The following is a 57671-nucleotide window of genomic DNA, read 5'->3' as shown; positions in this document are numbered from 1 at the left end:
GAACCTTATGGAGAGACGGCTCCCTGATTCGGACTCTGCAAGAAACTATGATATATTGGAATAAACATCCTCTTGCCTTGCGTATCAAGAGGAACGCACACCTGTTTCACTAAAATAACTTATGAGGTGAACCGATTATGGAACCTGCATTGCAAGCTTATTTGGCTGAGCATCGCGACCGTCATTTGGAGGAGATAAAGGAATTCGTCCGCATTCCGAGCATCAGCGCCAGCACGGAGCATAAGCCGGACATGATCCGGGCCGCCGAATGGCTGGCGGAAGCGCTGCGTAAAGCCGGACTCGAACATGTAGAGGTGCTGTCTACTGCCGGCCACCCTGTCGTTTACGGGGATTGGCTTCACGCTCCGGGGCAGCCGACCGCCCTTGTTTACGGACATTACGATGTGCAGCCGGCCGATCCGCTGGACCAGTGGAATACGCCTCCTTTTGAGCCTGTCATTCGTGACGGCAAGCTGTACGGACGGGGAGCTACGGATGATAAGGCGCAGCTCTACACCCATGTCAAAACCGTAGAGGCTTATTTACAAACGATCGGTAAGCTTCCGGTCAATGTGAAATTTTGCATCGAAGGGGAAGAAGAGATTGCAAGCCCCAGTCTCCCCGCCTTTCTGGAGCAGCAGGCAGAACGGCTGCAAGCCGATGCCATCGTCATCTCCGACGGACCGATGCACGATGTAGGCATCCCTTCAATCTGCTACGGTCTTCGCGGCTTGTGCGGCTTCCAGATCGACATCCAGGGGCCGAAGAACGATCTTCATTCCGGCTTGTACGGCGGAGGTGTCGCCAATCCCGCAACCGCTCTCGTTCAGCTGCTTTCCTCCATGCGGTCGGAGAATGGCCATATCGCCATTGAAGGCTTTTACGACGGAGTCAATGAGTTGTCCGATACGGAACGCGCCGCATTCCGGGAGCTTCATTTTGACGATGCCAAGCAGGCAAACGACCTTGCCGTACCCGAGCTGACGGGGGAGGAAGGCTTCTCTTTCCTTGAGCGGACAACCGCCAGGCCGACGCTTGAAATTAACGGCATCTACGGCGGGTACCAAGGAGAAGGGCTCAAGCCTATCGTCCCTTCGACCGCCAGTGCCAAGATCTCCTGCAGGCTTGTCGACAACCAGGAGCCCGATCAGGTGATGAAGCTGATTGAAGCACATATCGAGAAGCATAAGCCTGCCGGAGTCACGGTGAAGGTGCAGCAGACCCATCGCGGAAAGCCGTTTTACATCTCACCGGAGCACCCGTATATCCAAGCGGCCGCCCGGGCATATGAGGACGGCTTCGGCAAGACGCCGGTCTATATACGCAGCGGCGGCTCCATCCCGATCGTCGAAGTCTTCTCCAAGGTGCTGGGAGCCCCCGTCGTTATGATGGATTTTGGCCTTCCGGGCGAAAATATGCACGGGCCTAACGAGCATTTTCATCTGGAAAACTTCGACAAGGGCATCGCCACCTTGTGCCGTTATTGGCAGGAGCTGCATGGCATTCAGGACAAGTAGCGCAAAAAGAAGCCGTCTTTGCTTAATCCGCAAGGACGGCTTTGTTGTGGGCAGGAGATTCTGCTATTAAGGTAGTGCTGCCCCGGCTCTAGTGAATTTCTATCGACTTCACGACCCGGTTTTCCTGGATAAAGGTCAAAAAATCCTCCACTCCATAGCCGCCCGGAAGCCGAACCAGCATGACCAGGTGAATCGTATCGTCCGAAAGCTCCTCCACCTGCAGGCTCAGCACCGCGATCTGTTTTTGCTTCAGCATTTGCTGAATGCCTTCCATGCAGCCCGGCAAATTCGAAATTTGCATGGTCACCTGCTCCATCTTGGGCGAGGCCAGCCAAGGAAACCGCCGGTGCAAAATAATTTGCGCCAATATAATAATGACCGTCGTGCCTATTCCCATCAGAAACATGCCGGAGCCGATGGCCATCCCGATCCCGGCTGTAGCCCAAATTCCCGCAGCCGTCGTTAATCCCTTGACCGTATGCTTATGCATGAAGATCATCCCGGCGCCAAGAAATCCTACGCCACTGACGATTTGTGCGGCAATACGTGAAGGGTCCAGCCCAAGATTGGGCCACCCTATCTGATCCTGAAAGCCATACTTCGAGATGCACATCATGAGAGAGGACCCGATGGCCACAACGAAGTGAGTTCGAATTCCCGCCTCCTTCATCCGATTCATACGTTCATAGCCTATAAATGCCCCGCAAATGCCGGCGACAATGACACGCACCAAATACTCGTATTCCATCGGCTCACCTTCCTCTTCTTTTCATCTCTTAAGAATTACCCATATCTCGTCCCAATAATCTTACCGGAACGGCACCAGTGCCTTATAAGCTCCCCTTTGTCCCTTGGGCTTGCTTCGATACATCCTTAGGAGATCGTCTCCGGATAAAGCAGCTTGACTCGCGCTTTTCCAGGATGCCTGCAGCCTTGTTATTATTGCGGGTAGCCAGCTCTTCTTCCGCTGGAAAGAAGGCCGTCTTTCTCATGTTGGTCAAATTCCCTGAAGTATAATACATCCCAGCCGTTTTGCCGCTTAAAAAAACGGCCGGGGCTCTGTCCCTGCGATTCCGAATTAACGTCCCTATCGAGCCGGTTTGAATGACGTTGGCCCGTCCTTTATAATGAAAGCAGCAAACCAAATGCTAAAGGAAGAGGTGTCATTTATGTTAAAGGTGGAATATCACGGCCATTCCTGCGTTCAATTGTCTGACGGCGAGCATTCACTGATTATCGATCCGTTCCTTACGGACAATCCGTCGGCTATCGTCAAGCCCGAATCGATACGTGTCCAGCACGTCCTGCTGACCCATGCTCACGCGGACCATATTCAAAACGCTGTTGAAATCGCGAAAGCCAACGACGCTACGCTGATCGCTATCCATGAGCTGGCTACCTATATGAGCTGGCAGGGTGTGAAGACCCGGGATATGAATATCGGGGGCCGGCTCTCGCTTGGCTTCGCAGAGCTGCAAATGGTTCAAGCCTTCCACAGCTCAGGCATTATCGACCATAACGCCAAGCAAATTATATATGCCGGTATGCCAGCCGGCTTCATTATTCGCTGGAACGGCCACACCATTCTGCATGCGGGAGATACAAATCTGTTCCTGGATATGAAGCTGATCGGAGAGCGCAACGACATTGATCTGGCATTCCTGCCTATCGGAGACCTGTTTACGATGGGACCGGAGGACGCCGCCGTCGCAGCCGAATGGCTGCAGGCCAAGCAGGTCGTTCCCGTGCACTTCAATACGTTCGAGCTCATCCGCCAGGACGGCGCTGCATTCCTGGAGCTGCTCCAAAGCCGCGGCATTCAAGGAACCCTCATGCACCCCGGCGAGCATATTACTTTATAATTCCGGATGATCCGGCTCATGCCCAAAAGCCTGCTAATCGCATTCCTCCGAATGCGTCAGCAGGCTTTTTCCTATGCAGCCGATCCTCATTCTAACTACAGCTGACGGTTAGATCCGGTTCTCCTTTAACCAGCCGATCATTTTGCCGCACCACTCCGCGTAGCTGCGCTCGAAGCCTATTCCCATTTCGATAACCGCGACTGTTGAGAACAACGGATGGCCGCTAGACAGCACACCTTCCCCTTCCCGGAATGAAGCGGCTCTCTTGGATAGCTCCTCCTGACGCTTTTCATGCTCTTGCCTTTTGGCTTCGAGCTGCGGAATGAGATGCTCTGACGGCACCAGCCAGGAGTTGTACTGCTTCAGCAAAAATTCATCCCAATCTCCAAGCTCGCTCGGTTCCATAACCCACGCCTTCAGACGTTCCAGGCCCGCCTCCGTAATCTTATACACCTTCCGAGCCGGCCGATAGGATTCCTTCTCATGGGCTTGCAGCTGCACGGCCCCTTCCGCTTCCAGCTTGGCTAACGTCGGGTACAGCTGATTGTTGTTCATTTTGTAAAAGTTATTAATTCTGCTGTGCATTTGCTGCTTCATATCATACCCGCTTAACGGCTCACGCGCCAATAAGCTTAAGAGTACATATTGAATGGTGCTCATTAAAATGACCTCCTCAAAAATTAAGTTATTTTTAACATAGGTTATCATTGACATATTAAAACATATGTTATAAGTTAATATTAACCTATTACGCGGTTGCGAACAACCGCCATCTCTAAGGAGCGATGTGGATATGAAGCTTATTTTTAATGACCAGACCTTTTCATTTGAACTGTTGAGAACCCTGAGCTACGCCCCCTATGGAGGAGCCGATATCGGCGAATGCCTGCTCACTGCCTACCGCATTCAAGAAGGAGATTTTGAGAGTTGGTACAAGGAGTGGAACGCCACCGCAGAACGAATTCATGCTTTGGCAGATGCCGCTCTCGCAGACGGACAGCGGGTAAGCGCCCGTGAGGCTTATCTCCGTGCTTCCAACTATTATCGTACCGCCGAATTCTTCTTGCATGGTGACCGTCAGGATCCCCGTATTTTGGCAGCATGGGGGAACAGCAGGGACACATTCCGGCAGGCCGCTCGTCTTATGGATGCTCCGGTGGAGGAAGTGCTCATTCCCTATGAAGGAACCCACCTGACCGGTTACTTCTATAAGGTAGATGGGTCCGATACGCCCCGTCCGACTCTCTTGATTCATGGCGGGTACGATTCTACCGGAGAGGAGTTGTATCTTGGAGGGGCGGCAGCGGCCATCCAGCGCGGTTATAACTGCCTTACGTTCGAAGGTCCCGGTCAAGGCTCGGCCATCCGGCTTCAGCAGCTCCCGTTTCGTCACGATTGGGAGAAAGTCGTTACGCCGGTTGTCGATTACCTGATTACCCGGCCTGATGTGGACCCGCATCAGCTTGCTCTGATGGGTATCAGCTTCGGAGGCTACCTTGCCCCGCGCGCTGCGGCGTATGAACATCGGCTTGCCGCATGCATCGCCAACGACGGCCTCTATACCTTCCGGTTCAGCGAGATGGCACGGCCATTTATGAAAGGCAGGGACGATGCATCCCCGGCCCATTACGAGGAGGTCATTACCGAAGTGATGAAGCGGCATACCGGAGTAAGATGGGCGGTGGACAACGGCATGTTTACATTTCAGGCGGATTCCTTGCTGGAGCTGGTTGAAAAAACGGAGCCTTGCTCGCTGGAGGGCGTTGCAGAGCAGATTGTTTGTCCTACGCTGGTATGTGAAGCGGAGGCCGATCATTTCTTTGCCGGGCAGCCCGAGAGGCTCTATCATGCGCTGACCTGCCCGAAAACGTATATGAAATTTACGGCGGAGGAAGGCGCTGAAGAGCATTGCCATTTCGGGGCACTGCAGCTGTTCAACCATCGGATATTCCAATGGCTGGATGAAGTGCTTCATATCCGTTAATCCGCTCCGAACGTCGGGCTTGCCCCGGCCATGCCCGGATGTACTCCGGTGATGATATATGCCAAAGAGCTCCTGCCTTCACGCAGGAGCTCTTCCTATTCCTTCGTCCGATCCTCATACAGATGCGGCCGCTATTTATTTTATGGCTGTTGATTGCCCCATTTCATTACCCACTTGTCCATTTCCTTCAGTGCCGTCTGGAAATCAATTCCCTTCTCCGTCAAAGAATACTCCACCGTGACCGGTACTGTCGGAAACACTTCACGGCGCACCACTCCGGTCTGCTCCAAATGTCGCAGTGTATCCGTCAAGGATTGGGTTTTCACTATGGCGATATCCCTTTGCAGCTGCTTAAACCGCCTTGGCCCTTTATACAGCTCGGCAATAACGAGAAAGGCCCACTTGGCGCCGAGAATCCGAAGCACCTCGCAAATGTTGGAGCCTGCCGGTTCGTTGTCATGTGCACTTTCCATCCTTGCACCCCTCTTACTTTAAGTTAGTTGATCTAGATAACAGGACAATATCCAATTATTTTGCCTTCTTTCATTATTATATTGCTCTCCTTATAATGTCAATCAAGGAATCGTCATGAAATTCCGAAACACCAAGCAGACATGTGCTAGCCATGCCGCTTATGCTGCCACAGCATCCCATATATAAGTACCGAAAGGATGGACAATATGAATCGCTTATCCCTATATCTTCTTTCCATAGGCGCCTTCGTGACAGGGACCTCCGAGTTGATCGTCGCAGGCATTTTACCGGCCATAGCCGATGACCTCGGCGTTTCCGTTGCCTTGGCCGGACAGCTTATTACGGTGTTCTCCCTTTCCTTTGCCATAGGAACACCCGTTATCGTTGCATTGACCAACCGCATCCAGCGCAAAACAGCCCTGTTAGTTTCCCTGGCCTTATTCTCTATTGGCTGCCTATGCTCCTTTATGAGTCCCGGATACGGCTTTTTGCTTGGTTCGCGGATTGTTATTGGACTTAGTGCAGGAGTTTACACTGTCATTGCTTTCGGCTCCGTCGCCAAGCTGGTTCCCCCGGAAAAGACGGGCAGCGCTATCGGCATGATCGCCCTCGGAATCAGCAGCGCGATGGTCCTGGGAGTCCCGTTAGGAGTCGCCATTGCCAAATGGTGGAGCTGGCAGGCCATCTTCGCCTGGCTCGCCGGAGTTAGCCTGCTGGTCATGCTCGGCATGCTTTGGCTTCTTCCCCGCATCGAGGGGGACGCCCCGGCATCATTCGGGCAGCAATTCCGAGTGCTTAGAAACCCCGTTATTGCGAGCGGATTATTCCTGTCCCTGTTCATGACAACGAGCTGTTCGCTTATGAATACTTATTTAACGCCATTTCTACTCGATATTCTCCACCTGCCATCTGCTTCTCTGGGGCTCATGTTATTCGCTTTGGGAGTATCCGGTGTTATTGGCTCCCGGGTCGGGGGAAGCAGCGTCGATCGGTGGGGCACCAAACGGATAATATCCATCTGCCTGTCGGCAATCATTGTGTCACTCGCGCTGCTTCAGGCGCTCCATTCTTCATGGTTGTCGGGAATCAGCCTCATCCTGATTTGGATGTTTGCATTATCCATGCTTGTACCGGCGATTCAAACGTACTTTATTCAACAAGCTCCACTATCGTCCAATCTGGTCCTTGGCTTCAATACCTCGATCCTTCACCTAGGCGTAGCGGTCGGTGCAGGTGTCGGCGGATTGGTAGTCCATACCGTCTCCACCGTGTTGTATCATCCTTGGCTTGCAAGCTGTATTGCAATCGTCGCTTTAGCTATAGCCGCCCTCTCCTTTGCCTTGAGCAAAAAAAATAATCCGGCAATTCACGAATCCGTGCTGCCTCATACAATAGAAAGGGGATGAAGCCGCCGACATCATATTGTCGGTTGGAGGGCGGGGACACCTACCCTCCCCCACTCAACATATTTCGACATTCAAGTCTGCATCATGTCGTTTACATACGACGTTGTTCGCCCTTTTTCGACTGGCTGCACTGTTACTGGCATAGCTTGCGAAAAGCGGTGGGTGTCAGCCCCTCGCTCCTCTTGAATATTTTAATAAAATAGCTGGGATGGTCGAACCCGACCATTTCCGCTATGCTCTTAACCTCCAGATTCTCTGCCTGTGACAGCAACTCCTTGGCCTTCTGAATGCGAATTCGGTTAAGATACTCAATCGGCCTTGTCCCCAACGTCTGCTGAAACAATACGCAGGTATAAGGCATCGAAACCCCCAGCTGATCCGCCAGATCCTGCAACGTGATAGTTCTGTTATAATGCTGTTCAATGTAGCTCAATGCCGGCTGGATCATTTCATAATATTCATCTGACGATTCATGGCACTCAAATTGGGATGAATAACGGTGCAAATCGAGCAGCAGACCATATACCGCCTGGGAGCAGTCGTGGCTGGGAGGCATCCTCTTGGCGCTGAAAAGGGCATAGATCTCCTGAATCCGGCCTAATAGTTGATCCGGTTGTTTGATATCCAGCACGGTAGATTCATGAAAATGAAGCGTTCTCAAAATATCCTTGGTCAATCGGCCTTGGAATTCAACCCATTGAACCGACCATGGGGACTCTACAGGATAATAATGATGCGGCACCGATGGAAACAGCAGCATCCCCTGCCCCTTGGATACGGTTATTTCCTTGTCTGCGAGCTTAAGCACCCCTTTGCCGTCCACGCATTGAACCCACTGAAATGTTGGAAGGCCATTTTTCCTCAATACCTCCGGCTGGTTCTTCCATCCCCCGATAGACGCTATATAGAGAGGCAAATGCACGTCTACTTCCGTCGGCGTATTCCATATTTTCCGGCTCAGACTCATGTTCACTTCTCCCTATAACAGTTTAATATTGTTATATTATCACAAAATAGTCTGATTGATTCCATAAAATACTAGATGTTATTATGATACATGTCAAAAGGATAATCAATTTAAATATTTAAACACCAAGCGAAATAAAATGAAAGTAGACCTACAGTAATGGGATAATATGTAAATTTTAAATCGCATCATTGCTCTGAATTTCCTGCTTAGATTATAGGTTTACAAGCATGATATTTTTGCAAGCGCTTTACTTTTTTCGACTTAGTTCTACTTTCGCATATTCAAAAACTAATACTAAACTACCCTGATCCTTCTATCGAAGGACCTACTGGATACCCCACACTACATGATCTCTTGCCCTATGTGAATCCAAATACCTAAGGAGCGAGAGCCTGCGAGCTCATCATTGCCATCCGACATAACGGAACCAGAGCCATTTATTCCAGCAGCCATGAGATGACTCCCATTTAGCTTTTTTTCATTGTAAGCGCTAACACTATGGATGATCAAGGAAATATATGTATTTGTTCAAAAAAAAAATAAGATGCATGTGACATTTCTAATGCACCGCATGCACTTTATTATAAATAGCTTCAAATGTAAAAAAACAAATAAAGAGAGAACATTTTTGTGGTACGAGTGGGTTCAATACAACAAAAACATGTTATGGAGGGGCAGCAATGAAACGTATTATTTCAACCGTCATCTCATTATCCATGGTTTTCGCGATGGTACCCGGTATCGCAGGAGCAGCAGACGCTCCCAAGGATTCTTCTTCGTTCAGCGATTTGAAAGACCTCGATGCCGCTTCGAAGGCCAAATTCGATGAGATGCTGAAAGCAGGCATATTTGATGGAGTGCAGGATGGCTTGTTCGGTCTGAAGGACAAAATGACACGCGCCCAATTTGCCAAGGTCGCTGCACAGATCTTTCAGTTAAAAACGGACATGACGTTAAAAACCTCAAGCTTTACCGATGTGTTATCAGATGATCCGTCAAACGGATATGCATTGCCCTACATAGAGGCTATTTCCAAAGCCGGTATTACCGACGGAGTCGGAGACGGGCTGTTTAACCCCGGCGGACAAGTTACCAAGGAGCAGCTGGCGGCTTTTCTGATCAAGGGCTTGAAGCTCGACGCCAAACTAAAAGAGACCAAAGGCGTTCAGGACGATACCGTATCGGATTGGGCCAAAAGCTATGTAGCTCTGGCTCTGGAGAACAAGCTGATGTCTAACGGACCCAGCGGAAAATTCGAAGGCAGCTCTCCTGCTACCCGTGATTTGCTGGTCCTCTCAGCCTATGAGGCCCGCAAGCTGAGTGCGGCCTCCAAGATTGAAACAGTGACGAAGGTTTCAATAGAGAAAGCGGAGGTTACCGGCGCCAAGACGATTACGGTTACGCTGAACGGTGCAATCGCCGATACGGCCAAGCTGAATGCGACGGTAAGCCGTGGTTCGACAGCCGTTCCCGCTGCTGTAAAATGGAGCGATACCAAACACCAATTCGCTATTGTAACGGAAAGCACCATGAATGAAGGCACCTACACCGTGAAGCTGGAAGCGGTAAAAGACGGAGGGTTAACCGTAGACAAGGGTAAGGCCGATGTAACCGTTCAGAAGGAAACCATCACCAAGATTGATTTCATCTCGGCGTCCGATACGATCGCCCAAGGGAACAAAATCACCGTTTCCTTCAAGGCAGTCAACCAGTACAACGAGCAGTCCAGTCAGCCTGCTTCGCGCTTCGATATTCGAACCAGCCCGGATTTGACCGTTCAATCTTCACCCAAAGATCAAACGTTCAGCATTAAAATCGACGATTCCTTCGACCGTAACGATAATATAGTCTTTACGATTTCGGATCCGGACAAAGCAGTGCATGCCACTAAAAACTACCGGGTCGGAGATAGACAATCCGTCGCCAAAATCGAATTAGGTAAGCTCATACTGAATGGAACCAAGAAAAAGCTGGAGGCCGGTGACTCCGCAACTCTCGAATACAAAGCGTATGATCAATACGGCTTTCTGGTAACGGATCTTCCAACTTTACGCAAGGAAACCATCACCTATGTTACAGGAGCTGATGCACTTGAGTCCGGTACGATTTCGGAAGACAGTGTTCGGGTGGATAAAGGCTTCGGCTTTTTCGAGGATGAAGACAATGACGATAGACCGGATTTGAAAATTAACACGGCTCATATCGACTCCAGGTCAAAATCAGCAGACCAAGAAATGACCCTGGCTGTAACAGCGAATGCATCAGGCCAGACAGCGACGACAAAAATTGTCGTAACCCCATTAAATGTTCCTTATGACATCAGCTTCGGCAAGCTTAGCGCTACTACGCTCGCATGGGGCGACGACGATGCCTACCTGCCTATTGAAGTTAAAGATAAATCAGGGAATGTGCTCAGCACGGATGATGTCCTTCAGTTTGTTAACGATATCCGCATTTACAGCACTGGTACGGCGAGAGTCGATGTAGATTCCAGAATCGCTACTGAAGGCGTATTCAAAGGCAAAATCCGTATCGGCTTGAAAGTGGCCGATGAGGAATCGCGCAAAGCCGGTTCACTGAAGATTGAAGCCGTTGTCGGAAATTCGGATAAAAAGGCAAGCTTCAGCACGACAGTATCGGAAAAAAGACATCCTGATCAAGTCTATGTTTCATCCGAACCAAAACCAAAGATGCTTCCTTCGATGACTGCCTTTGGCGTTTCCACAAACAATATGCTTGTGGAGAACAAAATGAAGCTTAAGTTCAAAGACCAATACGGGGAAGATTTCGATAAAGACTATTCCGGTTATGAGGTGGATTTGAGCTTGAACCGGACGGACGGTACCGTCACCAATGCCGTCTACTTCTCCAAGGGCTCCTTCACAGGTACACCTACCTGGGTATTATCCGGGGACGAAGGTACATCTAAATATCCGAGCAAGCTGACGTTTAAGGGCGATGATACGCGTGCTGAGGGCTACAGCGCTCCAAGCACATCTATCAAATCGATCAGGGATACGGATCTTACTTTTACCCCTATTCCGGGTGACAATAACGAAGCAACGTATCAAATGACAGCAAGACTGTATAAAGTAGATAAAGATGGGAAAAGCCGATCGGAAGTTTCCAGCGCTACCCGCATCGTAGATCTCCTTCAAGCCAAGGAGGCTGAGAAACTGAAGTATTCGTTGAAAACGTTCGCCAACGGGCTTGCTGCTACCGATGAGCTTACCTTCGACACCTTTGCCAGCAATCCGTCAGCTAATTTGGCTCCGTTTACTACACCAATCGTAAAAGCGCCGACAACGGATATCGACGTATTGAAAGGCTATTTTGCCGGCAAAATTGAATTGTCTGCCACCAATAATTCCAACGAAAATGTGGCGCTGCCCAATAACTTGATACAGCAAATAAGCGTAACCGGCGGAGCGGCCGTCCCTATTGCTAAGATCAAAGTGGACTCTTTTAACTTCGACGCTTATGGGATCCTCGGTGTTTATGAAGGCAATGTCGACGTGGCCGTCTCCTTCCTGCCGTCCAACGTCTCGGGTGCTCGGGTTGCTACCATAACCAAAATTCCTGTCAAAAAGGAATATCCGGCGACAGCCTCTCTAACAGCTGGGGAAAACGGCAAGGCCAAAGAAGTCTGGCTATCCTTGCTAAACAATCTATCTCTCCACTCTGGGGATTCTGCAGTGAATGGTCAAACTCAACGCAAAAAGACATTCGGCGATTTGAAGCTTAAGGACCAATACGGCTACACCGAGTACAAAAACTACGGCGTCTACCGTTCCGCCGACTTCTATGGCACAAAATTTGCAATCAGCAACGCCAAATGGTCCAATCCTGCCAACCCAGGCGTGCTCCGCATCGATGTAGACACCAAAGCAGGTACAGGAGTTTATGTCTACGAGCCGGGTCCAGGCGGAAGCCGAATCATCTCCTTCACGGCCACTGTGTTTAGCGGAAACAAATCGCAATCGGTGGATGTGTATCCGGATCCGGAGCATTAATACCGAGAATGATTTTACAATTGTAAAATGATTCAAAACACCTCGCTACTCAAACAAGGTTGATTGTATCGCCAAATAGCACATCAAAAAAGCGTCCTGTTCTTTATGACAGGACGCTTCTCATTAAATTTTACGCTGATTCCGCCGTTTTGTGCGATTCTGTAATCCGCTTGGTTTGAAGGACCAGCATGATAAAGTGCAGGAAAAAGACTCCCGAGATAATATAAAATACGACCGGTATCCCCATGTTGCTGGCGACGACGCCTCCGAACAGAGAACCCAGGACGTTGCCTAACGAATTGGCGCTTGCATTATAGGAAAAGACGCTTCCCTGAATCGTAGACGGAGTCAGGCTCCGCAGCAGCGAGCTGATCGAAGGAATCAAGCCGCCTACGCATAGCCCGGATAAAAACCGCGCTCCCATTAAAATCCACGGATTGGATATTTGCGCCTGTGGAATATACAACACCGAAATCATGAGCAGCGAGCATAGCAATACAATAAAGTGCCCGTGCCGATCCCCGAGCCTTCCCAGAATAGGAGCGGCAATCATCGTCCCCAAAGCGCTCGAGGCAAAAATAAGCCCCGCCATGATTTCAACATGGTTCTCGATATGCATGCTCTTCACATAGAGCGTGATAATAGGACTGATACTTTGAAAGCTTGCAGCGATAAGAAAGGTCGAAATGAATAACGTTAATATCGCCGGCTTGTGCTTCATGACCTCTTTCAAGCTCGTTCTCTCTGGCTTCTTCTCCCCCGATGACTTCCATTTCAAATCGCGAAAATGGAATTTGGCATACTTTCGCGTCTCCTTGACACCGAACAAAACGAATACGGCTGCAATAAAAATGAAAAAGCCTGTGAAAAAGAACGAATTCCTCATTCCCAGCCATTCGGCCATCACACCGCCAAGCAGAGGGCCCAGCAGCTGCCCGGAAACCTGCCCGGTCTGAAGCGTGCCTAATGCTTTGCCTACTTGCTCCTTCGGCGTCTCAATAGCCATCAGAGCGACCGCACACGTCGAGAACCCTCCCATAGTGCCAAAAAGTGCTCTAAGCAGCAGCAATTGCATCGGGGTATGAACCAGCCCCATCGCTGCGATAATGATTGCGAGCCCGAAGCCCGATCGGATCATGGTTACTCTCTGGCCGTACTTATCCGAGAATTTTCCCCAAAAGGGAGATACGATGGCGATCATCAAATGATTGACCCCAAAAATCATGGCGGCCCATAGAGCGGCCTGCTTCACATCGTGAATGCCGAGCTCCTGAACATACAGCGGCAAAAATGGAATAATCATTCCGATCCCGACGGAGCTGAAAAAAGTACCGAACCATAAAATGAACAAATTGCGCTTCCATGCTTCCATCCCGGATAGACCTTCTTTACTAGTAAATTGTGCAACAACCCTCTGGAATGCACTAGCCATAAGGACTATTGTTAGATTACTCCCAAAGAACGAAAGAAACCATGGATTTCCATGCTGTGAAACATGTACTATCTTGCTTTTTCTCAGGTCACAGAAAATAGCCGGAAGCCTAATGCTTCCGATTAGATATTTCTGAAATCCACCCTTGACGAACATCCAATACAGTGGTACCATCCTAAATATAATTATTCATATGTATTTAGTTGGTTTTAAATTGGTCTACCGGTCAACTGGAGACTCCTTCCCCTATCCATGGGGCAGGAGTCTTTTTTATTCCCTAACTGAAGGAGTGTTATTCCATGGCAAAAATAGCTGTTATCTCTGGAAGCCCGTCTGCCAGCTCCCGGCTGAACGGTGTACTTCGCAGCATTGAATCGTCTCTGCTTGCGGAAGGACTGGAGCTGGATTGGATTGAGGTTCGAAGTCTTCCGCCGGAGGATCTGATATTTACGAATTTCCAAAGCCCTGCTATTGTCAAGGCCAATGAAATTATAGCCAACGCAGCTGCCGTCATTGTCGCAACCCCCATCTACAAGGCGTCCTACACAGGTGTAACGAAGACCTTCCTGGACTTAATTCCGCAGAAGGGACTGGAGGGGAAAATCATTCTTCCCGTTGCCATAGGCGGTACGATCGCCCATCTGCTTGCGCTGGATTATGCCCTCAAGCCGGTTCTTGCCGCATTGGGTGCAAAGCTTCAATTGTCTGGCGTGTATGCGCTCGATACCCAGGTAGAGCGCCGTGAAGACGGTACCTTTGGACTGGCCGATGAGCTGGAGCAGCGTCTGACAGCTTCGATTGGCGAATTCGTTCAGGAGATACGACATCGTCTATCGTTCAGTCCCATCGCTTGATGCTTAAAACACTGGTAAATATCAATATCATCCATACCGTCCATAAGCCGATTGGATAACCAAAGGCTTCCAGCTGTCGCCCTATCGAGGTTCGACAGGTCCGGAAGTCTTTTATTATTTCATCAGACGAGGGGGAACTAATTATGACGACAACCCAAAGAGAAATGCATCTTAATTTATTCCTTGTCCCCGCCGGGCACCATGAGGGTGCATGGAGACATCCGGATACGAACGCGAAGCAGCTGATGCAATTCGAGCATTATCAACGGCTGGCTCAAAAAGCGGAGCAGGCGAAACTCGATTCGCTCTTTATGGCGGATCGTTATTCCGTCTCCAAGAAAGGCGTTGCCTATGGAGCGTTGACGGGACTTGAGCCGCTTACGCTGCTCACAGCCCTCTCCGTAGTTACCAAACGGATAGGCCTCATCGCCACCGTATCCACCAGCTTCAACGAGCCCTTCAATGTCGCCCGCCGCTTTGCTACGATCGACCATTTAAGCTCGGGGCGTGCCGGATGGAATATCATCACCTCCGGAACCGACGAGGAAGCGAGAAACTTCAGCTTCGACCGAATTCCCGGCCATGCGGAGCGATACGAACGGGCGGCAGAATTCGTCGAGGTAGCTACCCGCCTATGGGATAGCTGGGAAGACGATGCGCTCGTGCTCGACCAAGCGTCCGGTACTTATGCAGACAGCAGCAAGGTGCATGAGCTCCACCACAAAGGGCGGCACTTTTCCGTTCAAGGCCCGCTCAATGTGCCTCACTCGCCGCAAGGACGGCCCGTCCTTGTTCAGGCAGGCTCCTCGGAGGACGGACGCCATTTTGCCTCGGCCGTCGCCGACGCCATTTTCACCGCTCAGCAGACACTCACTGATGCTCAAGCCTTTTATTCGGATGTGAAAGCCCGCGTCCGTCAACAAGGCCGCAATCCCGAGCACGTGATCATTTTACCTGGGATCTGCCCTATTATCGGAGAAACCGAGTCGGAGGCCAAGGAAAAAGAAGCGATGCTCCATGAGCTGACCAATCCGAAATACAGTCTGCTCCAGCTGTCCAACCGGGTAGGCTTCGATTTGACAGCCTATCCTCTGGACGAACCGTTGCCTGAAATTCCCGAAACCGTACTGGCACGAGGGCACCAAAGCCGGGCGCAGCTCATTATCGAGCTTGCGCGCACCGAGAATCTGACCCTGCGCCAGCTGCTCCTGAGGCTTGCCGGAGGACGCGGTCATCGCACCATTGCCGGTACGGCCAAGCAAATTGCCGATGAGCTGGAGGTCTGGTTTACAGAAGGGGCTGCCGACGGCTTTAACATCATGCCCCAAGTTATGAAGGGCGGCCTGGACGATTTCATCGACCTGGTCGTTCCGGAGCTCCAACGTCGCGGATTGTTCCGTACCGAGTACAAGGGGCGTACGCTTCGCGAGCATTACGGCTTGCCTCATCCGCATCCTTCATTCACTGCTCAGCCACAATTTCAATAATCACCGATCCGGGTCTTAAGGAAGGGAGATACTTATGAGTGTAAAAGCTAGACAAATGCATTTAGGCGCCTTTTTGTTCGGTGTCGGGCACCATGTCGCCGCCTGGCGTTATCCGGATACGGAAGCACACGGTATCATGGACCCGGCATTTTATGAGCGCTTTGCTCAGACAGCAGAACGCGGTAAGTTCGATATGCTTTTCCTGGCGGATTCATTGGCATTGCTCGGCAGCTCCCCCTCCCATACCGCTTCGGTTCGCCCGGAGCCCATTACCCTTCTCTCTTATCTTGCCGGGGTCACCGAACGAATCGGGTTGGCGGCTACCGTATCGACGACCTACCATGAGCCTTATAACCTGGCCCGTGAATTCGCTACCCTCGATCATTTGAGCGGAGGACGGGCAGCCTGGAATGTCGTTACGTCCAGCCGCAACGAAGAGGCCGCCAATTTCAGCAAGGAGAAGCATCCGGACCATGCTGTCCGCTATGAACGGGCCAGAGAATTTATCCAGGTTGCCACCTCCCTGTGGGATAGCTGGGAGGATGATGCTATCCTGTTTGACCGGCAGAACGGACAATTCGCCAACCCCGACAAAGTTCACCGGATCGACCATCTGGGAGAGCATTTCAGAGTCAGAGGTCCGCTGAATGCCCCTAGACCGCCTCAAGGGCGGCCCGTGATTATCCAGGCCGGCTCCTCCGAGACGGGCCAGCAGCTCGCAGCCGAAACCGCTGAGGTGATTTTTACTGCATGGCAAACATTAGAGGAGGCGCAGCTCTTTTATCGCAATGTCAAATCTCTTCTTGCTAAGCATGGACGCACGGCGGATGAGCTCAAGATCATGCCCGGCATCTTCCCTGTTATCGGAGCAACGGAAGCGGAAGCCCGGGAGAAGGAACAGCTGCTGCAGCGGCTGGTGCTGCCGTCCGTCGGCTTATCGATGCTCTCCGGGTCCCTGAATGTCGATCTGCGGGATTACCCGCTGGACGGCCCGCTTCCGGAACTGCCAGAGCTCGAAGCCATCAACGGCGGCAAAAGCCGATTCAAGCTCGTGTCCGATATGGCCAAACGGGACGGCCTTACCATCCGCCAGCTGATCTATCGTGTCACCGGAGCGCGCGGGCACCGGACGATCTATGGCACCCCCGTTCAAATTGCCGATCAATTGGAGCTATGGTTCAACGAGCGCGCCTCCGACGGCTTCAATATTATGCCGCCTTATTTGCCTGGAGGCTTGGAGGAATTTGTTGAGCTGGTCATCCCCGAGCTGCAAAACCGCGGATTGTTTCGCACGGAATATACCGGAACCACGCTTCGCGATCACCTCGGCCTGAAGCGTCCCGCAAGCAAATTCAGCCGGCCTTCGGCATCCTCATCTATTTGAGCTTCTAGTACAACATTTTGGTACCTGCATGTAACGTATTTTGACCGAGGAGTGATCGACTATGGGAGAAACAAAACGCCAGCTCCACCTGGGAGCCTTCCTTTACGGTGTAGGGCATCATATTGCTGCCTGGAGATATCCGCTGACAGATTCGCTGGGACTGTTTACCTTTGAATTTTATAAACGATTTGCGCAAACGGCAGAACGGGGCAAGTTCGATATGATTTTTATCGAGGACATCCCCGCGCTGCCTGAGCAGCACGAAACCTCCGTTCAGCATACCGTCCCCGTCCGGGCCGAGCCCCTCACGCTGCTATCCACGCTTGCTTCCGTCACTTCCCATATCGGCTTGGCCGGAACCGTCTCCACCACCTACAGCGAGCCTTACCATGTCGCCAGAAAATTCGCTTCCCTTGATCATTTGAGCCGCGGGCGTGCGGCCTGGAATGCCGTGACGACGAGTATGGAAATTACAAGCCAGAACTTCGGCCAGGACCATCACCTGGACCATTCCATCCGCTACGAACGCGCACAAGAATTCGTCGAGGTCGTCACGTCGCTGTGGGACAGCTGGGAGGACGGCGCGCTTCTTATCGATAAGTCATCCGGAGTCTTTGCCGATCCTGACAAAATCCATGCGATCCGCCATCAAGGGAAATTTTTCTCGGTACGGGGCCCTCTTTCGATTCCTCGTACTCCCCAAGGAAGACCTGTGCTCGTTCAAGCCGGTTCCTCCGAGACGGGCCAGGATTTTGCAGCAAAAACGGCTGAGGTCGTATTCACGGCATGGCAGACGCTGGAGGAGGCGCAGTCCTTCTACAGCAGTCTGAAGGGGAGGCTCAAGCAGTACGGCCGCTCCCGAGATCAATTGAAAATATTACCCGGTATCCTGCCGGTTATCGGAGCTACCGAACAAGAAGCAAAGGAGAAGGAAGCCCATCTGCAGGAGCTCGTGCTTCCCGAAGTCGGCTTGGCCATGGTTTCCCGAACGCTTCGGGTGGATCTGTCCGCCTACCCTCTCGACGGGCCTGTGCCTGACCTGCCCGATGCGGCGAACATTAACGGAGGCAAAAGCCGCTATCAGCTGCTGGTCGATATGGCCCGCCGCGACAAGCTGACCATCCGGCAGCTCGTGGCCAGAGTTACCGGGGCGCGCGGTCACAAAACCATCCATGGGACGCCGGAGCAGATTGCCGACTTTCTGGAAAACTGGTTTACCCACGGCGGCTGCGACGGGTTTAATATTATGCCTCCTTATTTGCCAGGAGGGCTGGACGAATTCGTGGATCAGGTCATTCCGATCCTGCAGCAGCGCGGTTTGTATCGGACAGAATACAGCGGAACGACACTTCGCGATCATTTAGGGCTGGCCGTTCCAGGCAACCGGTATCAATTAAGGCCGCAGCAGCAAGCCAATTAATAGCAGACCGTTAAATTACAAGGGGGTTTTCATTATGGCAGCGAGGAAAAAGAAGACGATATTATCCATCCTGACAAGTATCATTGTATTTTCCGTAGTGTTAACCGGCTGCGGCAAGACGGCCTCTACGGATACCGCCTCCGCTGCCCAGGCAGGTTCTGCGGAGAAATCCAAGGAAAAGATCGTCGTTAATATCGGAGTCCAGGGAAAGACGGGCATTCTTCCCTATGCAAGGGATAAGGGAGCCTTCGAAAAAGCTTTTGCCGCCGTTGGGGCCGAGGTCAAATGGAATGAATTTGCAAGCGGTCCCCCGCACTTCGAAGCGCTGGCCGCCGGCCGGCTCGATTTCGGCTCCGTCGGAGGGACCCCCGTAGTCTCCGGACAAGTCGGAGGCATCGACTTCAAGGCTATCGCCGTAACCAGCGACGGCAAGAAAGGCAATATGATTGTCGTTCCAAAGAACAGTCCGATCAAAGAGCTGAAGGATCTGAAAGGCAAAAAAATCGGTGTGGCCAAAGGCAGCAGCGCCTATAACTTCCTTTATCTGGCCATCGATAAAATTGGTCTTAAGGGCGACGACGTCAAGGTGATTCAGCTGCAGCCCGATGAAGCAAGACCCGCTCTGGACTCCGGCGCGATCGATGCCTGGTCGATCTGGGAGCCATATGCTACGACGGCCGTATTTCAGACCGGGGCCAGAATACTGGTGACCGGCCAGGATTTGAATATTAACGCCCCCGGCTTCCTGATCGCCCGAACCAAATTTACCAAGGATCACCCGAACCTCACCGTTCTTTTCCTTAAAACCTATGAGGAGGTCCGCAAATATTATGTGGAGCATAACGAGGAAGTGACTGAGGAGCTGTCCAAATCCCAGAAGCTGGACAAGGAAATTATCAGCACCGTATTAAAAAACACCGAACCGCTTCTTTCCCCCATCACTCCAGAATTCGCCAAAGCGCATCAGGAGCAGGCCGACTTCCTCTATTCGGCAGGAGCCATCAATAAAAAGCTCGAAACGAGCCAAGTGCTGGAGAGTAAATTCGTGGAGCAGGCTTTGAAGGAGCTGAAGGATAAAAAATAGGCGACCTCCTTCTTGAAAAAAGGGCCATCGTTGGCTCTTTTTCTTTTTCCCCGATACATAGGTTATAATCAAAAATTACACTGACCTTTAGACCGCTTTATTGTACTATCATTCCTAACTACATTTAAAAGAATGGATGAATAGGACATGAACTACATTATTTTTGATTTGGAGGCCACCTGCTGGGAAAACGACCGAAGCAAGCCGAATGAAATTATTGAGATTGGAGCGGTCAAGCTCAATCAGCAGCTTCAACGGATAGATGAATTCCAAACCTTTATCAAGCCAATGCTGAACCCCTGGTTATCTGATTTCTGCAAAACACTAACCTCTATTACCCAAGAGGATGTTCAAGCAGCTCCTTATTTTCCCCAAGGTGTCCGCGCGTTCCAGGATTGGATCGGTCCGGGGCCCTTTTACCTCTGCTCCTGGGGTCTCTATGATAAGAATCAGCTAATAAAAGACTGTAAGCTGCACAGTCTAAGCACGGATTGGCTGAAGCATCACATCAGCATCAAGCATCAGCACGGTAAAATGATCGGCCGTGATCGGGGCGTCGGTATGGAGAGGGCACTTCAAATGCTGCATTTGCCTATGGAGGGCCAACATCACCGGGGGATCGATGACGCCAGAAATATTGCGAAGATTTTTGTCCGGTTATTTGATAAGCTGGAGTTTAGCTGAGTCTATCGGAAACAGGAGGATGAGCATCTTTGTGGAACCATGTATTTGAACTGGAGCATGTCAAAAGACCGCCAGCTGACGAGAATGAGCTTGACCGTTTTGTTACAGCCTGGAATGCGGCGTTATCCGAGCAAGAGATGGCTGAGATTGCGGGCAGACAACGAAATCCGTTTCCTGCAGGACATGAGCTGTACGATCAGTACAAGCCATTTGATCCTGCTTTATGGAAGCTGCCGCAGAAGGCGTTTCCCGCCAGCTACCTTGATTTTCTGCGCTATTCCAATGGCGGGGAATTTCAGAACGGCGACAGGTTCTTTCAGTTTTTTGGCACAGATCAGCTCCGGGAATACAATCTGGCTTACGAGCTGCCCGAATACATGAAGCATGCCGTTTCTTTTGCCATGGATGGCTGCGGGAATCACTATCTTTTTGATATGCGGGAAGAAAGGAACAATAACGAGTATCCGATCCTTGTCGCGCATTCAGGGTATCTCGATTATGACGGATGTGTTCTGGTCGCCGAATCCTTTCTTGAGCTGTGCTCGGGAAGAACCTCGATGGATGAAGAGATGGATCGGCGTTGGGTGTAGAGCCCCAAACGAAATAACCCCACAAAGTGGGGCGAGTCTGTTGGAAAACCTAAAAATCTGAAAAATTGCTTCGGTCCCCCAGTGGGGTATCCCCTTCCGGTCGCTGTTGTTCTCGGGAAACTTTGATTAAATTTGCTCTATAGCGGGAATTTCCCGAGAACAAAGGCGAACGCTATCGCTCCTACAGGAGACACCCCACTTACCACCTTTCGCATTTTTCCGTATGATAGGGTTTTTCAACAACCTGATCCCAGTAGTTGGTTAATAATACAAGAGGGCAAGCACTTCCGCTTCCCCAGCTCTACGTTATTGAATTAACCATTATAACTGTCGCGCCACTTGAGCAGCTTCTTCTCCAGCAGCCGGACCAAGGAATCGGTCAATTTGCCCACGATAGCGAATATGATGATTCCGACAAACACGATCTGTGTCTGGGAAAATTGACGGGCATCCATAATCAGGTACCCGATCCCTTCACTTGACCCCATCAGCTCGGCCACGACCAGCCCTAACCAGGCAACGCCGAGAGATAGCCTTAAGCCAAGCAGCAGATTCGGCATCGCAGCCGGAATCACGAGGCGCGTGATTTGATTCCACCGGCTGAATTCGAGGATGCGGGCTACATCGAACAGCTTCGAATCGGCGCTGCGGATTCCGAGAAACGTATTTACATATAAAGGGAAAAAGGCGCCTTTAGCAATCAGCAGCACTTTGGATAGCTCCCCGAAGCCGAACCAGAGGATGAACAGCGGAGTAATGGCCAAGTGCGGAATCATGCGAAGCATCTGAACCGTAGGGTCCAGCGTTTCTTCCGCTCTCCGGAACAGGCCGCTCACTAACCCGAGCAGCAGTCCCAAACCGCCCCCCAGCAAAAAGCCTACCGCAGCGCGGTACACACTGATTTGTAAATGCTTGAACAGCTCTCCGGAGGAGATCAGATCGATAAAAGCCTGGAGTATGGCTAACGGAGTCGGAAGCAGCGTCTTGGAGATCAGCTCCAGGCTGCCCGCGATTTGCCATACGATTAATACGGAAACCGGCAAAATCAACCCTCGAATGACGATCGCCCATTTGTCGTTTCGCTTTCGCCTTGCCGCCGTATCCTTCCCCTTTACTTGCTCCTGCTGGCCTCCAATCGCTTCGGCACCGGCTGGGCCGGTTATCGTCCCTGTCGAATGCATCATTGCACTCACCCCTTCTACGAATGTTTGTTAAATGCCCGAGCTGTCTACCAGCTCCAGCTCATCCACGCGCTCAAACTCATTCAGTACTTTATGACGCATTTCCTGGAAGGACGATGTCGTCTTCTTTCTTGGAAAAGGAAGATCCACAGGAATAATCTTACGAATGGTGCCGGGCCGGGCATTCATGATGACGACCCGGTTAGCGAGAAAAACCGCTTCGTCGATATCATGCGTGACGAGAATCATCGTCGTCTTGTTCTGCTGCCAAATATCAAGCAGGACCTCCTGCAAGTGGCTTCTCGTAAATGCGTCCAGCGCACCAAAGGGCTCATCGAGCAGCAAAACCTTAGGCTTGCGCAGCAGCGCTCTGGCGATGGCTACCCGCTGGGACATCCCTCCCGACAGCTCCCGCGGATAAGCCTTCTCGAACCCACGGAGGCGGACAATCTCAATCAGCTCATCCACCTGCCTCCGGACCTCCGGATCGCTAAGCCGCAGATCGGCCGCAATATTTTTCTCGACGGTTAGCCAAGGAAACAAGCGGTGCTCTTGAAAAATAAAGCCTTTATCAATGCTCGGGCGGTCCACAGGACGGTTCTCCAGCAGCACCGTCCCCGTATAAGCCGTATCCAGACCCGCTATAATTTTCAATAAAGTGCTTTTGCCGCAGCCGCTGGGGCCGATGACTGTGATGAATTCGCCTTGCTTCACATGAAGCTCAATCTGATTCAGCGCTTGGACGGGGCCTTGCGGAGCGGCGAATTGTTTAGATAGTCCGTGAATTTCGAGCGTATGGGTCATTCATAATCTCCTCCCGGGACTTGACTTATACAAAAAAGAGACTCCCCGCCATAGTCGCCCGGGTCCGCGAACGGACCTGCGACAGCTTCAGGAAGTCTCCGGTGTTCCGGTTGACTGCTGCTTAACCATGAGCCAGCCTTTTGACACAAGCTGAAGGTCGGCCTCTTGGTACAGCTATTTCTGTTCAGCCTTATACTGCTCTAACGCTTTAGTGATATATTGGTTGTCTACGACCTTGGACGTATCGATTTTCTTCTTAATGGCCCCCTGCTCATAGATGGAGTTGGCCGTTTCCTGCTGAATTTTGATGATTTCATCTGTAATCGGCATATTGGTAGGCTCCGTATTCTCAATGACCTGCCGAATAATTTCACGGTCAACCTTCTTCAGCTGGGCGTAGACGTCTATCGCCTCTTCCAGATGCTGCTTTTGCCATTGCTGCGTCTTTTCCTCCACCTTCAGATACAGTGTCACCAGATCAGGGTGTTCCTCGGCAAACTTGGTGCGTACAATCTGAAAGCCTGCGCCTTTGGCATCCAAAGCCGTTCCGTCCACCAATACCCGTGCTCCATTCAGCACCTTCTGGGTGGACATGAACGGTTCCCAGATCGCCCAGGCATCGACGGAGCCGGTTTCAAAGGCAGGCTGGGCTTCATCCGGCTGAAGCGAAATGATTTGCACATCGGCCGGCTTCAGATTAGCCTTCTCCAGCGCTTTGTAGACAACCGTCTGGGCCGAGCTGGCCTTGGCAAACGCGATTTTCTTCCCTTTCAAGTCCTGAATCGTTTTGATCGGACTATCCTTTTTCACCAGAATGGCATTTCCTTTGGAGCCGAAGCTGGCCGCAGCGATTTCCTTGAACGGTACATCGGCCGCTTGGCCGGAAATCACCGGCAGGTCGCCAACCCTCCCGAAATCCAGCCGATTGGAGGCAATCGCTTCAAAATAGGAAGGACCGCTTTGGAACTCCACCCAATTGACCTTGGCGCCGACCTTAGCGAATTCTTCCTCGAACCAGCCCTTCTGCTTGGCAAGCAGGATCGGCCATATGCTTTGCTGAATGCCGATATTGACGACCAAGGGCTCCTTGGAGCTTGCTCCGGCGGGCCCTGCGCTGTTGCCGGTCTTGCCGTTATGATCTGCGCCCTGCGAGCTGCCGCAGCCTGCAAGCAGCATCAATCCCCATATAACTGTCACAACAAAAGACACCCATTTTACTCTTCTCATAAGTACTCCTCTTTCCGATCCATCTCATGATTAACGCAAAAAAACCTTACTGCTCCTTTGTGAATTAACAATAAGGCCTTCGGTTTTCCGATCGGCAAAAAGGATATGAAGATTTACGTCAGTGATCTTCCTATATCATAATGCCACTAATTCCAATGTGTCAACTGGGAATTTAAAATAAAAACAAAACCTGCAAGAGAGCCGCTGTTCCGCAGCAGCCCTCTCGCAGGTCACCCTTGTTAATTAAACCGGACGGATTTCTTTCTCCATAATGTAATCATCCATCACAAACCCGTTTCCGATATCCGCAACCTGGGTGCGCAGCTTTTTAAAGCCCTTCTTCTCGTACACCGCAATCGTCGCATCATTATACCGGTTGACGGTGAGCCATATCGCGCTCAAGCCCCTTTTGCGGCACAGCTCGACCAAAAATTCCATGGCCCGGCTTGCAAACCCTCTGCCGCGATGCTCCTTCAGGATATACAATTTACTTAAAAACAGCTTGCCCTCTTCTTGCTTTACTCCCATATAGCCAATGTTGGAGCCGTTCAGCTTCATAAAGTAATATTCGTAGCCTTGATGCTTCAATTGATCGGTCAGGGCAGGGTAGGATTGAAATTTTTGCACCATATAATCGATTTGTTCCCGGGATATGATGGTTATAAAATATTCATTCCAAATTTCCGCTGCCAGCCGAGCCAAGTCCGTAACTTCTTCCTTCGTCTTTACTTGGGTAAAAACAGGTTCCATAAGATCACCTCTTTGTATCCTGCCACTGAGCTCGTAAGAAGCCTGTCCCGCTTCCCGCCCCTGAGTTCTCTCCATGCTTTACAGCTGCTGCTGATATACCTTGAACAAGGCCTGGGTACCGCTATCTTCTTCGCCCATCTGAGCCAGCTGTTCGTACAATGCACGGGCCTGCGCCAATCCCGGAAGCTCCAGCTTCATCTCCTTCGCGGAGTCCAACGCAATCTGCATGTCCTTGATAAAATGCTTCACATAAAAGCCGGGGGCATAGTCCCCGTTAAGCATTCTAGGAGCCAGATTGCTCAGAGAAAAGCTTCCCGCCGCTCCCGATTGGATGCTTTTCAACACGGTAGAAGGATCGAGTCCCGCTTTTTGTGCATAGATCAGAGCTTCACATACGCCCATCATATTGGAGGCAATGGCGATTTGATTGCACATTTTCGTAAACTGCCCGGAACCGGCAGGTCCTTGGTGAACGATCTGCGTCCCCATGGCTTCCAGCACAGGCAGCGCCTGATCGAAGGCCTCCTTGCTTCCGCCAACCATAATGGAGAGCCGCGCTTCTCTTGCCCCAACATCTCCTCCCGAGACAGGAGCGTCCAGTGCAAGAATCCCCCGCTTCAGCGCTTCCGCCTCGATGCGCTTTGCCAAAGAAGGACTGGAGGTGGTCATATCTATAACAATAGTGCCCGGCTTGGCATGAGGAATAATTCCCTGCTCACCGAGGCTGACCTCTTCGACGTCATGAGGATAACCGACCATCGTAATGATCACGTCGCATAAAGGTGCCAGCGAGGAAGGCGTCTGATGCCACTCGGCCCCTTGGGCGACCAAGGATTCAGCCTTTTCCTTCGTCCGGCTGTATACATGGAGCTTATAGCCCTTGTTCATCAGATGGCCCGCCATGCTTTTGCCCATCACTCCTGTGCCAATAAAACCGACAACCGTATTTTGCGCTGTTCTTTCCAAGCTAAGGTCCCCTTTTCCATTCGAGATTCAGATCATATAGTGAAAAGACATCCCTCTCCCACTGCAGAAAGAAACAATGTCTCCATCGGTACGGTCGACAAAACCAATCATGAAATGCTTGAAGAATGCCTGTTTCCAACCTAACATTGCTGCAAAGCGTTGTCAACTTAAGGAGCTATGACCTAATCAATAACCATGCCGGACTGATCAATGGCTGCGCGAAATAAAAAGCAGGGCACTCCCGCAAGATAAGCCAGTAAGTCCCTGGTCATCATCGGTGGTGCTCCTGCTATCACGTTACTTGGTCTCGGATTCAATCTTCTTGTTAACCTGCTCCTGACCGTTTCGAAGTACGGTATTCACATCGGTTTTGCCTAACAAGAGATCGGTAATTTGACCCCGAATGGCATCCTCTACAAACGTATCGTATCGGGTTTTGGCCGCCGCCGGCGCGAAGGTGTTGCTGAATACGGCATTCTTGATATTCTTATCCTTCATGGTCGTGTCCTGGCCGAACACCTGCTTGATCGCATCGTTCTTCAGAATCGTAATGCCGCCTGACTTGGAAAATTGCGTCTGGTACTCATCGCTGATAAACAGCTTCACGACCTCCATCGCCTCATCCTTATGCTCGCTGGTCGAAGTGATAAACATATAAGTCGGATAGGATTGACTGCCGACTTTCGGAGCATCCTTGAAGGTAGGCAGTGCCGTCACATCCCAATTCATCTCGCGAGTCCAGTCGTAATCCCCGTACATGAAGCTGAACATAGCGACATTCCGGGCCTTGGAGAACTCGTCAATGTACGGAATCTTGTACCATTGCTTCTTCAAATCCTCAAGCACTGGGCCGTAGCCTTCGGATTGCATCGGCTTCATCAAGGTTTCCTGAAGCAGCTTTTTCCATGCATCCGTTTCCAGCGTCGCTTTTTTGGAGGAGGCATCGACATTGGCAAGAGACAGCGGGTTCAGTCTTAAAAAGTGATTGATTGATGTCGTATAACCGACGTAATTGACGCCGTTATCGCTTCGAGTCAGCTTTTGCGATAAAGCCGCCAAATCATCCCAAGTCATTCCGTCTTTAGGGTATTCCACCCCGAATTTATCAAAAATATCCTTATTGTACATCAACACCAGCGTACTGTTGCTGATCGGCAGGCCATATAGACCGCCCATGACCTTGATAGCATCGATCGTCGACGGCTCAAACCGGCTTAAATCTACATTATGCTTTTTCACCAGATCGGATAAATCCTGGTTCAGCCCGATATCCAGAAGCGAGCCCTTCAAGCCGATTTGTCCTATGGAATCAATAAAGATATCCACCTTCGTCGTCCCGCTCGTAATCATCTCCGCCAAGCTGACCGTCTTGTCTTTGGGCACGAATTTCACCGTAACATTCGGCAGCTTTTGCTTTATGTAATCTCCATATTGTTTTTGAAACTGCTCTTCGGAAAGATTCCCGTTATGATAAAAATATAAGTCCACCGGCTTCATATTCGCCGCAGCCCCTGCATCACCGGTTGACGACGCCGGCTCCTGCTTGGTACCGGAGCATCCGGACAATATCGACCCTAGCAGAAGCGTTCCTGCCACTGCCATTGTAACCTTTTTCATGGTATGACCCTCCCTTTTTACGATCCAATAAACCGCTTTCATATTGATGAAGCTTCAATGAATAGATATGATGGGTACCCGCCTGCACTAAGAGGTTAATGCAATAAAACTGTAAGCACTGAAATCGATTTCATGATGTATTATACTCAGCAGCTGGAAATATTGTCAAACAAAAAATGATAAAGCACGATTTTTATTGAATTTTAGCCGGTTTATAAAAATAAACTCTAATGGAGTCTCTGTTTGAATGATCTGAAATCGATTTTATTAATCCGCATTTGACTGAGCACTATTTTCGAATAAATTTCCAACTATATCCGGTTTGTTCAGCTTAATCCAACAATCGACTCCTTCCTATTCTATCAAATGATGAGTATTGCAATCGATTTCTTTATAGGTTATAGTCTTCTCAGAATAAAAATCTGTACTAAGGTAGATGAGAATGGACATAAAAATCGTCGATGTGGCCGCCAAAGCCGGCGTCTCCCCCGCTACGGTATCCCGGGTTCTAAATAATAACAACAATGTCACCTCCAAGACGAAGGACAGGGTCATGAAGGTGATTCATGAGCTCGGTTACCAACCGAATGCCGCCGCCAAAAATCTTCGTTCCCAGAAAACGATGGCTATCGGCGTTATCGTTCCGGAAATTAATAACTCCTATTATGCAGAAGTGATCAAGGGCATCGAAAATCAGGCTTATGCCATGAAATATAAGGTTATTATCTGCGATACGTCGAACAACAAGGAAAAAGAGCTGGAATTTATCAATCTGCTCATGAATAAAACCGTTGACTGCATGATCCTTGTAACCCCGATGATGTCGGATGAGGAGATTTGCCATTGGGCCGATATGGATTATTCCATAGGCATCGTCGGCAGATATATTCATCACGATAAGGTTCCGTGCGTCTATACGGACAATGTGAAATTTTCGAAGGAAGTCGTGAACCATCTGGTAGAGCAAGGGCATCGGGAAATCGCGTTTCTCAGCGGCTATGCGGATGCCATCGACAGCTATGAGAGACTGGAGGGCTACTTGAAGGGCCTGCGCGAGCATCATATTCCATTCCGTCCCGAATGGATCGAGAACGGGAACTTTAACAAGCAGGGCGGATACGAGGCGTTAAAGAGATTAATAGAGAAGAAGGTCAGCTTCACCGCTATCTATGCCGCCAACGACGAAATGGCGCTTGGTGTGTATCAGGCATGTGGTGAACTCGGAATCAAGATTCCGGAACAGCTCGCCGTCATCGGCGTGGACAACAATCGCATCAGCCGGTACATCACTCCTCAGCTCAGCACAGTGAACCAGCCGAAGATGAAGATGGGTGGCGCTATCGTCGAGAGATTGATTCATCAGCTCGAGAACGGTGAAGTGACGGACAACCGGGTTATCATTCTGGAGTCCCAGCTTATTGTCCGCGATTCTTCGCTGAGCCTGCCGCAGACGTAAGCGAACATCCGGGTGTATAACAGCCGGGCTTGCATAGTTAGACACTGCATCTTCTACACGGTCAGCCCGCACCCTCGCCCTGGCCGTTAGGCTGCCTGCGGAGCGGAGATTTGCTTTTGGCTTTAGCCGCCTGCGCTTCCTTGGGCTTTCGGCTCAGGTTGCATATGCGGAACACTGTGTAACCTATCATTCCTCCTGTTACATTCAGGATCATATCATCGACATCGAAGGTTCCGATCGATAGCAGCAGCTGTATCATCTCAAAGCTTCCGCTCCATAACAAGGAGGTCATCAGCATCCCTGCCCACGAACGGCAGCAGCGGTGGAAAAACAGCGGGGCCATTAGGCCAAACGGAATAAAGACTTCGATATTACCGATCAAATTATCCGGCGGAAACTGCAGGAAATCGATAGGCTGTTTCAAATCCTGTGCAATCTCTTTGAAGGGAATGATGTTCCCGGACGCTTCATAACGCTTTATAATATCCCGCGGATTCTCCCAATTATGCTTGAACCGGTCGATCAGATAATCGAGCTCCAGCGGTCCGAGCTTGAATAAAATAGCCTTGGCCAGCAGATACAAATAAACGGTAAATACGGCCGGCAGTACTATATTTTTGCCTGGATGGAACGATTTCATCTATACCCCTCGCTTCCTGCTTACAAATATAATGTGAGTATCACGCCGTCCGAATTATTGCCCGTAATATCGTATCTCCGGTTGGCAGGGATCGTAATCTTCATATTTTTGGAGTAAGGATAATAACGGATTTCATAGGTGTTGCCTTCCGTATGGGCCGTAATAGTCTTCTGCTCCTTCAAGTAATCCAAATACTCCTCCAGGGTCATATTGTTCTCCTTCATGATGGCGCTGTGGGGCATGCCTACATAACGAAAATGCCACGGCTCATACTGAATGCCTGTAATGGTAGTCTTATCCTTCGGATAGCGCAGGATAAATCCGTACTTCCATGCCTCCTTGAGCAGCCACTTGCCCTCCGGCGCCTGATTCATCTCCTTCTGGGTCGAACCAATATCCAACGATAACCCGAGATTATGCTCGCTGTAGCCCGCCGGTAAAGCATAGTCAGAGCCCATCTCCCGGAACAGCTTGTCCTGCTCCTTCTCCTCCCGATAGCCGCTGCTGATCATAAAATGATTCACGCCGTCTTTATTGGCGGCCTCCATCATCTCGCCGAACTCTTTCGCCACTTCCCGGGACAGCCGAATCGTATTATCTAATAGAGCGAAGCCGCGGATCAGATCTTTATGCTCGTATAACCGAACTATATCCGTCTGCTCTCCTTCCGAACGTACGGCATTCTTTTTATTCACAAGAACCAGCTTTCCTTTATATACTTGATCCTTGGCTACGGATATCGTTACTTGCTTGGATGACTCCCCCTGCTTGCCCTCGCTCCTCTGCCTCGAAGCATCTCCAGATACTTGGACCGGAATTTCCGCATTCCCCGGGCTTCCATTAGCATTCTCCCTGGTACGCTGCAAAGCCTCGTAACCTAGCAGCGCCACAATGACAAACAGAAACACCCACTTCTTCATCTGCATATTCCCCCTTCGTTGATATCCACTTAGGATAGAGGAAAACGTTTAAAAAGAATTAGGCTTTATCTAAAATTTTTCTTAAATATGAAGCGGCGCACCACTAATTGCCACGAATACAAGAACCCGGCTTGGCTCACTCTATGCATGAAAACGGCTGGAATCACGGATGGGGGGAACTTTGTTGAGCAGCGAGAAGAAATTGTCCATTTTCGCCCTTGGAGGCGTGAATGAAATCGGTAAGAACATGTATGTAATACAGTATGAGGACGACATGGTCGTCATTGACTGCGGCTCCAAATTCCCTGACGAGAGCCTGCTGGGGATTGATCTGATTATCCCCGACATCAGTTATCTGATCGAACATAAAGACAAAGTACGTGCTTTGATTGTTACCCATGGACATGAGGATCATATCGGCGGAATCCCCTATATATTGAAGCAATGCAATATGCCTATCTATGCCACGCGGCTGACAATAGGGCTCATTGAAATCAAGCTGAAAGAAGCCGGTCTGCTGGCCGACACGGAATTAATAGAAATTACCTCGAACTCGGAAGTAGAGCTTGGGTCCATCCGCGCGACGTTCTTCAAAACCAACCACAGCATACCCGACTGCCTGGGTATCGCCTTCCAGACACCGGAGGGGACGGTTGTACATACGGGTGATTTCAAGTTCGACCTGACCCCCGTCAATGAGCAATACCCGGATATTCACAAGATGGCGGAGATTGGCAAGAACGGCGTCCTTGTTTTATTATCCGAAAGCACGAATTCCGAACGCCCGGGATTCACTCCGTCCGAACGTAAAGTAGGAGAATCGATAGAGGAAGCCTTCACCAAAGCGCGGCAAAAGGTAGTCATCTCTACCTTTGCTTCGAACGTTCACCGGCTCCAGCAAATTGTCGATGCGGCCGCGATGACCAACCGCAAGCTGACGGTCCTCGGACGGAGCATGGTGAATGTGGTCAAAATCGCTTCGGAGCTGGGGTACTTAAAGATTCCCGAAGGCATGCTCGTAGAAGCAGGAGAGGTGGCAGGGCTGGAAGCTGAGCGGGTCGCCATCCTGTGTACGGGAAGTCAAGGAGAGCCTATGGCCGCACTGGCCCGGCTGGCCTCCTCTACCCATCGGCAAATCAAAATATTGCCAGGGGATACCGTCATCTTATCGGCGACTCCGATTCCGGGGAATGAGAGGAATGTAGCGCAAATCGTCGACAATTTATTTCGTCTCGGCGCCAATGTCATTTACGGCTCCGGCTCCGTCACGGGCATGCACGTTTCGGGACATGCCTGCCAGGAAGAGCTTAAGCTGATGCTTACCTTGATGAAGCCGACTTATTTCATTCCGATCCACGGGGAATACCGCATGCTGTACCAGCATCGGCTGTTAGCCGAAGCGGTCGGGGTCAAGAAGGAAAATATCTTTATCCTCCATAACGGAGATGTTGTGGATATTCAAGATCAAACCGCATCCCAAACAAGAAAAGTATCGGCAGGCAACACGTTCGTAGACGGATGGGGGATTGGCGATGTCGGCAACATCGTGCTGCGCGACCGCAAGCATCTCTCGGAAGACGGCATTCTTGTCGTCGTCATCACGCTAAGCAAAGCCGAGGGCCATATTTTATCCGGGCCGGATATCATCTCCCGCGGCTTCGTCTATGTTCGCCAATCAGAGGCTCTGCTCGATCAAGCTAACCGCATTGTAACCGAAACGATCAATAAATTGCAGGCCGAGAACATTTACCAATGGAGCTCGCTGAAAATCAGCGTTAAGGACGCTTTGGGACGCTATTTATACGAAAACACAGGCCGAAGACCGATGATTTTGCCGATCATTATGGAAATTTAAGTAAATCCCGCTTCGGGATATAGTTCTTACTCCAAGAAAGCGCAGCGTACGGCTTGCCCCTAAGCAGGCCGTACGCTGCGCTTTGGTGTAAAAATAGAGTACTGTGGATTTAAGGATTGAAGGTATAGCCAACGCCCCATACCGTTTTGATCAGCTTATGTTTATTGGTGTCGTCCCCGATCTTTTTCCGCAGTGTACGAATATGAACCATGACCGTGTTATTGCCGCTCTCATAATAGGCTTCTCCCCATACCTGTTGAAAAATATGATCCGCGCTGAACACTTTTTTGGGGTGACTGGCAAGCAAATGCAATATATCAAACTCTTTGGGCGTCAGCTCGATAACCTCCCCGTACAGCACCACCTTCCGCTGATCGGGGTAGATGCTCAAGCCGCCGGACTCGAGTACGGCTTCGTTATCGGTGGAATGGCGGTTCAGCTGCATATACCGGCGAAGCTGGGCATTCACACGCGCAACCAGCTCCATGGGATTGAAGGGCTTGATCATATAGTCGTCGGCCCCCATCACAAGCCCGGTTATTTTATCCATATCCGACGTCTTTGCACTCAAAAATATGATGGGCATATGATATTGCTCCCGTATGAGACGGGTAACCTCGTATCCGTCCATTTTGGGCATCATAATGTCCAGAATGGCCAAGTCGATCGGCTGGGTTTGAATGACGCGCAGGGCTTCTTTCCCATCCGGAACCTTAATAATCTGGTACCCCTCTTTCTCCAGATGCAGCGCAATCAGATCCGCAATCTCGGCCTCGTCATCCGCTACCAGTATCGTAATTCGTTTCATCTAATCTACTCCCGTAAGAAATCATCTATCTAGCTATTATTGTTCCCCCGTGGGTTGTAAAATCATTTCCCAAGCAGCAGGCTGACCCGCTTCTTCCATATGTCAACGAAAGGCTCGTCTACAGCCCATTGTATCATGACAATGGTCTCATCCGCATCCAGATTGACGGACAATAGCGGCGCCGGAATCAGCTGGTCCTTAAAGGGATACATGATAATATTCTTTGCGGTGACAATACCCACCAATTCCCCGTTAGGCGAAGAAAAGGCGTCTATGGCATCGGATACGGTACGCCGTATATCGGTCCAGCTTGCTGACAGCTTATCGTAGGAAACGACGGAATCGGGCAGCTTCAACTCAACCTCCTTAAGCTGCGGCTTGACTGGGTTGAGCCCAAGGGGAGATGCCTGATAGGTCGCAACCTGAGGTACCCACTGCCCCTCCTTCCGTGCAATCGCCCAGCTATCGCCCTGCTCACCCTGCAAATCCGGGGCCAGCGCGGAGCCGTACAGCTTGCTCAAGGAAACATGGGGTTCATTCTCCGGTAATGGTTGAGCCGGCAGCTTCGTTTTGGTCAGATCCTCTACATCCTTGACCCAAACGTAATCACGCGGCGCGTCTTTCCCCTTGTCCTGCTGCACCGTTTGGGAGACGGATACGTACCGGTTCCCAGCAAAAAGCAGCTTCTCCGACAGCCTCACCTGCTGCAGAGCATCATTTGCCTCCTGCACCGAAGCCGCGTTTTTCTCCGTTGCTACAGCAACAGACAGCTTCTGGTAGACCGTGCCGGTGCTCTCCAAGCGCTGCGGAACGATTCTCAAAAACTCCGTTTTATAAGGCATCAGGATGCCGCTGCCCTCTGCCGATTTTCGAAGCTCTCCCTGCTCCTCAGCCAGCAGCAGTGTGCGGTACGTGCTGTATTCCGGACTCCCCCCGGAAGCCGGGTGATCCTTTCTTAAGCCGATCAAGACGGCAGAACGGACAGGGTCCGCCTTGATCGTCGTATTCCAAAGAGGTATGGCGGGCTTGGATGCCGGCGATTCGTTCCATGCGGTTTCGGGTACAAGCTCCTTAAACGGGCTGTACCAATGGAAAGAAAGAAATACGGCTATGGCAGCAAGAGCCGTGCACAAACCGGCACTCCAAGGCATCCACTTCTTCTTCTTTTTGCGATCCTGCTCGTCGATGCGCTCCCCAATCCGTTTCTTTAACGCCTCCGAAAAACCGTGCCGGATGAATGGCCCTTCAGCCATCCACTGCTTCAACTCGTCGTCAATCGGCTCCATTGCTTTGATTCTCCTTTTGTTTGACCATTTTTTTGCGGGCGTGGAATAATCGCGACTTGACCGTTCCTTCTGTCACTCCCAGGATTTGTGCAATCTCCTTCATCGACAGCTGGTAGTGTGCGTAAAGCAGCAGCACCTCGCGGTACTTGACCGGCAGCTTCAGCACCATCTCCCACATATCGTTAACCGTCATTTGCTCAATAACCGTGTGCTCGGTGGCCGGCTGCGTGCTCGAAGGAGCTATGTAATCCATCAAGGTGACTTTGCGATAAAAGGCCGACCGCCGATAATCCACTGTCATATTGCGGGTAATGGTCAAAATCCATGTTTTCACAGATGACTCTTGACGAAATGTATATAAATTGCGGTATACCTTGATAAATACTTCCTGCGTGATGTCGTCGGCTTGATCCCACTTGCGCGTCATGCTGAAGGCATAGTTCCAAACATCCTTGCCGTAGGCGACCATCAGCTCTTCCAATATCGCCTTCTTATCGGAGCTTGCCGATAAATATCTCAAATATTCCAAATTCGCTTCCGATTCCAATACTGCCACCTCAATTATGGACGAGCCACCCTCTTAATAAGTTCAAAATCCTTATGAATGCTTTCTGAATCTCTTATGTACAGCTTCTGTAATCACTGCCGCTAGCAGCAATTACCGGCAATATGAATTAGACGATGGAAGAGCATGAAAAGTTACCATTTCTGCCTATTAAATTCCTGTTAAGCTGTGGGGGTCATGCTTCAAAGCATATGTCACAAAAAGGCCCTGCTTGCGGGAAGCAGGACCTTGAGGTAAATCCATTACATCATATGGTTTCATATAGGTTTCATTCGGGATAGGCTTCATGCGGCTCAAGCTTCTTCCGGATAAAACGGTACCTCCAGGGAATCGCCTACCCATCTCTGCCATTCGGTCAGCTCTCGATGCAGCTCGATGATTTTCCCCCGATTTAACGGATCTCCCGATACATCGTCGGTTTCCCACGGATCCTTGTTCAAGTCGAACAGCTGTACCCGAACCTTACGATCAGAATCCGGTGAAATGTAATAAATCAGCTTCCACCGCTCATCCTTCACCATCCTTTGAAGGTCCTTATACGCTGTGAACACGGTGGGACGGATCGGCTGCGAGGAAGCCTTCTCGTGCATAGCGGGCAGCAAGGACAAGCCTTCCACTGTTGCCGGAACCTCCGTTCCGGTCAGCTCACAAAGCGTCCGGTAAAAATCCATTTGGAGATGCACGTCCGTGACGATGCGATTTTGCGGAATTCCTGGCCCCTGCATGATCAGCGGAATGCGAATGCTGTGATCATACATATTTTGCTTGCCCATTAGACCGTGCTGCCCTATAGCAAGACCGTGATCGGCCGTGTAAACCACGATCGTGTTCTCCATTAGGCCCCGTTCCTCTAGCTTGCGCAGCACCTTCCCGATTCCGTCATCCATATGGGTGATCATCGCATAGTAATCGCCTAGATGTCTGCGAACCGCTTCGGGGGTTCTGGGCCAAGCCTCCAGCTTTTCATCCCTGACCGACATCTCCCCGTTATCGAAAGGGTGCTCCGGAAGCACATTCGGAGGCAATGGGAGGTCCTCGTCATGATATAACGAGCGAAATTCCGGCGGAGCCGTCCGGGGATCATGAGGAGCCGTATAGGCCAAATACAACGCAAAAGGCTCGCTGCGGTCGTATTCATCCAAAAATTGAACCGCCGCTTCCGTAAAAATATCCGTGGAATGCTCGTGCAGGGTGTACGTTTCGCCTGGAGCGTCTTTTTCCCCAGGATGGTATTCTTTCAGCGGTACTGCATAATGACTGTTCATCCCGCCGAAAAAGATGCGGGTCCCCCCGGCAAAGCAGCGGTAGAACGCCTCGGCGCCGTTATGCCATTTGCCGATGGCATAACTGTAATAACCGGCTTGACGCAGCGCTTCGGGCCACAACACATACCCCGGATCCAGCGCATTCTCCTTGACGCAGCGGAAGACGCTCGCCCCGGCAAGGAGGCTGGCTCTGGAGGGCATGCATACCGCTGCACTCTTTCCGCCCATCGTATGCGTCTGCTCAAAACGGGTGCCCTTGGATGCAAGGGCATCCAAATTCGGCGTGCGTACGGACTTGTCCCCGGCACAATGAAGCGATTGATGACGGTGATCGTCCGAAATGATAAACACAATATTCGGCTTGGACATCGTATTCCCCCTAAGCTTTTCCTTTACTAGGAATAGGGTACAGGAATATCGTCCAAAGTCCCATGTCAGATTCGCTGAACCGTCATGTCAAATTCGCCTACTCGAATATTTCCCCTTCTTCATTGACGGCCTGTATTCCCAGCCTCTATGATGGTTGTATCATCAGAATGACGGAGGTCCATCATGTCAAATAGGCATACTCCTTCTACGGCCATCCAGGGGCTCGAGCGGCTGCTCGGCGATTTGCTTGCCTCCCCTTATATCTTTCGCATTTTGGCCAGCTACAACGTAAGCGTGAAGACCGATTGGATGATTCGCGAACGGGTGCTGAACGAATTTCATATGCTGTACGTCGTTTCCGGATCCGGAACCTATATCGTCGAGGATACGGCTGTCGATTTATCCCACAACCATGTGCTTTTCATTTCGAACCAGGTACGGCATCGGGCGTTCCGGAATCAAGACATCCCTTTTCGGATCATCCCCACCCGCTTCCAGTTATACTCCCCGGCAGAGGAGCAGCTAATTGCGTATAACGCCGAGCCCTTCTATCTGCATTTTTCTCCGGGCAACGCTTTTGCCATGCAGCAGCTTTTTGAAAAGGTGCATACGTACAACCAGCTTCCAGCCTCCGTCATCAAGGACACCCTGTGCCATTCGGCCGTTGCCGAAACGCTGGCAGGCATGCTGCAGGAGCTGAAGGCGCCGAACCAGCCCCTATCGCTGCATCCCGGCTTGCTTCGATTGAAGCAAGTCATGGATGAGCAGCCGGCGGAACGCCTTAGTCTTAGTCAAATGGCCGAGGTTGCCTCCCTGTCTCCCAAATATGTATCCGCCTTGTTCCGGCAGGCCTTCGGTATGTCTGTTAAGGAATATCAGATTCGAACAAGAATGGACTATGCGGAATACCTGCTGAAGCATTCCGACCAGACTGTCAAGCAGCTGTCAGTCCTGCTTGATTATCCCGACCCCTATGCGTTCTCCAAGCAGTTCAAGCAATATCGGGGCTATTCTCCATCATCAGTTAGAACAACCCGCCTTCAAGAAAACCGGTAGATAGCTTGGATAGCGGAATTCCCGCTGCCAAGCATCTGCTTTTTTATTTGCGGAAAGGCAAAATGGTTTCTTCCGATTTTTATTAGTCCCTTTTGGGGAAGCCTAGTATTCGGAACCTTTTCCGAAATCAGCCGATTAGGAGCCGGATGTTCCGGTATGCCTTCCATCACTTTTCCTATGCCGGCAATCGGATACTGCTTATGACAGCATGAATACATAACAGGGATTGGATGAGAGAAATGTCACATACCAGCATAGTCATACGCGTGGAGCTGATCCACGAGACCACCACCTTCGGCGATGTCGCTTCGGCCATCAGCAAAGCGTCGGGAGACATTAGCTCCATCGACGTCATTCGGGCAGGAAAAGAATCCTCGATACGCGATATTACGGTCGATGTAGCCGAGTCCAACGAAGCCCGCGTGATCGAAGCGTTATCTAAGCTTGACGGCATCAAGCTGATCAACGTCTCGGACCGGACGTTCCTGGTTCATCTGGGAGGCAAAATCACGACCCAGCCTACGCTGCCCATCAAAAACCGCGAGGACCTGTCGCGTGTCTACACCCCGGGTGTAGCCAAGGTGTGCACCGCCATTCATGAAAATCCGAAAAAGGCGTTCTCGCTCACGATTAAGCGGAATACGGTAGCCGTTATCACGGACGGTACGGCCGTGCTGGGTCTGGGGGATATCGGGCCTCACGCTGCGGCTCCCGTCATGGAGGGCAAGGCGATGCTGTTCAAGCAGCTCGCTAACGTGGATGCGTTCCCGATTTGTCTCGATACGAAGGATACGGAGGAAATTATCCGGACTATTAAAGCGATCAGCCCGATCTTCGGCGGCATTAATCTGGAGGATATCAGCTCGCCGCGCTGCTTTGAAATCGAAAGAAGATTGGGAGAAGAGCTCGACATCCCCGTCTTCCACGACGATCAGCATGGAACCGCAGTAGTGGTCATTGCCGGTCTATTGAATGCTCTTAAGGTCGTCGGCAAACGTATGGATCAAATACGCGTCGTCGTTAACGGGATCGGGGCCGCCGGCGTGTCTATTTGCAAAATGCTGCTCGGATCCGGTGTAACCCGTCTTGTTCCCGTCGATCGGGAGGGAGCTATTGTTCGGGGAGGAGCTTACGATCACCCCATGTGGCAGTGGCTAGCCGAGCAGCCGCAGGTTGAAGCCAAAGAAGGAACGCTCAAGGACGTGCTCAAGGGGGCGGATGTGTTCATCGGGGTATCCAGAGGCGGAATTCTCGGCGCACAAGATATTCAGACTATGGCTTCGGACAGCATCGTATTCGCCATGGCGAACCCTAAGCCGGAGATTGATCCGGAGGAAGCGCTGCCTCATGCAGCCGTATTTGCTACAGGGCGAAGCGATTATCCCAACCAGATCAACAATGTGCTGGTGTTCCCCGGTATTTTCCGCGGTGCGCTGGACTGCCGGGCCAAAACCATCAACGAGCCGATGAAGCTCGCGGCGGCGCGCGCCATCGCTTCCGTCGTGACGGAAGCGGAGCTGAACAAGCATTACATTATCCCAAGTATCTTCAACGAGCGCGTTGTCACCAACGTCCGCAAAGGCATTATCGAGGCCGCTATCCTGACCGGGGTGGCCCGCAGAATTCCGCCGGATTTCAGGTAAATCGAATCGAATGTGCAAAGAGCCCCTTCGTTGAATGCGTAGGGGCATCGTTGTATCTATTTTTTCTTATTCACATGGCTGAATCTAATCTTCGCTATTCAGCTTTTTATACAGGTTGGCCAGCTGGCCCCGCTCCTGCTCGGTTAGCTTTTTAAACAAATCGGTACGCAGTCTTTGCCCCTCCAGGGTGGCTCTGTCAAGAACTTCGGTCCCTTTGTCGGTAATGCCCAAATAAACAATTCGGCGATCAGACTCATCCATTATTCGAACAGCTAATTTCTTAGCGACAAGCTTTTCGGATAAATAACTTAGCGTTGGAGGGGTAAAGCCTAATTGTTTTGCAATGTCCGAAGGCCGGCTCTTGCCATGTTTCTTTAAATGGCTGAGCACGAGAACATGAGAAATGCCAAGGTCCTCACTGAAAGTTTTGTTCCACTGGACAATCAACTGGTTGGTAAACTGATCCATGTTGTGTATAAGCTCGAAAAGGGTCTGCTCTTCCATACAATCCTCCTGGGAATATAAACGACAGCCCCCATTAAAAAATGAAGAGCTGCCATCATCTTACACGTTATTGAGCCGAGTATCCACCATCAATGACTATTTCTGAGCCTGTAATATACGAGGATTCATCTGAAGCAAGGAACAGTGCGGCTTGGGCAATATCGATGGCTTGTCCTAATCGCTGCAAAGGTGTTGCCTGGATTAATCGGCTCAGCAGATCCTTTGAGGTGCTTAAAGCTTGCGTCATTGGCGTTTCAATGATCCCGGGGAATAGAGCATTCACCCGAATGCCTTGACGGCCAAAGGTTGTAGCGGCAGCTTTGGATAATGCGCGAACTGCGCCCTTCGATGCCGAATAGTGATTAAAGCCTTGACCTATCAAGGCCGTGTAAGAAGAAATATTGATGATAGAACCTTTCTTTTGGGCCGCCATGTAAGGAGCAACATGCTTCATCCCTGCGAACGGGCCAAAGCCATTTATCGAGAGCATTTTCTGCCAATCCTCAGCATTGATTTCCTCAAATGGCTTCTCAGATGAGATGCCTGCATTGTTGACAAGAATATCAATTTTGCCAAAGCGATCGTAGACTTCCTTGGCCAGCGCCTGCCAATCCTCATCCGAAGCAACATTCAACTTCATTCCGTAAATATTGTGTTTCTGACTTGCTTTCTCAAGTGCCGCCTCATTAATATCTGCCGCAATAACAATAGCGCCTTCTTGGGCAAACAGCTCACCCATGCTTTCTCCGATACCCGAAGCGCCGCCTGTGATGATCGCTACTTTATTATTTAATCTTCCCATATTTCATTCTCCTAACGTATTTGGATTGCTAACAGTATTTAAACAACTAATTATTATACGTCTAATTATTTATATCTTGATAGTATCAGAATAATGACCTCAGCGCAACGGAGGAACTTGGCAGTTCCTATTCAGTTGTTTCTTCAAAGTACTGTTCCCCACCTTTTCCCACACATCCAAGCTTTACAACACAAAGGACTCGTGTAGAATAAGTACTATTATCGTCTACGGAAAGGAAGCCAGGATGTGAACATATTAATCATCGAAGATGACTCCAGCATCCAAATGCTGCTGAAGCTGAGCCTTGAGGTCGAAGGCTTCCGCCCTATCGTTGCGGGTACGGTCAGCGAAGGGCTTCGCGAGCTGTCCTCAAGCCCTATCGACCTGATTTTGCTGGATTTGATGCTGCCCGACCAATCCGGATTCGAGCTGCTGAAGCAGCTGCGTCTTGCTTACAAGGATATTCCGGTTATCGTGCTTACGGCCAAGAACGAAATGAATGATAAAATATTAGGCTTCCAGTTGGGAGCCGATGACTATTTGACGAAGCCCTTTGAAACGCGGGAGCTGGTGCTTCGCATTCGTGCCGTCATGCGCCGGATGAAAGCGGATACAAATCCATCGTCTGATTTGCTGCAGATTGGCGTATTGGAGATCGACCGCGCCGAGCGCACCCTTAAGGTAGCCGGCAAGCTTGTGAAGACGACGAGCAAGGAATTCGAGCTCATGTGGCTGCTGTGCAAAAATCCGAAGAAGGTGTTCTCCCGGGAGCATCTGCTCGATCAAGTCTGGGGATATGATTACTACGGTCAGACGCGCGCCGTGGATATGCTGGTGAATCGCCTCAGAGAGAAGCTGAAGCCTCATGAGCATATCCTCGCAACGGTTCACGGGACGGGTTACAAGCTGGAGGCCTAAACAATGAGACTGCGGAATAAATTTTTCATTCAGCATATGATTACGATTATCATGCTGCTCGCCGCCATGTATGTCGTCATCAATTACACCTTGAGCAAAAGCATGATCGAGAGGGATACGCAGACCTTGAGCCAGTACTACTCCCTTCACCGGATCGAAGCGCTCAAAATCGTGAACGACAAAAAAATCAGCATTGAGCAGCTGTTTTCAGGCGCCTACGCTCCTTTGATCGCATCGCATCTGGCAGCCAACAGCAACTTTCAGGTGCAGCTGTTCGATTCTGAAGGAACGATCGTCGGAGACAGCGGCAACCGGGAGGATCTGATCAAGCGGAGCGACATCGATGCCGCGCTGGAAGGACAGACCGCATCGGTCATTACGGAGGTGGAGGGGATGAAGCTGTTAATTTATGCATCCCCTTTTAGTTACGGAGGCAATATCGTCGGCGGCTTCCGTTACCTGCTTGATCTGAAGCAGCACGATCAAACCTTGACGGAAATGCGCAGCTGGTTTATTGGAGTAGCTCTTGGCTGCCTGCTTATTGCTCTGCTGGCCAGTTATTCCTTCTCGCTCTTTATCATGAAGCCTCTTCATGCGCTGCAGCAGGCGTTAAAACGGGTCGCCGTCGGAGATTTCAGCCGCAAGATCGTCGTTCGCAGCCATGATGAGGTGAGAGAGCTTGCCAACGACTTCAATCAGATGTCGCAGGCGCTTCAGGAGCATATCGAGCTGCTGCATTACGAGCAAGGCAAGCAAAAAACGTTTTACGACAATGTGACGCACGAATTGAAGACGCCCCTGACCTCGATTATCGGTTTTTCCGATTTGATAGACAAGCTCGATCGGGTCGACGATATCCGCAACTGCAACGTGTACATTCGCAAAGAAAGCACCCGTCTGCTGCAGATGGTTGAAGATCTGCTTCAATCCTCCCTTAAAGGGGACGAGGCTTGGAGAATACAGCTTGAGCACGCCGATCTGGCCGTGGTCCTTGCGGACAGCCTGCGTATCGTGGAGCCTACCCTGCAAAAATCAATGATCGGAACGACTTTTGCGTCCGAAGCCTGTCCGGCGTATTTCGATCCCAAACGCACCCAGCAGGTGCTCTTCAATCTGATCGACAACGCCATCAAGCACAGCGAATGTACGCAGCTGTCCATAGAGCTCGAACCGGACACCGCAGCCGACAGCTGCATCATCCGTATCGCAGACAATGGACGAGGGATGACCGAGCAGGAGGTACAGGCTCTGTTTCTTCCTGCCGAGCAAAAGGAGCCGCGACCAGTCACAAGGCATTCCCACGGGCTTGGCTTGCTCCTGTGCAAGCAGCTGATGGAGCTGCAGGGCGGAAGCATCGATGTCCGCAGCCGTCCGGGAGAGGGCACCGTCGTACAGCTGCATTTTCAGACACGCCTATTGCCCGCCCCTGTTTTGTTACAAAATTGATACAAACCTACGATTTTTTTGAGATAAAAGGAGAGTATTCTACATGCAAGAGGAGAAGAAAGGGCTTTCATGGTTACGTCTCATCTTGTTGCAAATCGTTATCGGCTGTACGCTCATCGGCATCTTCGCTTATGTATTCCGCATTGGCATGGATGAAGTGAGAATCATTCCGAGGGAGCTGAACGGCCGCGATATGTTCGACGGCGTCCCGATGCGGATGAACATTACTTACCCGGGGATAGGCACGATTTCCATAGAAGACCCCAAAGAGCTGATCACGTGGAAGGAATCGTTTGCCCGCTTGCTTAGCTCCGGCCGGCAGGAAAATCGCGCAAACGCTTCCCGTATGCTGCTGACGGGCTCTGTCGCCTATCTCGACCAGGAGGATATGTCGTTCCAGATCGGAACGAGCGGGTTTCTCTTCGGCTCCGACTCGGTTAACTCGCTCGATGTCAGTGCGGAGATCCGCAAGCTGCAGAATATGCTGATCGACAAAACGCTCACTGCAGATACGGTTGGAGGAGCGATCGACAATGCGGAGCATGAGGTTTTCCGGCTGGAGAACGGCTCCCTGACTCCGCTATCCCAAGAGGAACGGGCTGTTCTGACAAAGCAAATGCGAACCGCCGTGCGGCTTATCGACTTCAGCCATTTTGATTTCTCCGATAAACCGCCGGGCTCCCACTTTGTCGTGCAGCTTGCCGAAGAGGAGAAGAACCGCAAGCATTGGCTTCATATCGACCGATATGATAACGCTTACTTCGTTGTCTTTGATCTGCTCGACGAGACGAACCATAAAGCCTATTTCAAGCTTAAAGAAGCCTCCTAATGAACAGAGGGGATGGTTGGTAGAAATGGCTAGAAAGAAAAGCAATAGTTCCGTGATATTCGCTTCGGTGGCTGTCATTGTCCTGATAGCCGGATTTTTCCTGTACAAATCGGGCATGTTCGGCGATAAGGCCAAGGGCAAAATTACAGTCTACTCGATTTTCCAGGAAGAAGAAGCACGTAAGATTCTGGATAAGTTCAAGGCGGAAACCGGCATTGATTACGAAGTGCTCCGGCTTCCGAGCGGCGAAGCGGTAACGCGCGTGCAGAATGAAATGGGCAAGCCGCAGGCCGACTTCCTGATGGGCGGCCCCGCCGATTCGCACGAGGTACTTAAGAAAGCCGGCGCGCTGGAGAGCTACATCTCTCCGAACGCGAAGGACATACCTGATAACATGAAGGATAAAGACGGGTTCTGGACCGGATTTTATTTGAACCCGGTTGCCATCGGCATCAACGAGCAGCGTTGGAAAGAGAAATACGGTACGGCCCCTTATCCGCAAACGTTCAAGGATTTGCTCGACCCTAAGTTTAAAGGCGAGATCGGCATGTCCGACCCTGCGACCTCCGGAACGGCGTACACAGCCGTAGCTTCTCTGGCCCAGGTATGGGGCAAGGATGAAATGCTGAAATATGTGGCGCAGCTTCTCCCTAATTTGAAGGAAAGACCGAAATCCGGCATCGAGCCGATCCAAAAAGCCGCCAAAGGCGAATACACCATCGGGGTCACCTTCCTCGGCGATCAGCTGAAGATCAAAAACCAGGGCAATCCGATCGTCAGTATCGTCCCTGAAGCGGCAGGCTATGAGGTAGGCGGCCTGGCCATCGTGAAGGGCGGACCGAACACTGCCAACGCCAAAAAATTAATGGACTACATGCTGACCAATGAGCCGGGCATGCTGTACAGCGAATCCGCAATGGCGGTATCCGTGAAGCCGGGCGTTCCCGTTCCGAAGAACGGCATTGATATCAAAACAACGAAGTACAATACATCCTACAGCTTATGGAAGGCTGCCGAGCAGCGCAAAGAGCTGCAGGACGCTTTGAAAGACTTGAAGTAACGATAGAGGTATTTTTCGGGACACACAGGGGAGTCTTTCGCCACAGCTTGTTCACGGCAGACTCCCCGTTTTTAACCTACAACGTATTCGGAAGGTGGTCGTAGCCCCTATGATAACAGAAAAAACGGGCATGAGCGCATCCGTCGGCCGGCTGGCCCGAGATCCTTCTTCTCTGATTCTCGTTCTGATCAGCTTTGCCGTGCTGTGCCTCTTTGTCGTGTACCCGCTCCTCTATGTCGTTGCACTGCCAGGCGCTGACAGCTGGGGAACCTTTTTCAGCAAGAGCCGGTACGGTACAGCCCTGTTTAACACGGTCGTCAGCTCTACCTTGTCTGCTCTGACTGCAACGGTGTGTGGATTTATATATGCTTATTCGATTCATTACAGCAACATCCGGGGGAAAAAGTTTTTCCGGTTCATTGCCTTTCTCCCCATTCTTGCTCCATCGGTCATGACCGGGCTTGCTTTCCTGCTGCTGTTCGGACGGGGCGGCATGGTATCTCAATGGATGAAATCCTTGTTCGGCGTGGAGCTTGACCTCTATGGTCTTCCGGGACTCTGGATCGTGCAGACGATCTCCTACTTCCCGCTTGCTTACATGACCATTACCGGCGTACTCCGGGCGATCTCACCGAATCTGGAAATCGCCGCTCAAAATCTGGGCGCCCGCGGCTTCTACCTGTTTCGTACCATTACGATGAAGCTGGCGCTGCCGGGGATCATCAACGCGTTCCTTCTCGTTGCGATCAACTGCTTTGCAGATTTCGGGAATCCGAAGCTGATCGGGGGCAATTATTCGCTCCTGGCTGTTGAAATCTACGGAGAAATTATTAATAACGAACCGGGACTTGCCTCGGTCATGGGGATCATTCTGGTTATCCCTGCCCTGCTCGTTTTCGCCATTCAGAACAAGCTGCTGGCCAAAGGCTCTTATTCTACCATTACGGGCAAGCCTGTCTCGGGTCTTAACCGGGTTACGACTTCCCGTAAAACCGACATCGCCTTGTTTACCTTCAACAGCATCATGTCGGTCTTCATCCTGTCGATGTTCGCCATTACGATTTTGTTCGCTTTCACTAACAACTTCGGGCGGGATAACACCTTTACGCTCGACCATATTATGAAAATCGTATTTAATCCGTCCTCACCTGCCGTTATGAACAGCCTTGTGCTGTCGCTGGTCAGCTCGTTTCTGGCCGTCGCCTTCGCCCTCGTGCTGGCTTATGTTATCGTACGCAAGCCGTTTCCGGGTAAAAGAGCGCTCGATTTCGTCGCGGTTCTGCCGATTGCCCTTCCGGGGACCTTCGTCGGCTTGGCTCTAATCGTTGCGTTCAGCTCGGGACCTATCGTGCTTCAAGGCTCTGCCGTGCTGATTATTGTCGCCATGCTGCTGAAGCAAATGCCGGTCGGCTATCGCGGATTAACTGCTGCATTCAAGCAGGTGGACAAATCGATTGAGGAAGCCGCTACGAATCTGGGAGCGGACAGCAGACGGACACTGACAACGATAGTCTTCCCGATGCTGCAGAAGACAGTAGTCGCTAACTTTGTCTACGCTTTTATGAAAAATATGAATACGTTGAGTACCATCGTGTTCCTGATTACCCCCAAATGGGTCGTCGCCGCCGTCTCCATCTTCAACTATGCGGAGACAGGAACCTATTACTGGGCGGCCGCCGTAGCTGTCGGCCTAATGGGAGCGACACTGTTAACTCTCGGTGTCATGAAGCTTATTTTCCGTTCGAAGGTCAAAATATTCGATTTCTAACCGTCAGGAGTGAGGCGCATGAGCTCGCAAGTATTACTGGATTTAAAAAATGTCAATAAAGTGTTTGGCGATAATCACGTCCTCAAGCAGATTGATCTGAAGATTGAGCGCGGCAAATTCATCACGTTCCTTGGACCAAGCGGCTGCGGCAAAACTACGCTGCTCCGTTCCATCGCAGGATTTTATACGATTGATGAGGGAGAAATCCTTATCGACGGCAAGCTTGTCAACGATCTTCCGCCGTATAAGCGAGGCACGCCGATGGTATTTCAGGAATACGCTCTCTTCCCTCATATGACCGTATTCGATAACGTCGCTTACGGTCTGGATATTCAGAAGCGTCCCGAGGCGGAAGTCGAAGAACGCGTCAAGGAAGCGCTAGCCAAAGTCAAGCTGACCGGCCTCGAGGAGCGCTACCCGCACCAAATGTCCGGGGGACAGCAGCAGCGCGTCGCGATGGCGCGGGCACTGGTCATGAACTCCCCGATCATTCTGCTCGACGAGCCGCTCTCCAACCTGGACGCCAAGCTTCGCGAGGAGGTTCGCGTGGAGCTGCGCACAATTCAGCAGGAGCTTGGATTGACCGTCATCTACGTGACTCACGATCAGCTGGAAGCCTTGTCGATGTCGGATTATATCGTCGTCTTCAACAAAGGCGCCATCGACCAATACGGCACCCCTCACGAAATTTACTATAAGCCGCGCACGCCTTATGTCGCCGATTTCATAGGGACGACCAATTTTGCGGATGCGGTAGTGCGCCATACAGCCGGAGGGCAGACTACGGTGGAGTATATGATCAAAGAGAAGGCGAGGACCTGCACGGCGAACAGCGAGGAACTAGTGCAGCCGGGGGAGCAGGTATTGCTCAGCATTCGCCCTGAATCGATGCGCATCAATGCCGCCGTCAGCGATACGGATTTTATCGTCAGCGGCTTCGTGAAGTCCTCGATGTTTCTTGGCGAGAAGGAGCGTTATTTTATTCTTGACGATACGAGGAAGGAATGGATCGTGGACGTCTACGATATCGGGCAGACCCGATTTGAAGGCAATGTCACGATCAGCGCCGCCGCCGATAAAATTCATTTGATCAAAACCGGTTCATAATATAGGGTGAAACCGAAAAAACATAAACGGGGCCTTGGCTTCCAAGCTGATTCTGGTATTTTGCAGGGAGCCTTGAAATTTAATAAATGATGAAAAAAAGGAAACCTTCGTTTCCTTTTTTGGCTGTTCGGATGAGGGGAGAGAGACAACATGAGAACAAAGGAATGGCTTATTTTGCTTTCGGCGGCAGTATTGACCTTAGCCGGGTTCATGCTCTTCAGCGAAAAAAAGAGCAACCAGCCTCTTAAGGTGTACGTCGTCTTCCAGGAGGACGAGGGGCGTATCCTGCTCGAGAAGTTTAAGAAGAAGACGGATCAGCCCTATGAGCTCATCCGCATGTCCAGCGGCGAAGCAAGCTATCGTCTCATTGCTATGGGGAAGACGGGAATCGACGTCGTCCTTGGTGGTCCCGCCGACCTGCATGAGCAGCTTAAGAACAAGAACAAATCCTTACGCTACCTCTCTCCCGCCGTAGGCAGCATTCCGTCCAAATATAAGGATAGCGACGGATATTGGACAGGCATGTACATGGGGGCTCTTGCCATCGGCGTCAACCAGACGGTCTGGCAGCATGATCCCAAGCTTGCCTCCCTTCCTCTGCCGGAACAGTACGAAGATCTCCTTCGTCCGGAGCTCGAAGGCAAGATCCAAATTCCCGACCCGGAGACCTCCGGGACCGGCTATACGCTTCTCGCCTCGCTTGCTCAGCAGCGCGGTGAACGTGAAGCGATCGAGCTGATGCAGAAGCTGAAAAAACAAAGCAATTCCACCACCTTCGCCGGGATAACCAGCGCCCAGCGGCTCGCTGAAGGCGAGGTTGCGGCTGTCGTCAGCTTCCTGGGCGACCAGCTGCGGTTCAAAAACTCGGGATATGACATCCTCTCCTCCATCCCGCCACAGGCAGGCTGGGAGATCGGAGGCATCTCCATCCTGAAGGGAGGTAATAACCTTGCCGCCGCAAAGCAGCTGGTCGATTTCATGCTGTCCCGGGAGGTGCAGGCAGACTATATGAATACGGCCTTCTCGTTCCCTGTAACGCCCGATATTCCTGCTAACCCTTTGCTCGCGTCTGTAAAGCTGGAAAACTTATACCCCGCCTACCGATTCGATATAGCCGCCAATGTCCGTGAACGTCTGATCGGCCAATGGCGTGCGGCATTGCAGGAGTAGCCGGGAAAAAACACATAGTGGGGCCAGGCTACGGGGTACTGAAGCAATTTTTCACAATTTCAGGTTTCTCAACAGACTGACCCCGCATAGCGGGGCTTTCTTCGAAGCTGATTCAGGTACTCTGTGCGGTACCCCGATACTCTGGAGCGTAGTTACTCCAACAGACCGAGCTCCTCATACACTTTTCCCGAAACGACTCCATGCTGAATCAAATGGCGGTCTTTCTGAAACTTTTTCAGAGCGGCTGTCGTATCTGAACGAAACTTGCCATTGCAGACTCCGTTAAAATATCCGGCGCTCTTCAAGCGCGACTGGATTAACTGCACATCTCCTCCGACATCGCCTTCCGCAAGTTCCCTCGGATTATGTCCCGGATCCCCTAACACATGTCCGTATATCGTAACCTTGGTTCCGAGAGGAATCAGATCGTACAATTCAATAACACTTCTGTTGCCCATTCGGATGCAGCCGTGACTCAAGTGCTGACCAATGGAATAGGGCTTGTTGGTGCCATGAATACCGTAATTACCCCAGGGCACATTTAACCCGAGCCACCGCGGACCGAACGAAGGGCCCCAGTCCTTCCCTTTGTACACCACCTTGTATTCACCTACGGGTGTCGGTGTCGACGGATTTCCGACCGCAACCGGATAGGTCTTGATGATTATCCCATGCTTACGTACAACAAGACGGTGCTCCCGGGGAAAAACTTCAATCGAATAGACCCCCTCATCCGCTACAATAGGCAGCGACGGATCGGCATGAACGGACCGGAAACAGGCTCCATTGCTAAAGATCAAAATAAATATTGCAAGTACAATGGTCTTAGCCGAAATAGCAGGTAGGCAGCTCTTCATATCTCCGTTGTCACCACTTGTCCCATTTTCATTTTGTCAGTTTAAGTTTGCAACGGATACAATATTTTATTCTCGTTTCTTGGAATACCCAGGCATATAAAAAACTATTCAAGTGCTTTGCGAAGAGAACTATCAACAGGATTAAAAAAAGAACGCAACTGTATCAGCGGCGTTCTTTTTTGATTAGAAAAACAGCAACCGTAAGGAGCAGCTCCATCCATTATTTCGCGGCAGGCATCGGCTTCTGATCCTTATACTGCAGCTCATACAAGCGGTAATAATAACCGCGCTGCGCCAGCAGCTGATAATGGTTGCCGATCTCGCGCACTTTGCCTTTGTGCATGACGACGATTTGGTCGGCATGCTGGATGGTGGACAAACGATGGGCGACGATCAACGTAGTTCTGCCGGCAGAAATGTTATGCAGCGCGTCCTGCACGACGATTTCCGTCTCCGTATCGATGTTGGATGTCGCTTCATCAAGTATAAGAATTTCCGGGCGGAAAGCAATGGCACGGGCGAAGGAGAGCAGCTGCCTCTGACCCAGCGAGAGATTGACTCCGCGCTCTCCGAGGGGAGTCTTGTAGCCTTGCGGCAGCTCACGGATATATTCATCCATGTGTACCATTTGGGCAGCCTCCCTGATCTGCTCGTCGGTAATGTCCTTGTTGTTCAATCGGATATTCGAAGCGATGTCACCGGTGAACAGGAAGACATCCTGCTGCACGATACTGATGCTGCGGCGCAGCTCATCGAGCGGTATATCTCGAATATCGATCCCATCCAAACGGATGCTTCCTTTTTGAATGTCATAGAAACGGTTAATCAGCTGAATAATCGAGCTTTTGCCGGCACCTGTGGCACCGACGAAGGCGATCGTCTGACCGGGCTGAATGGTAAAGCTTACGTCCTTGAGAACCCAATCCTCTCCATTATAGGCAAACCATACGTGATCGAACGTAATTTCGCCGCGGATTGGCTTCGGCAAGCTTTGGGTAACTGGCGCATCCACGATAGAAGGCTTCTCGTCCAGCATATCGAAGATTCTCTCCGCCCCTACCATCGCCGTCTGGATCTGATTATATTTCTCCGCAAGGCTCATGAGCGGCTGGAAAAACTGCCGTACATAATGCGTGAAGGCATAGACGATACCGAAGGTAATTCCGCCTTCAATAACACTTGCGCCACCGTACCATAGCAGAAGGGCAATCGCCACATTCCCCAGAAATCCGATAGCCGGCTGGAAAATCGAGTTGATGATCGTCCCCCGCATCCCGGCGCGGTAATACCCTGTATTATGATGATCGAACTGCTCCCATTGCCGCTCCTCGCGGGTAAATAACTGTGTGATGCGAATTCCGGATAAATTTTCGGCCAGGAACGAGTTCAGGCGCGACAAGATGACTCTAGCGGTTCGCTGCGCTTCCCGAATGACGGAACGGTACCAGAACGTCAGCACCGCCAGGAAAGGAATGACGGCAAACGACAGCAGAGCGAGCTTCATGCTCATCTGCATCATAATGACGATCGTTCCGAGCAAAAAGATGACATCCTTCACCAGGTTGACGACGACCTGAGAGTACAGCTGATTCAAGGATTCCGTATCCTGAGTGACCCTGACGACAAGCCGTCCTACCGGATTCCGGTCAAAATAGGACATCGACATCCGGCTCAAATGATTGAACAACTGCTGCCGGATATTAAAAATAATCGTCTGCCCTGTGTACTGAAGCAGATTGCTCTGCAGGTAATTCAGGATGGAGCCGGTAACCACCGTAAGAAGAAATAATATCCCCAGGGTTGTAAAGCCGCTGTAGTCCTGCTTTTTAAATAGATCCAGAACCTTATCTTCAAGCGGGACCGCTTCATAAACCTGACCGCCCGCAGTAAGCCGCGCCGGGCTGCCATCCCGCTCCAGCTTCACTTCCGTCTGCTGGGCCGGCAGCCATCCGGAGATCATATACTCACGGTCTTCCAAGCTTACGATCTGCTTCTTCTCCGCTCCATCCGGGATAACGGCCTTGGAAGCCGCATCAGGGTCCAGCCGGACATACACCCGGTTATCCCAAGCTGCCTGAGCGCCGCCCAGCGGTTCAAGCTTCTCGGCCTGGCTCTTCTCCACCGCAAGCATCGGCTTGTGCAAGCCGTTAATATGACCGTCGATGGCTATCTTCATTAAATAAGGTCTGGCCAAATCAGCAACCACTATCAGAAACGAGAGCGCAATGCACAGCAGAATCATTTTCCAATATGGCAGAGCATAGGACATCAGCCGGGTCAGCAGCTGGCTGTCTTTGAAGTTCTTAACGTCTTTCTCCTTATGAATATTCATGCCCCTGCCCCCCTCTGGTAAAGCCCGCTGCCATGAATCCCTTCATTCTCCTGTCCCTCTTGCCGTTCGGCTTCTTGATCCAGAAGCTGTTTATGATACATATCCGCATAAATGCCGTTAATGCGAAGCAGCTTCTCATGGGTTCCGGACTCTACGATTTCACCTTCGTCCATCACCACGATCTGATCCGCTGCCTGTACGGAAGAAATCCGGTGGCCGATAATGATCGTCGTCCGCTTGTTCATCACGGACTTCAGCCCCTCAAGAATGAGATCCTCCGTGATCGTGTCCACCGCGGACAAGCTATCATCGAATATAAGGATAGAAGGCTTTTTGATAATTGCCCGGGCAATGCTCACACGCTGCCGCTGGCCCCCTGACAGGGAGATCCCGCGTTCGCCAAGAGCTGTATCGAACTGCTCCGGAAATTCCACGATATTATCGTATACCTGCGCCACCTTGGACGCTTCGATGACCTGCTCATCCGTATACGGCTTCGGATCGAACCCGATATTGTCGCGAATCGTGGATGAGAACAAGAATTGATCCTGCGGAACGATGCCGATTTGGCTGCGGAGCGTTTGCAGCGGAATTTCATGAATATCATTCCCGTCAATAAACACCGTTCCTTTGGGCGGGTTGTACAGCCGGACCAATAGATGGACGAGCGTGCTTTTACCGCTGCCGACTCGTCCGACGATCGCAAGGCTGCTTCCCTTCTTCACCTTCAAGGATATATTCTTGAGCGTAGGCTGCCCCGCCTCCGGGTATGAAAACGTGAGGTTACGGATCTCGATGTCTCCGTCGATGTCCTTAATTCCCTGATTAGCCGACATATCGTCGACGACTTCCGGCTGCGTATTAAATATTTCAAGCAGACGCAGCTCTGATGCTTTTCCGCGCTGCATCAAGTTGACGACCTTGCCCAGATTTTCAATCGGCCCCATCAAAAGCGATAAGTACGTATTGAAAGCGACGAATTCCCCTAGCGTAATGATGTTTTTAAGCACCATAACACCGCCCAGCACGACCGATACAAGAAAGCTGAAGCCAACAATGCCCGAGCTTAGCGCCCCGAACAGCGAGTTGGATTTGACAAACCGGCGGTTCATATCTACCGCATGCTGGTTATCCTGCGTGAACAGCTTGCTTTCTTCCCGCTCCTGTATAAACGCTTTCACAACTCGAATACCCGCTGTGAATTCCTGCACCCGGCTCGTTAAATCCGATATGGCTCTCTGCATGTCCACCGATTGCTGCTGGATCCGCTTGTTAAACTTATAAGCCAGCAGACTTAACAACGGAAGCGGCAGCATGGTAAGCAGTGTCAGCAGCGGATTAACGGACGTGACCATGGCAATGATCGAGATAAGAATCAGCATCATGGATTCCATAATGTTAAAGTAGCCCTGCATCGTAACCTCGCGGACCACCCCCACGTCGCTGATCGCATGCGACATTAGGTCTCCGATTCTCTGGTTGTTGAAATATTGAGCAGACAGCTTCTCCCAATGCTTGAATAGCTCCCCTCTCACCCGCATTTCCAGCATACGGGACAAACGAAACAAGTAAATCCGGCTTGTCGAACGAAAGAAAGCGATTCCCAGACCGACGGCAATCATCCACAAAGCGAACTTGATCGCCTCACTGTAGCTTAATGTCGAACTTTGCAGCTTGTCGGTAAATTGCCCCAGCAGTTGAGGTATCAGCAGCTGCAGCAAGCTCGATATGGACAATAATGCAAACCCCATTAGGTAAGGCCATCGGTTCCTCTTCACATGATCCCAAAAAATATTACGCCTCTCCATCCGTTTTCCCCCCGCGGTATCCCCCATTATGCCTATCTCTTGTAGTCAAAATCGAGTCTTATTGCTAAGCTAATGTTAAGATTACCGCGATTGTTCACAAGTTACCATGGATTTACTTGCTTCAAAGTATGGACTATTTTACTTTTTCAAAATGCCAAATATGGACCTTCTCAATACCTCCCTTAACCCACTCCCCGAGCCGGGACCAGTTGGTACTGTCAAAAGGATTGCGATCGTAGGCTGTCGCTTCCCGCTCTTCTGCCTGCCCTTGTCTGACCTGCTTCAGCAGCTGGTATTGCTCCTTCGACATGTCGTTCCATAATTCGACGAACAAGCCCGGTTGATCGCTTCCTTCAAAGAACTCCACATTTTCGTAAAGTGCCCGAACTTCCGTCACCCACTCTGAATAATTTGACCTGTAAGCGGGTAAGATTTGATATTCCACAAATACTTTAGACATTTTTTCACCTCGTTGCTTTATTTTGATCAATAAAATGATACACTAATAATATGCCTGCGCGCCCGTGCAGCTCAAGTTTAATAACAAAACGGGTGAAGCTGCCCTAATAGTAACGGGCATCCAACAAGAAGCCCAAGCCTATAAGAATCAGGATTTCTTCGGAAAACTCAGTGTATGCTTACGATGCAGGCTTTCCTTCGGAAAGCTCAGTGTATGCTTACGATGCAAGCTTTCCTTCGGAAAGCTCTTAGGAGGAGACAAACATCATGGACAGCGGAACACACCTAGTGATAGGATTCGGACTAGCCGGATTGGCTTACGTCGACCCTATCGTTGCAGCGGACCCTACCGTTTCCACTGCCGTACTAATTGGAACCGTACTTGGATCCCAAGCGCCGGATGCAGATACGCTGCTTCGTCTCAAAGGCAATGCCGTTTATATCAAAAATCACCGCGGGCGTTCTCACTCGCTCCCCGCGCTGCTGATTTGGACGGCGCTCATAACCTTGGGGCTTATGCTCGGATTCAGGGATCTGCCTGTATGGCACGTCGCTATGTGGGTATTCATCGCCGTAGCTTTCCACGTATTCACCGACTTGTTCAATACGTACGGTACCCAGGCCATAAGGCCCTTCTCGGAAAAATGGATTTCATGGAACATCATTCATATTTTTGATCCGGTTATTTTCATTTCCCACCTTATCGCCATCTTCATGTGGTCGGTCCATTTGGCCCGTCCGGAAGTGATTTTTCCAATTTTATACGCTGCTTTGGCTGTGTATTATATTTGGCGATCGTGGTATCATCATTACTTGGAGTCTCATTTGTACGAGAAGGATTCCCGTTACGAGAAAGGGGACCGCTATTACCTGATCCCGACCTTTCATTTGTACGTATGGCAAATCGTCAAGAAAAAAGTTAACGGTCACTTCGTTCTGGGAGAATACAAGCATAATCAGATTAAATGGATAGACACGACATCATGCGCGTCGCATCCCGCCGTCGAAGCTTCCAAACAGCATAAGGACATCGCATCCTTCCTGTACTTTTCCTCCTTCGCTTGCGCAGAATTAAGGCATCATGACTGGGGATATGAAGTGAGATGGATCGACGTGCGGTACCGGCACCGGAGACAATATCCTTTCGTTGCCGTAGTTACCATGGACAAGGAATTTCAATTTCTCGATTCCTATGTGGGCTGGCTGAGTGATTCCAGACTGGAGAAAAAATTGCGGGTCAATACGTAAGCGGCACAAGAAAGAAGCTGGGGCGTACTTGCTTCTCTCGACCTGCCAGATTCGTTAACGTTCGACAGGGCTGCTGCGACAGCCCTTTTTCTTTTCTCCCACTGAGCTTAGTCAGGCTGCATTCGGCAATTGTTCCACAAGCAACAAAATTCATCGACAAAAAAGCCCAAGGATTTCTCCTTGAGCTTCTATGATGATACGTTGTTTCGAAGCAAACCATTCTCGATTAACGGAATTGACCTGCCAGCGATTGCTCGGCGATTTGTACCAGACGACGAGTGATGTGACCACCGATCGCGCCTGTGTCACGAGTTGCCATGTAACCATAGTACCCGTCTTGTGGGATTTGAATACCCAACTCTTGCGCTACTTCGAACTTCAGTTGGTCTAAAGCTTGGTTCGCTTGAGGTACGACTAGTTGGTTGCTGCTGCGGGATTGTCCTTGTGCCATGATGATCAGCACTCCTTTCAATCTGAATGATATCTTTGATGTATTTGCAAGCTTGCAAAGTTATTATGTGACGTACACCAAAAACTATTCACTCATTTTGAAAAATGTTTTTGATTTTCAAATACTCTTGAGAAAGGCGGTGCTTTCCGCATGAACAAAGGACTAGCTCTCTTCTTCGCCATCGTAGGAGCCTTGCTTCTGGCCTGCATCAGTCTTGGACTGAGTCTCGGGAACATATGGCTCGTTATCCTCTTCACGGTCCTGTCCGTAGGCTTTATCGGCTTCGGCTTTGTCGTCAAAGCGAGAATGAGAAGACGCAACGGCAACGAAGGCTAGAGGATGAAGCCCATTTTTTCTTTTACGGTATTCAAGATTTTCTCCGCTTCCACCGAGGCGCGTTCTGCCCCTTGGCGTAAAATTTGACGAATCTCGCCGGATTTGCGGATATCGTAATATTTTTGCTGAATCGGCTCCAGATGGGCGACAACCTGCTCGGCCAGTTCTTTTTTGAACGGTCCGTAGCCTTGTCCTTCGTACTGGGCTTCGATCTCGGCAATAGACTTGTTGGAGCATTGAGCATAGATACTCATCAAGTTACTAACCTCAGGCTTGTTCTGAGGATCAAATTTCACTTCTCGGCCCGAGTCGGTTACGGCTCGGCTTATTTTTTTGCGGATGACATCCGGCGCATCGAGCATAGCGATAAAGCTGCCTTGGTTCGCGCTGCTCTTGCTCATTTTCTTCGATGCATCGTCCAGGGACATGATCCGTGCTCCAACCTTCGGAATGTAAGGCTCCGGAATGGTGAACGTATCTCCGTAGCGTTGATTGAAGCGGTGAGCCAGGTCACGGGTCAGCTCCAGATGCTGCTTCTGGTCATCGCCTACAGGCACCAGGTCGGCGTTGTACAGCAAAATGTCTGCTGCCATCAGGGAAGGATAAGTGAACAAGCCCGCTCCTACGGAATCTTTGCCGGCCGCTTTATCCTTAAACTGCGTCATTCTCTCCAGCTCGCCTATATACGTGAGCGTCGTCATCAACCATCCGAGCTCCGCGTGCTGATGCACCTGCGATTGCAAGAATACAGTTGCTTTGGCCGGATCTATGCCCGCCGCGATGTACAGGGCGGCAACGGCTTCCGATTGCTCGCGAAGCGCCGCGGGATCCTGCGGAACCGTTATCGCATGCAAATCCACAACCATAAAGTAACAGTCGTGTGTATGCTGAAGCTCCACGTAATTTTTCATCGCTCCGATATAGTTGCCCAAGGTGGGCAAACCGCTCGGCTGCATGCCGGATAATACTCTTTTCATCTTCATTTCCTCCTTGTGATTCTTGGTTAC

General features: G+C 50.8%; 51 protein-coding genes. 25 read left to right on the top strand and 26 right to left on the bottom strand.

Going from position 1 to position 57671, the window contains the following annotated elements:
- Positions 1–137 precede the first annotated feature (137 nt).
- The gene (locus GGC63_RS18985) at positions 138–1517 is read left to right on the top strand and encodes a dipeptidase (RefSeq protein ID WP_192703634.1); all 1380 of its coding nucleotides are present in this window, start codon (positions 138–140) and stop codon (positions 1515–1517) included.
- A gap of 88 nt (positions 1518–1605) precedes the next feature.
- Here the strand turns inward: GGC63_RS18985 and GGC63_RS18980 are convergent, their stop codons facing one another.
- Positions 1606–2265 carry an MgtC/SapB family protein gene (locus GGC63_RS18980; RefSeq protein WP_192703633.1) on the bottom strand — a complete coding sequence of 220 codons (660 nt, stop codon included), beginning with the start codon at positions 2263–2265 and terminating at the stop codon, positions 1606–1608.
- Between the two features lie 82 nt (positions 2266–2347).
- Positions 2348–2509 (bottom strand): hypothetical protein, encoded by a 162-nt coding sequence (locus tag GGC63_RS18975; protein WP_192703632.1) that lies wholly within the window; start codon positions 2507–2509, stop codon positions 2348–2350.
- Positions 2510–2686: 177 nt separating this feature from the next.
- Between GGC63_RS18975 and GGC63_RS18970 the strand changes: the two genes are divergently transcribed.
- Positions 2687–3379, top strand: a complete 693-nt coding sequence (locus tag GGC63_RS18970; protein WP_192703631.1) for a metal-dependent hydrolase — start codon at positions 2687–2689, stop codon at positions 3377–3379.
- A 108-nt stretch (positions 3380–3487) separates the two neighbouring features.
- Here GGC63_RS18970 and GGC63_RS18965 read toward each other — a convergent pair whose 3' ends face one another.
- Positions 3488–4039, bottom strand: coding sequence for a PadR family transcriptional regulator (locus tag GGC63_RS18965; protein WP_192703630.1), 552 nt, complete (start codon positions 4037–4039; stop codon positions 3488–3490).
- 133 nt (positions 4040–4172) lie between these two features.
- On the opposite strand from GGC63_RS18965, the gene GGC63_RS18960 reads away from it, so the two are divergent.
- Positions 4173–5363, top strand: coding sequence for an alpha/beta hydrolase family protein (locus tag GGC63_RS18960; protein WP_192703629.1), 1191 nt, complete (start codon positions 4173–4175; stop codon positions 5361–5363).
- Positions 5364–5503: 140 nt separating this feature from the next.
- On the opposite strand, the gene GGC63_RS18955 is transcribed toward GGC63_RS18960, so the two are convergent.
- Positions 5504–5836, bottom strand: a complete 333-nt coding sequence (locus tag GGC63_RS18955) for a winged helix-turn-helix transcriptional regulator (RefSeq protein ID WP_079912626.1) — start codon at positions 5834–5836, stop codon at positions 5504–5506.
- Positions 5837–6043: 207 nt separating this feature from the next.
- On the opposite strand from GGC63_RS18955, the gene GGC63_RS18950 reads away from it, so the two are divergent.
- Entirely contained in the window at positions 6044–7243 is a 1200-nt protein-coding gene (locus GGC63_RS18950) for an MFS transporter (RefSeq protein WP_192703628.1), read from the top strand.
- A gap of 133 nt (positions 7244–7376) precedes the next feature.
- Here GGC63_RS18950 and GGC63_RS18945 read toward each other — a convergent pair whose 3' ends face one another.
- The gene (locus GGC63_RS18945) at positions 7377–8210 is read right to left on the bottom strand and encodes an AraC family transcriptional regulator (protein WP_192703627.1); all 834 of its coding nucleotides are present in this window, start codon (positions 8208–8210) and stop codon (positions 7377–7379) included.
- Between the two features lie 683 nt (positions 8211–8893).
- Here GGC63_RS18945 and GGC63_RS18940 point away from each other — a divergent pair.
- Positions 8894–12226, top strand: a complete 3333-nt coding sequence (locus tag GGC63_RS18940; RefSeq protein ID WP_192703626.1) for an S-layer homology domain-containing protein — start codon at positions 8894–8896, stop codon at positions 12224–12226.
- Between the two features lie 130 nt (positions 12227–12356).
- On the opposite strand, the gene GGC63_RS18935 is transcribed toward GGC63_RS18940, so the two are convergent.
- A complete protein-coding gene (locus GGC63_RS18935) occupies positions 12357–13598 on the bottom strand; it encodes an MFS transporter (RefSeq protein WP_192703625.1) in 1242 nt (413 codons plus the stop codon).
- Positions 13599–13957: 359 nt separating this feature from the next.
- On the opposite strand from GGC63_RS18935, the gene ssuE reads away from it, so the two are divergent.
- The 7 genes from ssuE to GGC63_RS18900 all read left to right on the top strand — a co-directional run bounded on the left by ssuE (position 13958) and on the right by GGC63_RS18900 (position 21161).
- Positions 13958–14512, top strand: a complete 555-nt coding sequence (ssuE, locus tag GGC63_RS18930; RefSeq protein ID WP_079912631.1) for an NADPH-dependent FMN reductase — start codon at positions 13958–13960, stop codon at positions 14510–14512.
- A gap of 143 nt (positions 14513–14655) precedes the next feature.
- Positions 14656–15999, top strand: coding sequence for an LLM class flavin-dependent oxidoreductase (locus GGC63_RS18925; RefSeq protein WP_192703624.1), 1344 nt, complete (start codon positions 14656–14658; stop codon positions 15997–15999).
- Between the two features lie 34 nt (positions 16000–16033).
- On the top strand, positions 16034–17383 hold the full coding sequence (locus tag GGC63_RS18920) for an LLM class flavin-dependent oxidoreductase (protein ID WP_192703623.1): 1350 nt from the start codon (positions 16034–16036) through the stop codon (positions 17381–17383).
- 61 nt (positions 17384–17444) lie between these two features.
- Positions 17445–18803, top strand: coding sequence for an LLM class flavin-dependent oxidoreductase (locus tag GGC63_RS18915; RefSeq protein ID WP_192703622.1), 1359 nt, complete (start codon positions 17445–17447; stop codon positions 18801–18803).
- 34 nt (positions 18804–18837) lie between these two features.
- Positions 18838–19887 carry an aliphatic sulfonate ABC transporter substrate-binding protein gene (locus GGC63_RS18910; protein WP_192703621.1) on the top strand — a complete coding sequence of 350 codons (1050 nt, stop codon included), beginning with the start codon at positions 18838–18840 and terminating at the stop codon, positions 19885–19887.
- Positions 19888–20034: 147 nt separating this feature from the next.
- Positions 20035–20571: a 3'-5' exonuclease gene (locus GGC63_RS18905; protein WP_192703620.1), complete on the top strand. Its 537-nt coding sequence runs from the start codon at positions 20035–20037 to the stop codon at positions 20569–20571.
- Positions 20572–20600: 29 nt separating this feature from the next.
- Positions 20601–21161, top strand: coding sequence for an SMI1/KNR4 family protein (locus tag GGC63_RS18900; protein ID WP_225948322.1), 561 nt, complete (start codon positions 20601–20603; stop codon positions 21159–21161).
- Between the two features lie 314 nt (positions 21162–21475).
- Here the strand turns inward: GGC63_RS18900 and GGC63_RS18895 are convergent, their stop codons facing one another.
- From GGC63_RS18895 to GGC63_RS18870, 6 genes are all read right to left on the bottom strand, one after another.
- Positions 21476–22342, bottom strand: a complete 867-nt coding sequence (locus GGC63_RS18895; RefSeq protein WP_192703765.1) for an ABC transporter permease — start codon at positions 22340–22342, stop codon at positions 21476–21478.
- A 30-nt stretch (positions 22343–22372) separates the two neighbouring features.
- Entirely contained in the window at positions 22373–23146 is a 774-nt protein-coding gene (locus GGC63_RS18890; protein WP_192703619.1) for an ABC transporter ATP-binding protein, read from the bottom strand.
- A gap of 174 nt (positions 23147–23320) precedes the next feature.
- Positions 23321–24373 carry an aliphatic sulfonate ABC transporter substrate-binding protein gene (locus tag GGC63_RS18885; RefSeq protein ID WP_192703618.1) on the bottom strand — a complete coding sequence of 351 codons (1053 nt, stop codon included), beginning with the start codon at positions 24371–24373 and terminating at the stop codon, positions 23321–23323.
- 243 nt (positions 24374–24616) lie between these two features.
- Positions 24617–25123: a GNAT family N-acetyltransferase gene (locus tag GGC63_RS18880; protein WP_192703617.1), complete on the bottom strand. Its 507-nt coding sequence runs from the start codon at positions 25121–25123 to the stop codon at positions 24617–24619.
- 78 nt (positions 25124–25201) lie between these two features.
- Complete coding sequence (locus GGC63_RS18875; RefSeq protein ID WP_192703616.1) at positions 25202–26089, bottom strand: NAD(P)-dependent oxidoreductase; 888 nt, start codon at positions 26087–26089, stop codon at positions 25202–25204.
- Between the two features lie 297 nt (positions 26090–26386).
- Positions 26387–27706: an ABC transporter substrate-binding protein gene (locus tag GGC63_RS18870; RefSeq protein ID WP_192703615.1), complete on the bottom strand. Its 1320-nt coding sequence runs from the start codon at positions 27704–27706 to the stop codon at positions 26387–26389.
- Between the two features lie 442 nt (positions 27707–28148).
- Here GGC63_RS18870 and GGC63_RS18865 point away from each other — a divergent pair, with 442 nt between their 5' ends.
- Complete coding sequence (locus GGC63_RS18865; protein WP_192703614.1) at positions 28149–29162, top strand: LacI family DNA-binding transcriptional regulator; 1014 nt, start codon at positions 28149–28151, stop codon at positions 29160–29162.
- 61 nt (positions 29163–29223) lie between these two features.
- Here GGC63_RS18865 and GGC63_RS18860 read toward each other — a convergent pair whose 3' ends face one another.
- On the bottom strand, positions 29224–29802 hold the full coding sequence (locus GGC63_RS18860) for a VanZ family protein (protein ID WP_192703613.1): 579 nt from the start codon (positions 29800–29802) through the stop codon (positions 29224–29226).
- A gap of 20 nt (positions 29803–29822) precedes the next feature.
- Positions 29823–30722, bottom strand: a complete 900-nt coding sequence (locus tag GGC63_RS18855) for a M15 family metallopeptidase (RefSeq protein WP_192703612.1) — start codon at positions 30720–30722, stop codon at positions 29823–29825.
- A gap of 169 nt (positions 30723–30891) precedes the next feature.
- Here GGC63_RS18855 and GGC63_RS18850 point away from each other — a divergent pair, with 169 nt between their 5' ends.
- Positions 30892–32577 (top strand): ribonuclease J, encoded by a 1686-nt coding sequence (locus tag GGC63_RS18850; protein ID WP_192703611.1) that lies wholly within the window; start codon positions 30892–30894, stop codon positions 32575–32577.
- 109 nt (positions 32578–32686) lie between these two features.
- Here GGC63_RS18850 and GGC63_RS18845 read toward each other — a convergent pair whose 3' ends face one another.
- From GGC63_RS18845 to GGC63_RS18830, 4 genes are all read right to left on the bottom strand, one after another.
- The gene (locus GGC63_RS18845; RefSeq protein WP_079912646.1) at positions 32687–33385 is read right to left on the bottom strand and encodes a response regulator transcription factor; all 699 of its coding nucleotides are present in this window, start codon (positions 33383–33385) and stop codon (positions 32687–32689) included.
- Between the two features lie 62 nt (positions 33386–33447).
- Positions 33448–34671: a hypothetical protein gene (locus tag GGC63_RS18840; protein ID WP_192703610.1), complete on the bottom strand. Its 1224-nt coding sequence runs from the start codon at positions 34669–34671 to the stop codon at positions 33448–33450.
- Positions 34658–35218 carry an RNA polymerase sigma factor gene (locus GGC63_RS18835; RefSeq protein ID WP_225948321.1) on the bottom strand — a complete coding sequence of 187 codons (561 nt, stop codon included), beginning with the start codon at positions 35216–35218 and terminating at the stop codon, positions 34658–34660. Before GGC63_RS18835 ends, GGC63_RS18840 begins: the two co-directional genes overlap by 14 nt.
- Positions 35219–35529: 311 nt before the next feature.
- Positions 35530–36870, bottom strand: a complete 1341-nt coding sequence (locus GGC63_RS18830) for a sulfatase-like hydrolase/transferase (RefSeq protein WP_192703609.1) — start codon at positions 36868–36870, stop codon at positions 35530–35532.
- Positions 36871–37053: 183 nt separating this feature from the next.
- Here GGC63_RS18830 and GGC63_RS18825 point away from each other — a divergent pair, with 183 nt between their 5' ends.
- Both GGC63_RS18825 and GGC63_RS18820 read left to right on the top strand, forming a co-directional pair.
- Entirely contained in the window at positions 37054–37926 is an 873-nt protein-coding gene (locus GGC63_RS18825) for a helix-turn-helix domain-containing protein (protein ID WP_192703608.1), read from the top strand.
- 239 nt (positions 37927–38165) lie between these two features.
- Complete coding sequence (locus GGC63_RS18820) at positions 38166–39569, top strand: NAD-dependent malic enzyme (RefSeq protein WP_192703607.1); 1404 nt, start codon at positions 38166–38168, stop codon at positions 39567–39569.
- An 84-nt stretch (positions 39570–39653) separates the two neighbouring features.
- Here GGC63_RS18820 and GGC63_RS18815 read toward each other — a convergent pair whose 3' ends face one another.
- Both GGC63_RS18815 and GGC63_RS18810 read right to left on the bottom strand, forming a co-directional pair.
- Positions 39654–40073, bottom strand: coding sequence for a MarR family winged helix-turn-helix transcriptional regulator (locus GGC63_RS18815; RefSeq protein WP_192703606.1), 420 nt, complete (start codon positions 40071–40073; stop codon positions 39654–39656).
- A gap of 67 nt (positions 40074–40140) precedes the next feature.
- Positions 40141–40875, bottom strand: a complete 735-nt coding sequence (locus tag GGC63_RS18810) for an SDR family NAD(P)-dependent oxidoreductase (protein WP_079912653.1) — start codon at positions 40873–40875, stop codon at positions 40141–40143.
- 246 nt (positions 40876–41121) lie between these two features.
- Between GGC63_RS18810 and GGC63_RS35160 the strand changes: the two genes are divergently transcribed.
- From GGC63_RS35160 to GGC63_RS18775, 7 genes are all read left to right on the top strand, one after another.
- Complete coding sequence (locus GGC63_RS35160) at positions 41122–41793, top strand: response regulator transcription factor (RefSeq protein WP_192703605.1); 672 nt, start codon at positions 41122–41124, stop codon at positions 41791–41793.
- Between the two features lie 3 nt (positions 41794–41796).
- Positions 41797–43239, top strand: coding sequence for a sensor histidine kinase (locus tag GGC63_RS18800; RefSeq protein WP_192703604.1), 1443 nt, complete (start codon positions 41797–41799; stop codon positions 43237–43239).
- Between the two features lie 43 nt (positions 43240–43282).
- A complete protein-coding gene (locus GGC63_RS18795) occupies positions 43283–44068 on the top strand; it encodes a DUF3919 family protein (RefSeq protein ID WP_192703603.1) in 786 nt (261 codons plus the stop codon).
- A 25-nt stretch (positions 44069–44093) separates the two neighbouring features.
- Positions 44094–45128, top strand: coding sequence for an ABC transporter substrate-binding protein (locus GGC63_RS18790; protein ID WP_192703602.1), 1035 nt, complete (start codon positions 44094–44096; stop codon positions 45126–45128).
- Between the two features lie 109 nt (positions 45129–45237).
- Entirely contained in the window at positions 45238–46896 is a 1659-nt protein-coding gene (locus tag GGC63_RS18785) for an ABC transporter permease (protein WP_192703601.1), read from the top strand.
- 18 nt (positions 46897–46914) lie between these two features.
- Positions 46915–48003: an ABC transporter ATP-binding protein gene (locus GGC63_RS18780; RefSeq protein WP_192703600.1), complete on the top strand. Its 1089-nt coding sequence runs from the start codon at positions 46915–46917 to the stop codon at positions 48001–48003.
- Positions 48004–48153: 150 nt separating this feature from the next.
- Positions 48154–49173, top strand: a complete 1020-nt coding sequence (locus GGC63_RS18775; RefSeq protein ID WP_192703599.1) for an extracellular solute-binding protein — start codon at positions 48154–48156, stop codon at positions 49171–49173.
- A gap of 152 nt (positions 49174–49325) precedes the next feature.
- Here the strand turns inward: GGC63_RS18775 and GGC63_RS18770 are convergent, their stop codons facing one another.
- The 4 genes from GGC63_RS18770 to GGC63_RS18755 all read right to left on the bottom strand — a co-directional run bounded on the left by GGC63_RS18770 (position 49326) and on the right by GGC63_RS18755 (position 54630).
- Complete coding sequence (locus GGC63_RS18770; protein WP_192703598.1) at positions 49326–50030, bottom strand: L,D-transpeptidase family protein; 705 nt, start codon at positions 50028–50030, stop codon at positions 49326–49328.
- Between the two features lie 220 nt (positions 50031–50250).
- The gene (locus GGC63_RS18765; RefSeq protein ID WP_192703597.1) at positions 50251–52362 is read right to left on the bottom strand and encodes an ABC transporter ATP-binding protein; all 2112 of its coding nucleotides are present in this window, start codon (positions 52360–52362) and stop codon (positions 50251–50253) included.
- A complete protein-coding gene (locus GGC63_RS18760) occupies positions 52359–54170 on the bottom strand; it encodes an ABC transporter ATP-binding protein (protein ID WP_192703596.1) in 1812 nt (603 codons plus the stop codon). Before GGC63_RS18760 ends, GGC63_RS18765 begins: the two co-directional genes overlap by 4 nt.
- Positions 54171–54303: 133 nt before the next feature.
- Entirely contained in the window at positions 54304–54630 is a 327-nt protein-coding gene (locus tag GGC63_RS18755; RefSeq protein WP_192703595.1) for a hypothetical protein, read from the bottom strand.
- Positions 54631–54896: 266 nt separating this feature from the next.
- Here GGC63_RS18755 and GGC63_RS18750 point away from each other — a divergent pair, with 266 nt between their 5' ends.
- On the top strand, positions 54897–55877 hold the full coding sequence (locus tag GGC63_RS18750) for a metal-dependent hydrolase (protein WP_192703594.1): 981 nt from the start codon (positions 54897–54899) through the stop codon (positions 55875–55877).
- A gap of 226 nt (positions 55878–56103) precedes the next feature.
- Here GGC63_RS18750 and GGC63_RS18745 read toward each other — a convergent pair whose 3' ends face one another.
- Positions 56104–56328, bottom strand: coding sequence for an alpha/beta-type small acid-soluble spore protein (locus GGC63_RS18745; RefSeq protein WP_079912665.1), 225 nt, complete (start codon positions 56326–56328; stop codon positions 56104–56106).
- 150 nt (positions 56329–56478) lie between these two features.
- Between GGC63_RS18745 and GGC63_RS18740 the strand changes: the two genes are divergently transcribed.
- Positions 56479–56664 carry a DUF5325 family protein gene (locus GGC63_RS18740; RefSeq protein ID WP_079912666.1) on the top strand — a complete coding sequence of 62 codons (186 nt, stop codon included), beginning with the start codon at positions 56479–56481 and terminating at the stop codon, positions 56662–56664.
- Here the strand turns inward: GGC63_RS18740 and trpS are convergent.
- On the bottom strand, positions 56661–57641 hold the full coding sequence (gene trpS, locus GGC63_RS18735; RefSeq protein WP_192703593.1) for a tryptophan--tRNA ligase: 981 nt from the start codon (positions 57639–57641) through the stop codon (positions 56661–56663). The two genes, GGC63_RS18740 and trpS, sit on opposite strands and share 4 nt — an antisense overlap.
- Positions 57642–57671 lie beyond the last annotated feature (30 nt).

It is taken from the genome of Paenibacillus sp. OAS669, from assembly GCF_014873645.1.
GTDB lineage: Bacteria > Bacillota > Bacilli > Paenibacillales > NBRC-103111 > Paenibacillus_S > Paenibacillus_S vulneris.
The sequence above is the reverse complement of the archived record's forward strand: the minus strand, read 5'-3'. Positions and strand labels throughout refer to the sequence as shown.

Excerpts from the sequence above, each read along its gene's own strand:
- GGC63_RS18985 (WP_192703634.1), top strand. The coding sequence starts at position 138 with ATGGAACCTGCATTGCAAGCTTATTTGGCTGAGCATCGCGACCGTCAT.
- GGC63_RS18980 (WP_192703633.1), bottom strand. The coding sequence starts at position 2,265 with ATGGAATACGAGTATTTGGTGCGTGTCATTGTCGCCGGCATTTGCGGG.
- GGC63_RS18975 (WP_192703632.1), bottom strand. The coding sequence starts at position 2,509 with ATGAGAAAGACGGCCTTCTTTCCAGCGGAAGAAGAGCTGGCTACCCGC.
- GGC63_RS18970 (WP_192703631.1), top strand. The coding sequence starts at position 2,687 with ATGTTAAAGGTGGAATATCACGGCCATTCCTGCGTTCAATTGTCTGAC.
- GGC63_RS18965 (WP_192703630.1), bottom strand. The coding sequence starts at position 4,039 with ATGAGCACCATTCAATATGTACTCTTAAGCTTATTGGCGCGTGAGCCG.
- GGC63_RS18960 (WP_192703629.1), top strand. The coding sequence starts at position 4,173 with ATGAAGCTTATTTTTAATGACCAGACCTTTTCATTTGAACTGTTGAGA.
- GGC63_RS18955 (WP_079912626.1), bottom strand. The coding sequence starts at position 5,836 with ATGGAAAGTGCACATGACAACGAACCGGCAGGCTCCAACATTTGCGAG.
- GGC63_RS18950 (WP_192703628.1), top strand. The coding sequence starts at position 6,044 with ATGAATCGCTTATCCCTATATCTTCTTTCCATAGGCGCCTTCGTGACA.
- GGC63_RS18945 (WP_192703627.1), bottom strand. The coding sequence starts at position 8,210 with ATGAGTCTGAGCCGGAAAATATGGAATACGCCGACGGAAGTAGACGTG.
- GGC63_RS18940 (WP_192703626.1), top strand. The coding sequence starts at position 8,894 with ATGAAACGTATTATTTCAACCGTCATCTCATTATCCATGGTTTTCGCG.
- GGC63_RS18935 (WP_192703625.1), bottom strand. The coding sequence starts at position 13,598 with ATGGAAGCATGGAAGCGCAATTTGTTCATTTTATGGTTCGGTACTTTT.
- ssuE (WP_079912631.1), top strand. The coding sequence starts at position 13,958 with ATGGCAAAAATAGCTGTTATCTCTGGAAGCCCGTCTGCCAGCTCCCGG.
- GGC63_RS18925 (WP_192703624.1), top strand. The coding sequence starts at position 14,656 with ATGACGACAACCCAAAGAGAAATGCATCTTAATTTATTCCTTGTCCCC.
- GGC63_RS18920 (WP_192703623.1), top strand. The coding sequence starts at position 16,034 with ATGAGTGTAAAAGCTAGACAAATGCATTTAGGCGCCTTTTTGTTCGGT.
- GGC63_RS18915 (WP_192703622.1), top strand. The coding sequence starts at position 17,445 with ATGGGAGAAACAAAACGCCAGCTCCACCTGGGAGCCTTCCTTTACGGT.
- GGC63_RS18910 (WP_192703621.1), top strand. The coding sequence starts at position 18,838 with ATGGCAGCGAGGAAAAAGAAGACGATATTATCCATCCTGACAAGTATC.
- GGC63_RS18905 (WP_192703620.1), top strand. The coding sequence starts at position 20,035 with ATGAACTACATTATTTTTGATTTGGAGGCCACCTGCTGGGAAAACGAC.
- GGC63_RS18895 (WP_192703765.1), bottom strand. The coding sequence starts at position 22,342 with ATGCATTCGACAGGGACGATAACCGGCCCAGCCGGTGCCGAAGCGATT.
- GGC63_RS18890 (WP_192703619.1), bottom strand. The coding sequence starts at position 23,146 with ATGACCCATACGCTCGAAATTCACGGACTATCTAAACAATTCGCCGCT.
- GGC63_RS18885 (WP_192703618.1), bottom strand. The coding sequence starts at position 24,373 with ATGAGAAGAGTAAAATGGGTGTCTTTTGTTGTGACAGTTATATGGGGA.
- GGC63_RS18880 (WP_192703617.1), bottom strand. The coding sequence starts at position 25,123 with ATGGAACCTGTTTTTACCCAAGTAAAGACGAAGGAAGAAGTTACGGAC.
- GGC63_RS18870 (WP_192703615.1), bottom strand. The coding sequence starts at position 27,706 with ATGAAAAAGGTTACAATGGCAGTGGCAGGAACGCTTCTGCTAGGGTCG.
- GGC63_RS18865 (WP_192703614.1), top strand. The coding sequence starts at position 28,149 with ATGGACATAAAAATCGTCGATGTGGCCGCCAAAGCCGGCGTCTCCCCC.
- GGC63_RS18860 (WP_192703613.1), bottom strand. The coding sequence starts at position 29,802 with ATGAAATCGTTCCATCCAGGCAAAAATATAGTACTGCCGGCCGTATTT.
- GGC63_RS18855 (WP_192703612.1), bottom strand. The coding sequence starts at position 30,722 with ATGAAGAAGTGGGTGTTTCTGTTTGTCATTGTGGCGCTGCTAGGTTAC.
- GGC63_RS18850 (WP_192703611.1), top strand. The coding sequence starts at position 30,892 with ATGGGGGGAACTTTGTTGAGCAGCGAGAAGAAATTGTCCATTTTCGCC.
- GGC63_RS18845 (WP_079912646.1), bottom strand. The coding sequence starts at position 33,385 with ATGAAACGAATTACGATACTGGTAGCGGATGACGAGGCCGAGATTGCG.
- GGC63_RS18840 (WP_192703610.1), bottom strand. The coding sequence starts at position 34,671 with ATGGAGCCGATTGACGACGAGTTGAAGCAGTGGATGGCTGAAGGGCCA.
- GGC63_RS18830 (WP_192703609.1), bottom strand. The coding sequence starts at position 36,870 with ATGTCCAAGCCGAATATTGTGTTTATCATTTCGGACGATCACCGTCAT.
- GGC63_RS18825 (WP_192703608.1), top strand. The coding sequence starts at position 37,054 with ATGTCAAATAGGCATACTCCTTCTACGGCCATCCAGGGGCTCGAGCGG.
- GGC63_RS18820 (WP_192703607.1), top strand. The coding sequence starts at position 38,166 with ATGTCACATACCAGCATAGTCATACGCGTGGAGCTGATCCACGAGACC.
- GGC63_RS18815 (WP_192703606.1), bottom strand. The coding sequence starts at position 40,073 with ATGGAAGAGCAGACCCTTTTCGAGCTTATACACAACATGGATCAGTTT.
- GGC63_RS18810 (WP_079912653.1), bottom strand. The coding sequence starts at position 40,875 with ATGGGAAGATTAAATAATAAAGTAGCGATCATCACAGGCGGCGCTTCG.
- GGC63_RS18800 (WP_192703604.1), top strand. The coding sequence starts at position 41,797 with ATGAGACTGCGGAATAAATTTTTCATTCAGCATATGATTACGATTATC.
- GGC63_RS18795 (WP_192703603.1), top strand. The coding sequence starts at position 43,283 with ATGCAAGAGGAGAAGAAAGGGCTTTCATGGTTACGTCTCATCTTGTTG.
- GGC63_RS18790 (WP_192703602.1), top strand. The coding sequence starts at position 44,094 with ATGGCTAGAAAGAAAAGCAATAGTTCCGTGATATTCGCTTCGGTGGCT.
- GGC63_RS18785 (WP_192703601.1), top strand. The coding sequence starts at position 45,238 with ATGATAACAGAAAAAACGGGCATGAGCGCATCCGTCGGCCGGCTGGCC.
- GGC63_RS18780 (WP_192703600.1), top strand. The coding sequence starts at position 46,915 with ATGAGCTCGCAAGTATTACTGGATTTAAAAAATGTCAATAAAGTGTTT.
- GGC63_RS18775 (WP_192703599.1), top strand. The coding sequence starts at position 48,154 with ATGAGAACAAAGGAATGGCTTATTTTGCTTTCGGCGGCAGTATTGACC.
- GGC63_RS18770 (WP_192703598.1), bottom strand. The coding sequence starts at position 50,030 with ATGAAGAGCTGCCTACCTGCTATTTCGGCTAAGACCATTGTACTTGCA.
- GGC63_RS18765 (WP_192703597.1), bottom strand. The coding sequence starts at position 52,362 with ATGAATATTCATAAGGAGAAAGACGTTAAGAACTTCAAAGACAGCCAG.
- GGC63_RS18760 (WP_192703596.1), bottom strand. The coding sequence starts at position 54,170 with ATGGAGAGGCGTAATATTTTTTGGGATCATGTGAAGAGGAACCGATGG.
- GGC63_RS18755 (WP_192703595.1), bottom strand. The coding sequence starts at position 54,630 with ATGTCTAAAGTATTTGTGGAATATCAAATCTTACCCGCTTACAGGTCA.
- GGC63_RS18750 (WP_192703594.1), top strand. The coding sequence starts at position 54,897 with ATGGACAGCGGAACACACCTAGTGATAGGATTCGGACTAGCCGGATTG.
- GGC63_RS18745 (WP_079912665.1), bottom strand. The coding sequence starts at position 56,328 with ATGGCACAAGGACAATCCCGCAGCAGCAACCAACTAGTCGTACCTCAA.
- GGC63_RS18740 (WP_079912666.1), top strand. The coding sequence starts at position 56,479 with ATGAACAAAGGACTAGCTCTCTTCTTCGCCATCGTAGGAGCCTTGCTT.
- trpS (WP_192703593.1), bottom strand. The coding sequence starts at position 57,641 with ATGAAAAGAGTATTATCCGGCATGCAGCCGAGCGGTTTGCCCACCTTG.